Genomic DNA, 57671 nt, shown 5'->3' with positions numbered 1-57671 from the left:
GGCCGGCCCAAGGGGGTGCACAGGCCGGCGCCGGTGGTGACGCCCTATGTCACCTACCAGATGCGCGGCTACGTCCCTGGCGTGTCCGTGCAGATGTGCGCCGGGCCGGCCTATCATGCCGCCCCGCTGGCCTTCGACGTGCGGGCGGCGATGGCTGGCGGCGCGGCCCTGGTGTTCATCGACCGCTGGGACTCCGAGCAGGTTCTTCGCACCATCGCCGAGCGGCGGGTGACCCACTTCCACCTGGTGCCGATCATGTTCCAGCGGCTGCTGGCGCTGCCGGACGCCGTGAAAGCCCGTTACCCCATCGACCACGTGCGGTTCATCATCCACGGCGCCGCGCCCTGCCCGCCCGAGGTCAAGCGGGCGATGATCGACTGGTTCGGGCCGGTGCTGACCGAATACTACGCCGGCTCCGAGGGCGGGGCCGGCTTCCTGATCGACAGCGACGAATGGCTGAGGAAGCCCGGCAGCGTCGGCAAGCGGCCGGCGCTGCTGGCGGTGCGCATCCTGGACGAGGCGGGCAATGACCTGCCCAACGGCCAGGCCGGAGCCATCTACCAGCAGATGCCGCCCGGCGGCGGCTTCACCTATTTCAAGGACGAGACCAAGACGGCGGCCTCGCGGGTCGGCGACTTCTTCACCATGGGCGACGTCGGCTATTTCGATGAGGATGACTACCTGTTCCTCACCGGCCGCAACGCCGAGACCATCATCTCCGGCGGGGTGAACATCTATCCGCAGGAGATCGACAACGAGTTGGTCAAGCACGCTGCCGTGGCCGACTCGGCGACCATCGGCGCGCCGCACGAGGAATGGGGCGAACAGGTCAAGGCGGTCATCCTGCTCAACCCCGGCCATGAGCCCAGCGACGCCCTGGCCGACGAGATCCTGGCCTTCGCCCGCGCCAACCTGCCTGGGTTCAAGGTGCCCCGCAGCCTGGACTTCGTGACCGATCTGCCCCGTTCTGAAGCCGGCAAGATTCAGCGCAACAAGGTCCGCGCCCCCTACTGGGAAGGCCGGGCGCGGCAGATATGATCGACCCCCTGGACGGAGACGTGGAGCCGGTGACGGCAGCTGATGACCTCGCCGAGCGCGAGGCCGCCTACCATGGCTTCGTTCAGGACAATCTCCGGCGCAACTACATCGGCAACTTCGTGCACGGCATGCTGGGCATGACCGGCTTTCGGCTGATCAACGCCCCGACCTTCATGCCGGCCTATCTGCACCTGATCAGCGGCTCCAACACCATCGTCGGCCTCGGCCTGGCGCTGCAGCAGGTGGGCGGCATCATCTCGCCGCTGGTGGCCGGGGCGAAGATGGAGCACCGGCCCAGGATCATGCCCTCGGCCATCGTGCTGGGCAGCCTGGGGCGCCTGGCCATCCTCGGCATGGCCCTGGCCGGCTGGTTCCTCAAGGACGCGGCCCTGGTCGTCACCCTCCTGATGTTCCTGTTCCTGTTCGGGGTGTTCATGGGGGCCCAGCGGGTGGCCTTCACCCTGCTGATGTCGAAGGTCATTCCCCTGCGTCTGCGCGGACGGCTGCAGGCCTGGCGCAACGCCGTCGGCGGGCTGGTCGCGGCGGTACTGGCCTATGCGTCGGGCAAGTTCCTCATCGAGGCCAATGTTCTCAATAACGGCTATTCGACCACCTTCATCCTGGCCTTCCTGCTGACCAGCGCCGGCCTGTGGTTCCTGCAGCAGCAGATCCGCGAGCCGACGCCGCCGACCATCCGCACACAGGCCCGCCTGCGCGACCGCATGAAGGACATCCCCGGGCTGATCGCCGCCGACCCGGCCTACCGCTGGTTCCTGGTGGTGCAGATGCTGGCCACCTCGGCCCGGATCGCCACACCCTTCTACATCCTGCATGTCGGGGTCACGATGCACCTGGACGGCGCCACCCTGGGCCTGCTGTCGCTGGCCTTCCTCGGGGCCGACACGGTCAGCAACATCGTCTGGGGCTATCTCGGCGACCGGTCGGGGTTCCGCGTCGTGCTGCTGCTGGCGATCGCCGGCTGGATCGCCGCGACGGTGGCGCTGATGACCCTCAGCACGCCGATCGCGGTCTTCTTCGCCTTCTTCGGCCTCGGCGCCGCCCAGGCCGGCTACATGATGGCCTCCCAGACCATGATCCTCGAATTTGGCCATCGGGACGACCTGCCGATGCGGATCGGCATCTCGGCGACGGCCGAAGGGGTCACCGCGACGCTTGGTCCGCTGATCGGCGGCGCCGTCGCCGACGTTCTGGGCTATAGTGTCGTCTTCGGCGCCTCCCTGGGTCTACTCGCCGCGGCCCTGCTTACGCTGGTCATCGCCGTCCACGATCCGCGCCGGAAGACCAAGCCATGAGCGCTCCCCCCGTCACCGTGCTGCAGGCCACGCCGGAGGAAGCCGCCGCCATCCGTCAGGCCGTGCGTACGGCCGACCCCGCCCTGATCGCGCCGACCGCCAAGGTCGCCGGCCCCGAGCACATCGCCGGCCTCGTCGAGCTGCTGTCCGACCCGCTGGTCTCGGGGCCCATCTACGACATCCCCCGGCCCATCGACGCCGGCCGCATCGGGGCCTGGGTGGCCCGGTCGCGACGGCTGCGAGAAGCTGGCGAGGCCCTGCTCACCGTCACCCTCGACGAGGCCGGCAGGGTCGCCGCCTATTCCCGTTTCACCGTCTGGCCCGAGCTGTCCTCGGCCGAACTGGCGGGGGCCCAACGGGCCGACCGGCAGAACAGCGGCCATGGCGCGGCCGGGGCGGCGCGGTCGTTCGGCTTCATGTTCGAGGTGCTGGGGGTGCGGCTGGTCGGGCTGACGGCGGCGCTGGACAACGTCCGCTCGGCCAAGGTCATCGAGGCGGCGGGGTTCAAACCGATGGGCGAGCGGCTGAGCCGGTTGCCGGACGGCGGGACCCGGCACTCGCTCTATTGGGAAATGACCCGTGAGGATTGGCTAACGCAACGGCGCCTGTTCACAGTGGCCGGCGACAAAACCTGAGGGAGAGCCCCATGCGGTTCGACGGCGACTACACCATGACCATCGGCGGCAAGGCCGTCACCGGCGCGGCCAGCTTCGATGTGCTCAACCCGGCCAACGAGCAGGTCATCGGCCAGGCTCCCGACTGCAGCCGCGAACAGTTGGACGAGGCGGTCGCCGCCGCCCGCAAGGCCTTCCCGGCCTGGGCCGCCACCCCGATCGCCAAACGCAAGGAGCTGTTGCTGGCCATGGCCGGCGCCATCGCCGCCAACGGCGAGGAGCTCAAGCGCCTCTTGACCCGCGAACAGGGCAAGCCGCACGGTGATGCCTTCGGCGACGTCATGGGCGGCGCCTACTGGCTGCAGGCCACCACCAGCCTCGACCTGCCGGTCACCGTCACCGAGGACACCGCCGAGCGCCGGGGCGAGACACGGCATGTGCCGATCGGCGTCGTCGGGGCCATCGCGCCCTGGAACTTCCCGGTCGTGCTGGCGATGTTCAAGCTGGCCCCGGCCCTGCTGGCCGGCAACACGGTGGTGCTGAAGCCTTCGCCGTTCACGCCGCTGACCACGCTGAAGATCGGCGAGCTCATGCGCGAGGTGCTGCCGCCCGGCGTGCTCAACATCGTCACCGGCGGCGACGCGCTCGGCCCCTGGATGACCAGCCACCCGGGCATCGACAAGGTCAGCTTCACCGGCTCGACCCAGACCGGCCGCAAGGTGATGGAAAGCGCCGCCGCGACCCTCAAGCGCGTGACCCTGGAGCTGGGCGGCAATGACGCCGCCATCGTCATGCCCGACGTCGATGTGGCGGCGGTGGCCGAGCAGCTGTTCTGGGCCGCCTTCCGCAACACCGGCCAGGTCTGCATCGCCACCAAGCGGATGTACGTCCACAAGGACATCTATGAGCCGCTCACCGAGGCGTTGGTCGCCTACGCCGCGACGGTGAAGGTGGGCGATGGGGCCGAGCAGGGCGCCCAGCTGGGGCCGATCCAGAACAAGCTGCAGTACGCCCGGGTGCTGGATCTGATCGCCGACGCCAAGGCCAAGGGCTACAAGTTCCTGCTCGGCGGCGAGACCAGCACCGCGCCGGGCTACTTCATCCCGGTGACCATCATCGACAATCCGCCGGAGGATTCGCGGATCGTCCAGGAAGAGCAGTTCGGGCCGGTGCTGCCGCTGCTGAAATTCGACGACCTCGACGAGGTCATCGGCCGGGCCAACGCCAGCGACTACGGCCTGGGCGGTTCGGTCTGGTCGGCGGACGAGGACAAGGCGCTGGAGATCGCCTCGCGGCTGGCCACCGGCACGGTGTGGATCAACGAGAGCGCCTACCTCTCGCCCCTGGCGGCCTTCGGCGGCCACAAGCAGTCGGGCGTCGGCGTCGAGGGGGCGCTTGAGGGGCTGCTGGAATACACCAACGCCCAGACGGTGTTCGTGAAAAAGAAACAGGCGGCGGCCTGACCTCCCTCCCCGAATGGGGAGGGTAGGCGCGCGTTGCGCGCCGGGTGGGGAGGTCGGCCACTGAGCTCAAACGCCTGCTGATGGGGAAACTTCCACTCCCCCACCCGGCGCTTCGCGCCTGCCCTCCCCAATTCGGGGAGGGAGGTCGCGCCGCCGCGCCACCCGCGCCCGCCGCTTGCGCAGCCAGATGACCACGCCGGTGACGCTGAGCGCCGCCACCACCAGGCCGGTGATGGAGATCAGGATGCGTCCCGGCAAGCCGAGGATGCGGCCCGAATGCACCGGGAACTGGGCCTGGACAAAGATGTCGGCCGGGGTGCCGACCCAGGGCAACCGCTCGCCGGCCGGGGCGCCGGTCTGGCCGTCGTAATAGAGATAGGGCGGGCCGACGCCGGCCGCGCCGTGGTCGCCGCCGGCCTCGTGGAAGCCGACGCCGTAGACGCCATAGTCGGGGGCGTAGAACAGGGCGCCGACCGGGGTCTTCCAGCCGCGTTTGGCGGCCTCGGCCCGGCCTTCCGCCAGGATCTGCGCATAGCTTTTGGCCGGGACGATCGGGTGGTCGTAGGGGGCGGGCTTGCGCAGTTCGAAGGGGCCGGGGGTCGTCTGCGAAACCTTCGACAGCAGGGGATAGAAGACCTCGCTGTAGAGGTTGAGTGAGAAGGCGGTGAAGGCCACCGTGAACAGGACGCCCCACAGCCACAGGCCGAAGGCGCGGTGGATGTCGAAGTTGATGCGGTAGGCGCTGGCCCCGGTCTTGATCCGCCAGGCCGGCTTCCAGCGGGCCCAGAAGCCGGGACCGGAGGCTTTCAGGCCGGCCGGGCGCGTCTTGCGCGGCGGCAGGGTCAGGTAGAAGCCGACGAAGCAGTCGATCGTCCAGAGGATGGCGATCCCGCCCAGCAGCCACAGGCCCCAGCGGTCGATGCCCCAGAAGGCCGGGATGTGCAGGGTGTAGTGCAGCACATAGAGGAAGGAGACGAAGGTCTCGCTGGTGATCGGCCAGACCGCCCCCCAACTTCGCCGCCCCTGTTCGGCGCCGGTCGCGGGGTCGATGAAGACCTGGTTGTAGCCGGGCTCGAACCGCTTGCCGGTCGCCGGGTCGCGCCGGCCCTCGACGCCGATGGCCAGGGTGCGGCCGGGCTCGGCCGTGAGCGGCAGATAGGTGACCTGGACCCGCCGGTCGCGGGCCTCGATCTGTCTGGCGATGTCCAGGGCGGGCAACGCAGGCCCCTGGGAACGCGTGTACATCAAGTGCGGGTTGAGCAGGTCGTCCAGCTCATGGTCCCAGGAGATCACCGCCCCGGTGATCCCCGAGACGAACAGGAAGCCGGCGATGATGAGCCCCACCCATCGGTGGACGAAGGTCAGGATCGGCCGCAGCGACAGGGCGCTGGCGACCGACCGGACGGGGCTTGGTTTAACGCGGGCGTCCATCGGCTCAGAACCGGACGTCGAGCCGCAGCGAAACGTTGCGCGGCGCGGCGTAGTAGGACTGGTTCCACATGACGCTGGTCAGGTGTTCCTCGTCGGTGGCGTTGCGCAGGTTGACGGTGGCGCGCAGCCGGTCGGTGAGGTCGACGCCGGCCATCAGGTCGAGGGTGGCGTAGGCGTCCTGGGTGACCAGCACGATGTCCTGCACCGACACCTCGTCCTGCCAGCGCAGGGCCGCGCCGAGCGTCAGGTTGCGCCACTCAGGGATGGTGTAACGGGTCGTCGCCTTGAAGGTGCGGCGTGGCAGATAGAGGCGCGCAGCCTGGCCGGCGGCGTCCTCGATGGTGAGCTCGGTCCAGCCGGCGGTGACCGTCCACTGGTCGGTGAGGGCGCCGGACGCCTCCAGCTCGTAGCCGGTCACGGTGGTGTCGGTCCCGGCGTAGTAGCTCTGGCCGTTGGGGAAGGACCCGGCCCATTCGGCCAGGTCGGCCTGCTCGGAGCGGAACACCGCCGCCGTCACATAGAGGCGCCCCGCCAGCCACTCGCTCTTGACCCCGGCCTCGTAGGCCTTGCCGTGGGCGGGGGCCAGGGTCTGGTGGTTGATGTCGACCTCGGACTGCGGATTGAAGATGTCGGTGTAGCTGGCGTAGAGCGACAGGGTCGGGGTCAGGTCGTAGACGACGCCGAGATAGGGGCTGACCGCCTCCTCGTCGCGCCGGGTGTCGGCCCCGTAGGAGAAGCCCTTCGACTTCAGGGCCAGGGCGTTGAAGCCGACCACCGCCTTCAGTCTGTCGGTGACGTCCAGGTGGGCGGCGGCGTAGACGCGCGACAGCCGGTCGCTCTGGTCGGCGGCGAGGTAGGCGCCGGGATAGACCGGCTCGGCCACCTGCGCCTTGCCCCACTGATCGACGGCCGGGAAGACCAGGGTCCCGCCGTAGAAGTTCTCATGCTCGGTGCCCGTCGAGCGGGAGACCTGGCCGCCGACGACCAGCTGGTGGGTGCGGCCGAAGAGCTGGAAGGGGCCCGAGGCGTAGGCGTCGAGGATGTAACTTTCGTATTCCGACGGGTAGATGCCGCTCATCCCGAAGACGCCCAGGCCGGTGACCGGATCGGGATTGCCGTAGGCGTAGAGCAGCTGGGCCTGTTCCTCAAAGCGCTTGTAGGTGGCGATGGCCTTGAGCTGCCAGCCGTTGTCGAAGCGGTAGGCGACCTCGCCGAAGGCGGTCTGGTCCTTGACCTGCCAATAGGTCCAGTCGGCCGAGGTCGAGGCGCTGACCGGATAGTCGATCCGCGTACCGTCGGAATAGACCAGCGGCAGGGCGCCCCAGAGCACCCCGCGTGAGCGGTTGTCCTGCATCGAATAGCCGAAGGTGGCGGTCAGTTTCGGCGTCACCTCCCAGGCCAGCAGGGCGCCGTAGACGTTCCGGTTGACCCCGTAATAGTCGAGGTAGGAGTCGCGGTCCTCGTTGGCGTAGATCAGTCGGCCGGCCAGCGAGCCCGAGGCGTTCAGCGGCCCGGAGACATCGGCCTCCAGCCGCCAGGCGTCCCAGGAGCCGTATTGCAGGGCGGCCGAGGCCTGGAACTCGGCGGTCGGGCGCTTGCGGACATAGTTGATGGTCGCCGAGGGGTTGCCGGTGCCGGTCATCATGCTGTTGGCGCCGCGCACCGTCTCGACCCGCTCGAACAGCACCGTGTCGAGGTCGCCGAACTGGATGCCCCAGATCAGCGGTAGGCCGACGCCGTCGACCTGGAAGTTGGTGATGTCGAAGCCGCGCGAGTTGTAATAGGTCCGATCGGTTTCGACCTTCTCGACGTTGACGCCGGTGACCTGGTTCAAGAGGTCGTTGACGTTGGTCAGGCCGAAGTCGCGAATCTGCTCCTGGCCGACGATGGTCACCGATTGCGGCGTCTCGCGCAGGCTCATGTCCAGGCCGGTCACCGCCGAGGTGCGGACATGGCCGCCGGTGATGACGACGCTGTCGACCTCGGTCGAGGGCGCCTCCTCCTCCCCGGCCCAGGCGCCGCCGGCGGCGCAGATCACGGACAGGGACACACCGGCCAGCAACAGGGCGCGCGCGGAACAGGGCATGGAAAAGCTCTCTTAAGAATGCAACTGAGTCGCAATCTCGATAGAGACGCAGTCCGGAACTGTCAAACGCTCGTACGATTCCGCTCGCGAAAAAGCCGGCCGCCGGCGGCTCCGGCGCAAAACCAAAGGCGCAAAAGCAAACCCGGCCCCCGCGAGCGCGGGAGCCGGGCGAGCCGATCAACAGATCAGGCTGAGGCCTAGAACTTCCTGCCGACCTTCAGACCGATCGTCTGGGGCTGGTTGGTGGTCACATAGACCGCGCCGCCGCAGACCGCCTCGGCGCACTGTGTCGAGCGGGACAACATCGCGCGTTCATCGAACAGGTTGTTGATATAGACCTGCAGGTTCCAGTCGCCGGGCTTGAGGCCGATGGCGAAGTCGAAGGTCTGCCAGCCGTCCTGGTCGCCCAGGATGGCGCGCTCGGCGAGTCGCAGGTCGGAGTAGCTGCTCGACTGGCCGACCCAGCTGCCCTGCACGAAGCCGTCCATGTCGGCCAGGAGGAAGTCGTAGCGCAGGGTCAGGTTGGCCTTGAACTCAGGCGTCACCGGCAGCGCCGTGCCGGCCGGGGCCAGCGGCGCGGGACATTGGGTGATCGGGTTGCCCTGCGCGTCAGTGAAACCGCAGTAGTTGTCGGTGAGTTCGGCGTGGGTGTAGGTCCCGCCGCCCGACAGGGTCCAGTCGTCGTTCAGGCGCCAGACGATGTCGGTTTCGATCCCATAGATGTCGGCGTTGGCGGCGTTCTTGATCTCGGTCAGGCCGTTGGCCCCGAGGATGGAGAACTGGAAGTCCTCCCACTGCTCGTAGAAGATCGCGCCGTTCCAGCGCAGAGACCCGTTGGCCCAGGTCGTCTTCCAGCCGAGCTCGTAGTTGGTCAGGAAGTCGGAGATGTAGGGCGGCAGGCTGCCCCGGCGGTTGATGCCGCCCGGCCGGTAGCCGGTCGACCAGGTGCCGTAGATCATCCGGTCGCCGTCGATCTTCCAGGTCAGGTTCAGGCGGTGGGTGTAGCCGTCGTCCTTGGTCGACTTGGCGAGGTTCTTACAGGGCGCCTGGGGCGTGTCGGCGGGGCCGAAACAGGCCGCCTCGCCGTTGCCGCTATAGCCGGCCGAGAAGCCGAAGAAGCCCTCCAAACTGTTCTCCGCCTCGAAGGCGCGCAGGCCGCCGGTGACGGTCAGCGACGGGGTGATGTCCCAGCTGACCTCGCCAAACAGGGCCTTGTCGGTGTCTTCCCGCGTCTGGCTGGTCAGCCAGATGGTGCCCGGCAGGCCGGTGATCGACAGCGAAGTGGCGAGGCCGTCGATCTGGTAGTTCTGGAAGATGTTGTGGGTCTGGTCCTGGTAGAACAGGCCGGCGACGAAGCGGATCGGCTGCTCGGACGGCGAGGAAATCCGGAACTCGTGGGTCTGGCGCTTATAGTGGTCGGTGGCGTTGATGTACTGGGTCGGGTCGATCGGGTTGTTCAGGTTGTCGACCCAGAAGGCGCCGTAGCCGAACAGGGTGTCGTAGAAGAAGCTGTAGTCGCTGTAGTCGCTGGCCGTCTCGACGTCGCGCTTCAGGTAGCTGCCGGCGTAGACGACATCGAACATGCCGATCTTGCCCTCGACGGTCAGCGCCGCCTGGTACCATTCGTCGTTCGAGTATTCCGGCCGGTAGCGGGCCTGGGCCAGGTCGTCGATCTGGGGATTGAACGAGAAGTTGCCGTTGGCTTCCTGCCGCTGGGCCATCAGCTGCGGGGTGACCGTCCAGTCCTCGTTGAGGTCGATCTTCAGGGCCATGCGTGCCCCGACGGTGTCGACGTCGTTGTAGTCTTCCTCGGCGAACTGGTCGTTGTTGATGGTGCCGCCCCAGGTCGGGTAGGTGCGGGTCGAGGGGACGTTGTCGATGTAGCCGGCGTCGTGGACGTACCAGCCGACCAGGCGGGCGGCCATCTTGTCGCTGATCGGGATATTGACGTAGCCCTCGCCCGCATAGCCGATGTCGCCGTGCGCGACGGTGTTGACCTCGGCGTCGAAGGCGCCTTCGAAGACGCCGATCTCGGGCTTGTTGGTGATGATGCGGATGGTGCCGGCCTGCGAGCTGGCGCCGTACAGCGTGCCCTGCGGCCCGGCCAGGGCCTCGACCCGGGCGATGTCGTAGACGTGGACGTCGAGGGCGCCCTGGATGGTGGTGATCGGCTGTTCGTCCAGATAGATGCCGACGCTGGGCAGGGACCCGGAGTGGTTGCCGTCGCCGCCGCTGGCCACGCCGCGCATGTAGACGCTGCCAAAGCCCGGGCCGCTCGGCTGGGTCGAGACCGACGGCAGGAATTTCACGAAGTCGCCGAAGTCGCTGACCTGCAGCTCTTCCAGCTTCTGGCCGCCGAGCGCCTGGATGGAGACCGGCACGTCCTGCAGGTTCTCGTCGCGCTTCTGGGCGGTGATGATCACCTCTTCGACGGCGTTGCCGGCGGGGGCGTCCTGGGCGTAGGCGACGCTGGTCAGCATCGTCGTGCCCAACAGGGCCGTGGTCCAGATCGCCGTCCGCTTCTTGCCGCTCATGATGTTCCCCAGTCGACATAACGTCGTCACAGGAGGGTCATAATGGGTCGCCGATCCTGTCAAGGCGGCTTTGCCCGAAACGAGGCATTCGCGCGCCGGTTGCCGCCGACTGTGGCGGCGGAAGCGCAGGGGCTCAGGCCTCGTCCCAGGTTTGCAGCACCGGGCCGAGCGCGGCCTTCAGCGGGTCCAGCCACGGCTCGTACGCGCGCCATTGGTCGAGGCCGTCGGTGAAGATCGGCCGGCGGACCTGTTCTGAGCTGGCGGTGCGCACGGCGCGGTCGTTCTCGTGGAATTTCATGACGCCCGGTTCGAACTCGAGGCCGCAGTAGGTCAAGAGACCGCGCACCTCGCCTTCCGGATCGGCGATCAGGCGCTCGTAGAGGGTGCGGTGGACGGCGCCGGGCTGGACAGCGTCGAAATGGGCCATCAGCGCCACATAGTCGGCGTAGTAGCGGCCCAGGTCGGTGAGGTCGTAGCTGAAGCCCTGGCCGCGGGCGAAGTGCTGCTTGAAGGCCGAGAAGCAGCAGCCGAGCGGGTGGCGGCGGGCGTCGATGATCTTCGCGTTCGGCAGGATCATTCGGATCAGGCCGACGTGGGCGAAGTTGTTGGGCATCTTGTCGATGAAGAAAGGACGGCTCGTCTTCCTCTGCACGCGGGTGCGGTCCAGGTACTCCTCGCCCAGCAGGCGGGCCTCCTCGGCGGTGAGGCCGGTGAGCATCTCGGGATAGGAGCCGTCGCTTTCCCGGCGGTGGCGGCCGCCCAGGCGCCGGGCCATGGCGATGATGTCGGGCAGCTCCATGGTGCCCTCGACGGCCGAATGGCTGGCCAGGATCTGTTCGATCAGGGTCGAGCCGGCGCGGGGCAGGCCGACGATGAAGATCGGGTCCGGGGCCGGGCAGCCCCAGCCCTGGCGCATGGCGAAGAAGTCCGGCGTGAACACCGCCCGCGAGCGGCGGACGTGGGCGGTGGCGTAGGCAGCCTCGTAGTCGATGCCGGCCCGGCGCAGGGCGGCGCCGGCGGCGTACTGCTCGAAGGACGCGGCGGCGTCGCCGGCGTCCTCAAGCGCCTTGCCCAGCGCATATTGCAGGTGGAAGCGGTCCTCGTCCGAGATGTCGTCGCGGGCCAGCTGGGCGCGCATGGCGGCGACATCGTCACTTGAGAACTTCACCGTCTTGAGATTGGCCAGACTCCACCAGGCCTCGCCGAACTGGGGGGCCAGCTCCAGGGTCTTGCGATAGGCGGCGACGCTGTCGGCCTGGCGGCCGACAGTCTTGTAACAATGGCCGACGCTCATCCAGCCCTTGGGCTGGTTCGGGTGCTCGGCCAGCACGCCTTCGTAGAGGGCGATGGCCCCGTCGTAGTCGCCCAGGCGCCCGAGCACGGCTGCCTTGAGGTTGCGGTAGCCGGCGTGGCGCGGGTTGGCGGCCAGCAGGGGGCCCAGTTCAGCCAGGGCCTCCTCGGCGCGGGTCAGGCGATAGAGGACGGTGGCGTGGTTGTAGCGGGCCTCGGCGAAGCCCGGCGCCAGCACCAGGCAGCGTTCGAGCAGGCCTTGGGCGTCCTCGTTACGGCCCAGCCGGGCGGCGACCTCGGCCAGCATGCGGATGGCGGCGACATGGGTCGGATGCCGCGACAGGTAGGGCTTCAGCAGCCGTTCGGCGTTCGGCAGATCATTGGCGACCAGAGCGCCGGCGGCCCGCATCAGCTCGGGATCGGAGACCGAGGCGCGAATCTGCTCGGCCCGGGCCCGCGCCGCGCCGGCCTCGTCGCCGACCAGCAGCAGCTGGTCGGTGAGGGCGTCCCAGCCGGCCGACAGCCGGCCGTCGAGGGTCACCGCCCGGCTCAGGGCGGCAATGGCGGCGCGGCCGATGCCGAGGTCGGCGAAGGAAAGGCCGGCCTCCAGGTGCACCGGCGGCCAGTTGGGATTGGCCCGGATCACCGGCTCCAGCAGCTCCAGCCCCTGCTCGGCCCGCCCCTGGCGACGCAGGGCGGTGGCGAGCAGCAGCAGCGCCTCGGGATGGCCAGGCATGGCGGCGAGAATCTCCCTCGCCTGAGCCTCGGCCAGGACCGGGTCCTGGCCAAGCAGCCGGCGGCCGTGGGTCAGGGCGGTGGCCAGGGTGGCGGTGGTGGCGGCCGTGTCGTCAGTCATCGGCGGCTAGCGGTGCACAGGTTCGGGCGGGTTGGCTAGACCCTTCCCCGGTAGAAGAGGAGAACTCAGGCGTTCGCCGCTTCGTCCAACACGATTGGATTGAGCGCCGCCTCCAGGGCCGCGAACAGGCGGCCGACCTCGATGGGCTTGGCGACGAAGCCGTCCATGCCGGCTTCGCGATACTCGGCGACCTGGTGCGACATGGCGTTGGCGGTCAGGGCGATGATCGGGGTGCGGGACCGGCCGGTGGCGGCTTCGCGCTGACGAATGGCGCGGGCGGCGGTGGGGCCGTCGACCTGAGGCATCTGCACATCCATCAGGATGACATCCCAGGTCTCGGCTTCCCAGGCGGCGATGGCCTGGGCCCCGTCGGCGACGATGACCGGATCGATGCCGACCTGGTGCAGCAGGGTCTTGAGGACCAGCTGGTTGACCTCGTTGTCCTCGGCGGCCAGCACCTTCAGCGCCTCGCCGGCCTGCTCGGCGTCCGGCGGGGTCGGCGGCAGGCTGGGCAGGGCCTCGGCGCGGCAGTCGCCGACCCGGGGCAGCGGCAGGGTGAAGGTGAAGGTCGTGCCCTTGCCGACCTCGCTCTCGACGCCGATCTCGCCGCCCATCAGCTCGGTCAGCTGGCGGCAGATGGCCAGGCCCAGACCCGTGCCGCCGTAGCGGCGCGAGGTCGAGGCGTCGGCCTGTTCGAAGCGGCCGAACAGTTTGCCGAGCGGCCCGGGCGCGATGCCGATGCCGGTGTCGGAGACCTGGAACCTCAAGGCCTTGCCACGCCGGGCGACGACCACCCGGATCTCGCCGGCCTCGGTGAACTTCAGGGCGTTGGAGATCAGATTGTAGAGGATCTGCCGCACTCGGGTCGGGTCGCCGCGATAGACGCCCTGGGCCGAGGTCTCGATCTTCAGGTCGAAGCTGAGGCCCTGTTTGTTGGCGATGGCGGTGAAGGCGGCGTGGGCGCCCCGGGCCAGGTCGCGAAGGTCGAAGTCGGCCTCGTCCAGTTCCAGCTTGCCGGCCTCGATCTTGGAGAGGTCGAGCACATCGTTGAGCACCGCCAGCAGGCTCTCGCCCGACTGGCGGATGACCTCCAGCCGCTCGCGCTGCACGGCGGTCAGCTCGTCCGACGCCATCGCCTGGGCCATGCCCAGCACGCCGTTCAGCGGCGTGCGGATCTCGTGGCTCATGGTCGCCAGGAAGGTCGACTTGGCGGTGTTGGCGGCCTCGGCGTCGTTCTTGGCCAGGATCAGCTCGGCCTCGGCCGCCTTGCGGTCGGTCATGTTCTGCAGGGCGCCGACCAGGCGCAGCGGCTTGCCGGCCTCGTCGGCGAGCAGCCTGGCCGATCCCCGCACCCAGACCTCCCGGCCATCCGCCCGCTGCACGCGGTAGATCGGGGCGTAGCGTTCGCCGGCCTCGACATGGCGCCGCCAGGCCTCCTCGACGGCCGGCCGGTCGCGCGGGTCAATGCATCGGAAGATGTCGCGCCGCAGGCCGTCGAAGGTCTGCGGTTCCTCGAAGAAGGTGTCCTCGGCGCCGACCTTGGTCAGCTGCCGGTTGACGTAGTCCATCTCCCAGACGTGCAGGTCGCTGATCTCCAGGGCCATCTGCATGCGCAGTTCGGAGCGTTCGGACTGCTCCAGGGCGCCAACCAGTTCGGAGACATCGCTGGCGGTCAGGACGACGCCGCCAACCTCCCCGTCGTGACGCCGCCAGGGCTTCATCTCGGTCTGCAGCCAGACGGTCATGCCGATCGGCAGGGTGACCCGGCTGCGCGAGATGCTGCTGGGCTCGCCGGCGACGGCGCGAGCGAACGCCTCGCGGCTCGGTTCGTAGACCTCGGGGGCGATGTCGAAGAGCGTCCGGCCAATGACCTCGGCGCGGCGGACGCCCAGGCTGCGGGCCCACAGGCTGCTGGCGGCGATGACCCGCAGATCGCGGTCGGTCATCACCAGCGAGGTCGGCATGGTGGCGACCAGCGCTTCCAGGGTGGTGCGGGTGGCCTCCAGCGCCTTGGCGTTGGTGGCCCGCAGCCATTCGTCGGCGACGAATTCGGTCAGGGCGGCCAGACGCTCGGCCTGGGCCGCATCGAACGGCTGTGGCTTGGTGCTGTAGATGGCCAGGACGCCCGGCGTCGAACCGTCGGCCAGCCGGATCGGGATGGCGATGTAGGAGCGCAGGAAGGGCGGGCCGACGACCAGCGGTCCGGTGGCGAACCGATCGTCGAGCAGGGCGTCCTCGACCCAGAGCATCTCGCCGGTATGGATGACGTATTCGGCGGCGCGGTCGTGCGGCGGATAGATGTCGTCGGCGAAGCGGCTGCGCCAGGCGACGCCGTCCTTGATCAGGACGATGGTGCTCTCGCCGCCCTCGATCAGGCCCTTGGCGAAGCGGGTGGCGCGGTCGAAGACAGCCAGGGACAGGTCGAGGCCGAAGGGCGCGGTGGAGCGCTCGCGGGTGGCCCGGCCGGTCACGGTATCGATTTCCCCCAACGATCGTTGCCGTCAAAGGTGGGGCCACAGAGTTAACCGCCGGTTAGAGGCGAGGCTTCGATGGATTCGCGCGGTCTGAGGCCACCCCGGAGCAGGGCCGACCAGATGCCCTCGGCGTCCTCGGCGAAAGCGAAGAGGTCCAGATCCTCGGAAGCGATCAGGCCGTAGTCGGCCAGGGCCTCGAAGCCGATGACCTTGCGCCAGAAGGCCTCGTCGAACAGCACGACCGGGATCGGCGGGGCCTTGCCGGTCTGGCGCAGGGTAAGGATCTCGAACAGCTCGTCGAAGGTGCCAAAACCGCCCGGGAAGACCACCAGCGCGTTGGCCCGCATGGCCAGGTGCATCTTGCGCATGGCGAAGTAGTGGAAGCGGAAGGTCAGGTCCGGGGTGGTGAAGGGGTTGGGCTGCTGTTCGAACGGCAGGGTGATGTTGAAGCCGATGGAGGGGGCGCCGGCGTCCAGCGCCCCGCGGTTGGCCGCCTCCATGATGCCGGGCCCGCCGCCGGTGGCGATGACGTTGTCGCGCAGCGGCTGGCCCTCCAGCAGGGCCCCGCCGCGTTCCGAGGCCAGCCGGCCGAAGGCGCGGGCCTGGCTGTACCAGCGGCGATGGTGCTCGGAGCCCTCCTCGCCGGTGCGGGCGCTGCCGAACACCACGATGGTCGAACGCACGCCCCAGGCCCGCAACGCCTCCTCGGCATGGGCGTATTCCAGCTGGAAGCGCAGGCCGCGCATGGCGTCGCTGAGTAGGAAGTCCTGGTCGAGCGCGGCCAGGCGGTAGGAGGCGCTCGCCAGCTGCGGATCGTTGGACGGCCGTTCGGTCATTTCACATGCGCGTCCAGGAACTCCAGGAAGCCGCGCCAGTCGGCGGTGGTCACCCCGTGGCCGAGCGGGCGGCTCCACCAGACGACGCCGTCGGCGGGGCGGAAGTCGTGCAGGTCCTGGGCGTTGAAGCCCGAGGCGCCGAGCAGGCGGTAGGCCGGATCAGCCCCCTTGGCGGCCTTGAAGGCGCCGGCCGGGTCGGACCACGTGTCGGCGTTGCCGGTGCCGAGCAGCACCGGACGCGGGGCGTTCAGCGCAATCAGCTGGTGCTGGTCGACGTCGGCCGGAACGCCCCTGGCAAAGGCCGGGGTGAACCAGAAGCCGTAGGAGTCGGTGATCTGGGCCAGGGACTCGCCGGCGATGCTGCGGCTGAGGCTGGCGCCGCCGCGGCCCGACTGGTGGGCAATGACGGCGGCCAGGCGAGGATCGAGGGCGCCGGCCAGCAGGGCGGCCTTACCATGCCGCGAGTGGCCCCAGGCGACGACCTTCCTGGCATCGAAGCGCGGGTCGACGCTGAGCACGTCGTAGGCCTTGGAGAAGAGATCGGCCCAGACGGCCAGGGCCCCGGCCCGCTTGTCGGCCGGGACGTCCGGCTGCAGAGCAGCGAGGGCCGGCGGCGCGAGTACGGGATCGTCCGGCACGACCTCGCCGGGATAGAACAGGGCGACGGCGTAGCCGCGCTTGGCCAGCTGGGCGAAGTCGGGGCCGCTGATCCGCTTGCCGAGGATGATGGTCAGCACCGGATCCAGGTCATGGCTGCGGCAGGGTTCGGGCAGGGCCGCCGCGTCCTCGAAGACGCTGGCCGGCCGGTCCTTCACCGCCGACCGCGTCGAGCAGAACAGCTCCATGATGATCATCGGCGCGTGGGTGGCGCCTTTGGGCGACGCGACCAGCATGTGGAAGCGACGGCGGTTGGAGCCGTCGCCCAGCTTCACCGTCCACTGCTCCATGACCATGCCGTCGGTGTCGGGCAGGGTCAGCGGCTCGCGGCTCTCGACGGTGGCGGCGCCAAGGTCGGGCGGATGGCCGTAGACGGCGTCGAGCAGGGCTTCGCGCAGCAGGGGCGCGCGGCGGGCCCAGCCGGCCGGGGTGGTCACCGGCGGATCGCCGCGGAAGGCGCCCAGCACCGGCGGCGTGGCGTCAGGCTGCTTGCGCAGGTTGGGCGGCGAGGCGCAGGCGGCCAGCACGAGCGCCGTCGTGGCCAGGATCAATCCCCGCAAGATCATTCGACGCCCCCTCATCGCATGCCCGCCAGCCGTTCCCAGCTGGGTTGAATCACTTGCCGCGCCAGGGTTCGCAGGCGCTCGTCGGCGGCCGCCTGACGGGCCAGGGAATCCGGCGTGAAGGGCCGGCCCGGCGCCTTGGCGTCCATCGACGCCACCGTCGCCATCGCCGCCCGGTCGCCCTCGCCAAGCCTCAGATTCAGGAAGCCGGGGGCCAGAACGGCGGCCGGCAGGCCGGTGTAGGCGATCGGTCGGGCCCCGGCGGCGACCGCCCTGGCTCCCGTTTCACAGAGGGCGGCCAGCCAGCGGGCGATCTCCACGGGCGGCGGCAGGCCGCCCGCCCCCTGGCCGATCGCATCCGCCACCGCCATGCCCGTGCCCGTCTGGGCGACCAGGACTTCCAGTGGGTCGCGGTACAGGACCACGAAGGGGGTTTCGGGACAGGCCTTCCGCAGCCGGACGTGGTCGAACAGGCTGTCGACGTCGAGCTTGATCACCAGCCGGCGCCCGGCCGCGGCGCGGCGGTAGGCGCCGAGTACGCCGGTCAGCCAGGCCTGCTGCACGGCCGGGTCGATGGTCAACAGGGTGTGGGCGCTGAGCACCGCCGTCAGCGGCTGCGGCTCCGACAGCACCAGGATATCGCTGACCTGCGACAGCATCCGCGAGGCCAGGGTCGAGCCGCAGCGGCCGATGTGGAAGATCATGCCGTCGATCGGCCGATCCGGCCCGGGCAGGCGGCCCAGTTCGCCGGGGTCGCTGATCGCCGGCAGCAGCTGGTTCAGGGGGTGGGTCGCCAGCCAGTTGAAGTCCTGCACGGCGAAGGGGGCGGTGAAGGCCTCGCCTCCGGCGTAGATCCAGTCCAGCCGGCCGCCCTGCGGGGTGATGCTGAACGTCGAGGGCAGCCATTCGGGCGTCAGGCCTGAGGCCTGCACCGGCATGGCCAGGGTGGCCGGCCCGCGCGGCGTCATGGCGGCGAGGATGGCCTCGGTGGTCATCTCGATGCCGGCGCCGCGGCCCATCTCGGCCACCTTGGCCGCGAAAGCCTCTCGCTCGGAGATCGCCCAGAGCGCGGCGAGCGCCTTCGGGTAGGCCATCAGGGCGGCGCGAAGGGCGTTGAGAGTCTGCGACATCGCCGCACCATACCGCCAACCGCCGCGAACGCCATTGGCCCCATCCCCGGGGCCTTCCCCTATGTCACGCGAAGGCGTAGAGGGCGCCTCATGACGACCCCCCAAGCTTCGCAGAGTCTGATCGACTGGGACGCGCTGGACGCCGGCAAGTACCGCGATGAGACCGACACCGTGCGCGACCTGCTGGCCGCCGCCCCCCTGAACCCCGAGGACCGCGCCGCCGTGCGGGCCGAGGCCGAGGCCCTGGTGCGTGGGGCGCGCCGAAGCGTCCGCCGCCAGGGGGTGGTCGAGAACTTCCTGCAGGAGTTTTCCCTCTCGACCCGGGAAGGCCTGGCGCTGATGTGCCTGGCCGAGGCGCTGCTGCGCACGCCCGACGAGGAGACGAAAGACAGGCTGATCGCCGAGAAGATCGGCAGCGCCGACTGGGCCAGCCACCTGGGCAAGTCCGGCAGCCTGTTCGTCAACGCCTCGACCTGGGGCCTGATGCTGACCGGCAAGCTGGTCGAGGTCGACGACGAGGCCAAGGCCGACCTGCCCGGCTTCATCAAACGCGTCGCCGGCCGGGTCGGCGAGCCGGTGATCCGCGCCGCCGTCGGCCAGGCCATCCGCATCATGGGCGAGCAGTTCGTGCTGGGCCGCACCATCGAGGCGGCCATCGCCCGCGCCAAGGGCGACGGCGACATCTGCAGCTTCGACATGCTGGGCGAAGGGGCCCGCACCGCCGCCGACGCCGAGCGCTACGAGAAGTCCTACGCCGCCGCGATCGAGTCGGTCGGGCGACTGTCCGGCGGCCAGGGACCGGAGGCCGGCCACGGCATCTCGGTCAAGCTGTCGGCCCTGTCGCCCCGCTATGAGGCGACGCAGGAGGACCGGGTCTGGTCGGAGCTGTATCCGCGTGTGAAGCGACTGGCCCTGATCGCCGCCAGGCACGACCTCAACTTCACCCTCGACGCCGAGGAGGCCGACCGGCTGGTCATCTCCCTGAAGCTGCTCGAACGGCTGGCCGGCGAGCCGGAGCTGGGCGACTGGAAGGGCCTCGGCCTCGCCGTCCAGGCCTATCAGAAGCGCTGCCCGCAGGTGATCCGAACCGTCGCCAAACTGGCCGAGAAAACCGGCCGCCGGTTGATGGTGCGGCTCGTGAAGGGCGCCTACTGGGACTCTGAGATCAAGCGGGGCCAGGTCAACGGCCGGCCGGGCTATCCGGTCTACACCACCAAGAGCGCCACCGACCTCTCCTACCTGGTCTGCGCCCGGGCCCTGATCGACGCGGCGCCGCACCTCTACGCCCAGTTCGCCACCCACAACGCCCACAGCCTGGCTGCCGTGCGGCGCATGGCCAAGGCGGCCGGGGTGAAGATCGAGTTCCAGCGGCTGCACGGCATGGGCGAGGCGCTCTACAAGGCCGCCGACGACCTCTACGACGGCATCCTGGTGCGGGCCTATGCCCCAGTCGGCGGCCATGAGGACCTGCTGCCCTACCTGGTCCGCCGCCTGCTGGAGAACGGGGCCAACACCAGCTTCGTCCACGCCCTGCTCGACGAGCGGGTGCCGCCGGAGACGGTGGTGGTCGACCCGATCGCCGACGTCGAGGCGGTCGGTCCGGGACCGCACCGCAAGATCCCGCTGCCGGCCCAGATCTACGGCGACCGGCTGAACTCGGCGGGCATCGACCTTTCGGTGACCGAGGAACGGGCTCGGGTGGTCAAGGCCATTGAGACGCTGGGACCGATCGATGGCGGCATGGGAGAGCGGGTGCTCAATCCCGCCACCCATCAGCAGATCGGCACGATGGCTGAGGCGACGACTGCCCAGATCGACACCGCCTTCGCCGCCGCCCGCCGGGCTCAGCGCGGCTGGGACGAGGCCGGCGGTCTCGAGCGCGCCAAGGTGCTGCGGGCCATGGGCGACGCCCTGGAGGCCAATCGCGACCGGCTGATCGCCATCTGCACCCGGGAGGCCGGCAAGACCCTGAACGACGGCATCGCCGAGGTGCGGGAAGCCGCCGATTTCTGCCGCTACTACGCTCGCCTGGCCGAGACGAAGTTCGCGGGCCCCGAGGTGCTGAAGGGCCCGGTCGGCGAAACCAACACCCTGGAACTGCGCGGTCGCGGCGTGTTCGTCTGCATCAGCCCGTGGAACTTCCCGCTGGCCATCTTCACCGGCCAGATCGCCGCCGCCCTGGCCGCCGGCAACGCCGTCATCGCCAAGCCGGCCGAGCAGACGCCGCTGATCGCCGCCGAGGCCGTGCGCCTCTACCATGCGGCGGGCCTGGACCCGGCCCTGCTGGCCCTGACCCCCGGCCGGGGCGAGACGGTCGGCGCGGCCCTGGTCGCCCATCCGGGCTGCGACGGGGTGGCCTTCACCGGCGGCACCGAGACGGCCTGGCGGATCAACGGGGTCCTGGCCGCCCGGCGCGGACCGATCGTGCCCTTCATCGCCGAGACCGGCGGCCTGAACGGCATGTTCGTCGACACCACGGCCCAGCGCGAACAGGTCATCGACGACGTCATCCTCTCGGCCTTCGGGTCGGCCGGCCAGCGCTGTTCGGCCCTGCGCCTGCTCTTCCTGCCCAAGGACACCGCCGACCACCTGATCGAGGGCCTGATGGGGGCGATGGACGCCCTGGTCGTCGCCGACCCGGCCGATCCCAAGACCGACATCGGCCCGGTGATCGACGCCGACGCCAAACAGACCCTGATCGACCACCTCGAGCGGCTGCGGCGCGAGGCCAAGGTGTTGAAGGTGTTGGACGCGCCGGAGAGCGGCACCTTCTTCGGCCCGGTGCTGGCCGAGATTCCCTCGGCCGATTTCCTCGAACGCGAGGTGTTCGGCCCGGTGCTGCACATCGTCCGCTACGACCCGGAAAACCTGGCGGCCGTCGCCGCCAGCCTGGCCGACCGCGGCTACGGCCTGACCCTGGGGGTACATTCGCGCATCGAGGCCTTCGCCGAGGAGGTCAAGGCCCGGGTCCCGGCCGGCAATGTCTACGTCAACCGCTCGATCATCGGCGCGGTGGTCGGGGTGCAACCGTTCGGCGGCCAGGGGCTGTCGGGCACGGGACCGAAAGCCGGCGGGCCGGAAGCGTTGTCCCGCTACGGCGTCGAGCGGGCGGTGAGCGTGAACATCACGGCCCAGGGCGGGGATCCGGCGCTGTTGAATTTGTAGCGCTCCGCTCGCCGCCTTCACGCTGTCATCCTCCGAGCCCGCGAAGCGGGAATCGGGGGACCCATGGCGGCTCCGGAAAGACTCCCGGCAGTTTTCACCCGGACAGATGGGTCCCCCGGTCCGGCTTCGCCGGCCGGAGAATGACAGCATAGGGAGATGGACAGCAGAACAATGTTCTGTAAATGTTCTAACCCATGTACTACGTCTACATCTTAGCCAGCCGGCGCAACGGCACGCTCTACACCGGAGTCACCGGCCGGATCATCGCCCGCGTCAGCCAGCATAAGCAGAAGCTGACACCCGGCTTCACCAGCCGCTACGGTGTCGATCTCCTCGTCTGGTACGAGCCGCACGAAAGCGTCGAGGTCGCCATACGCCGTGAAAAGCGGCTGAAGAAATGGCTGCGGGCCTGGAAGATCGATCTGATCGAGAAGACCAATCCCCATGGGCTCGACCTCTATCCGGAGTTCTTCGCCACGCCCCCGGGGCCGCTGACGGATATCGAGAGGTTCCCCGCCCCTGAGTCCCGTTGCAGTCCCGTCGCCCGTTTGTGACAATGGCCCCTCAAGTTTCGAGAAGAGCCTACGATTATGTCCCTCACCATCGGTGATCCCGCGCCCTGGTTCATGGCGCCGACCGAGGAGAACCCGCAGTTCAACTTCGCCACCCTGGCCGGGCGCTGGGTGGGGCTGGTGTTTGCGCCGGATGGGCCGACGGCGGAGGGGCTGGCGCGGGTGATCAACCTGCAGAAGGATCTCGACGAGAGCCAGGCCTGCATCTTCGGGGTGGCCAATACCCATCTCGGCTACGCCCAGCTGGGCCCGCGCTGGTTCTTCGACGCCTCCGGCGGCCTGGCCAAGATCTATGGCGTGCAGGGCTCCGGCTGGCTGATCCTCGATCCGCAGCTACGGGTGTTCGATCGTGGCCAGATCGAGGATGTCGGGGCCCTGGTGCGGCGCCTCGCCGAGATGCCGCCGCCGGCCACCCACGCCCAGGTCGAGATGGTCGCCCCGGTGCTGGTGCTGCCGCGGGTGTTCGAGCCGGAGTACTGCAAGGAGCTGATCGCCTTCTACCGCCATGTCGGCGGCACGGAGTCGGGCTTCATGCGTGAGGTCGACGGCAAGACCAAGCTGCTGACCGACCCGCGCCACAAGCAGCGCAAGGACGTGCTGCTGGAGGACGAGGGCATGCAGGCCATCGTCCGCGAGAAGATCAACCGCCGCCTGATACCCGAGATTCGAAAAGCCTTTCAGTTCCAGGCCACCCGCATCGAACGCTATCTGGTGGCCAGCTATATCGCCGGGGCCGGCTGGTTCCGGCCGCACCGGGACAACACCACCAAGGGCACGGCCCACCGCAAGTTCGCCGTCACCATCAATCTCAACGCCGAGGACTACGAGGGCGGGGAGCTGCGCTTTCCCGAGTTCGGCAACCGGCTCTACAAGCCGCCGACCGGCGGGGCGGTGGTCTTCTCCTGCTCGCTGATGCACGAGGCGCGGCCCGTCACCAAGGGCGAGCGCTTCGCCTTCCTGCCCTTCCTCTATGACGAAGCCGGGGCCAAGCTGCGCGAGCAGAACCTCAAGTTCGTCGAACTGCCTGACAGCCCCAAGGTCACCGAAGGGGCGGGATAGGGCGATGACCCTGACGATCCGCAAGGTGGCCGGCGCCCTGGGCGCGGAACTGGGCGGCGTCGATCTGTCGGCCGAGCTGGACGCCGGGACCATTGCCGCCATCCGCGCGGCGCTGAACGCCCACCAGGTCATCTTCTTCCGCGACCAAACGATGACGCCGGAGCAGCAGCTGGCCTTTGGCCGCCGCTTCGGGCCGCTGAACATCCACCCCTACGTGGCCGGCATGGCCGGTCATCCCGAGGTGATGGAGATCATCAAGGAGCCGTCCGACAAGCTCAACTTCGGCGGCGGCTGGCACAGCGACATGAGCTTCCTGGAGACGCCTTCCATCGGCTCGATCCTCTATGCGGTGCAGACCCCGGCCTTCGGCGGCGACACCCTGTTCGCCAGCCAGGCGGCGGCCTACGACGCCCTGTCCGACGGCTTGAAGGCCACGCTGGAAGGCCTGCGGGCCGTGCATTCGGCCGGCCAGGAGTATTCCGCCAAGGGGGCTTCCGCCCAGAAACGGGCCTCGATGCAGGTGGCCGAGGCCGAGGGGCTGGCCGGCGAGTTCGTCCATCCGGTGGTCAAGGTCCACCCCGAGACCGGCCGCAAGGCGCTGTACGTCAATCCGGCCTTCACGATGCGCTTCGAGGGCTGGAGCCGGAAGGAATCGAAACCCCTGCTCGACTACCTGTTCGAGCACAGCCGCCAGGAAGCCTTCACCTGCCGGTTCGCCTGGCGCGACGGCTCGGTGGCCTTCTGGGACAACCGCCAGGTCTGGCACTATGCGCTGAACGACTATCCGGGCCAGCGGCGGCACATGCGGCGGGTGACGGTCGACCCGGCCTGAGCCGCCGACGGCGAATGTTTCGCCGGAAATATCCGGTCAACCCGGGCGTATTAATCTTGCCGCCAATATGACGCGCGACGGCAACATCGCTTTAGCGTAAAAGACCTCTAAATGGGGACCGGGGGTCAGCGGTCTTCGGGGCCCCGGCCGGATTGAGACACGCGTGAAGTTCTTAGGATCAAACGTCGCCGCTCCCATGGAAGCGGCGTTCAAGGAATGTCGGCGCCATATCTGGTCGGCCGCGCTGTTCAGCGCGCTCGTCAATCTGCTGTACCTGTCGCCGTCCCTCTACATGCTGCAGGTCTATGACCGGGTGGTGCCGACCCAGGGCGTGCTGACCCTGGTCTACCTGACCTTCATCATCGCCTTCGCCCTGGCCGTGCTGGCGGCGCTGGAGACGGTGCGCTCGCGCCTGCTGGTGCTGGCCGGCATGCGGCTGGACCGGCTGCTGTCGGGCGACATCCTTGGCCGGCTGATGGCCCAGTCGCGGCCGATGAACACCGCCCAGGCGATGCGCGAGTTCGACGGACTGCGCGCCGCCCTCGCCGGTCCCGCCGCCCTGGCCTTCATGGACGCGCCCTGGACGCCGATCTACGTCATCGTCGCCTTCATGATCCACCCGGCGCTGGGGGCGATGACCATCGTCGCCGGCGTCCTGCTGTTCGGCCTGGCGCTGATGAACGAGCGGGCCACCAAGCCGGCGCTCCTCAAGGCGCAGCAGGCCAACGCCGCCGCCTACGCCAGCCAGGAATCGGCCGCCGTCAACGGCGAGGTCGTCCGCTCACTGGGCATGCGCCGCGCCGTCATCGCCCGCCATCTGGAAGAGCGCAGCATCGGCCAGAGCCTGCAGGCCGACGCCCAGTTCAAGGGTGGCCGGTTCAGCGCCTTCACCAAGTTCTTCCGCCTGTTCCTGCAGTCGGCGGCCCTGGGCCTGGGCGCCTATCTGGCCATCAAGGGCGAGATCTCGTCCGGTTCGATCATCGCCGCCTCGATCCTGCTCTCCAGGGCCCTGCAGCCGGTCGAACAGCTGGTCGGCGGCTGGACGCAGGTGATCCAGGCGCGCGGCGCGCTCAACACGCTGAGCGAGCTGTTCGATAAGACCAAGCCGCTGGACATCGACCGCACCCAGCTGCCGACCCCGATGGGGGCCATCGAACTGGACCGCGTCGTGGTGCGGGCGCCGGGCCGCGAGGAGCTGGTGCTCAAGGCGGTGTCCTTGAAGATCGCGCCCGGCGAAAGCCTGGGCATCGTCGGCGCCAGCGGCGCGGGCAAGACCACCCTCGCCCGGGTCATCGCCGGGGCCCTGGCCCCCGACCAGGGCATCGTCCGCATGGACGGCGCCAACTACAGCGACTGGGACGCCGACTCCCTGGCCGAACACATCGGCTACCTGCCGCAGGACCCGTCGCTGATGAGCGGCACGGTCAAGGACAATATCAGCCGCTTCGCCGCCTGGCGCGGCATGCCGATCGAGAAGATCGACCAGCTGGCCGTCGACGCCGCCACCAAGGCCGGCGTCCACGACCTGATCCTCAAGCTGCCCAAGGGCTATGACACCCCCCTGGCCCCCGGCGGCCGCGGCCTGTCGGCCGGCCAGGCACAGCGGGTGGCGCTGGCCCGGGCGCTGTTCGGCGACCCCACCCTGCTAATCCTCGACGAGCCCAACTCGGCCCTCGACGCCGAGGGCGAGGCTTCGCTGCTGCGCTCCATCCAGGGGGCCAAGGCGCGCGGCGCGACGGTGCTGATCGTCGCCCACCGCACCGGCATCCTGGCCGGGGTCGATCGCCTGCTGGTCATGCGCGACGGAGCCATCGAACGGCTCGGGCCGCGCGAAGAGGTGCTGGCCAAGCTGGCCGGCAAGCCCTCGCCGCAGCAGCCGGCCAACGTCATCGACATGAAGGGCTAAGGGACCATGGCCCTCGACGTCGCCCCGGGTTCGACCCCGCCGCAAACCGAAACCGTCGCGGCCGTGAAGGTCAACGACAATCCCCGCCGCGAGATCATGATCGGGGTCGGCATCGCCGCCGCCTTCTTCGTCGGCTTCCTCGGTTGGGCGGCGATGACGCCGCTGGACGCCGGGGCCTATGCGTCGGGCGTGGTGGCGGTGTCGGGCAACCGCCAGGCGGTGCAGCACCGCGACGGCGGCACGGTGACGGCGGTGCATGTGGTCGAGGGCGCCACGGTGACCAAGGGCCAGGTGCTGGTCGAGATCGGGGCCGGCGAGATCCGCGCCAACGAACGCGGCCTGACCGGCCAGGTGCTGACCCTGCTGGCCCAGCGGGCCCGGCTGGTGGCCGAGCGCGACGGCCATGCCTCGATCGTCTATCCGCCCGAGTTCGTGAACCTCAGCCCCGAAGACCGGTACATCGCCACCGACGTGATGAACCTGCAGCAGCTGCAGTTCCAGGCGCGGTCGCAGTCGATCGCCACCCAGAAGGGGGTGCTGCAGGCGCGCATCCTGCAACTCAACGAACAGATCGCCGGCTCCGAGCGCCAGCTGGTCGCCAACCGCGAGCAGCAGCGGCTGATCGGCGAGGAGACCGCCGGCATGAAGTCGCTGGCCGACCAGGGCTACGCCCCGGTCAACCGCGTCCGCGCCCTGGAACGCAACCAGGCCCAGCTGGTCGGCGAAGAGGGCGCCCTGGTCGCCCAGATCGCCCGCTCGCGGGAAGCCATCGGCGAGGCCAGGCTGCAGTCGATCTCGCTTGACCGCCAGGTGGTCGAGGAGGTTTCGGGCCAGCTGCGCGACGTGCAGGTCCAGCTCGACGAGCTGCAGCCCAAGCTTCAGGCCACCCGCGACCAGCTGGCCCGCGCCATCGTCCGCGCCCCGGCGTCGGGCAAGGTCGTCGGCCTGACCACCTTCACCGTCGGCGGCGTCGTCTCGCCCGGCCAGGTGCTGATGGAGGTGGTCCCCGGCGACAAGGCCCTGGTCATCCAGGCCATGGTCAATCCCAACGACGCCGACGACCTGAAGATCGGCCAGACGACCCAGATCCGCTTCACCGCCCTGCACGACCGCAGCCTGCCGATCCTGCACGGGGTGCTGACCAAGATCTCGGCCGACAGCTTCACCGACGACAAGTCAGGCCAGCAGTTCTTCCGCGCCGAGATTTCGGTGCCGGAAGCCGAGATGACCAAGATCCGCAAGGTCCGCGGCGCCCGCACCGGCATCGGCCCCGGCCTTCCGGTCGAGGTCGTGGTGCCGCTGCGCAAACGCAACGCCCTGCAATACCTGACCGAACCGCTGTTCCAGACCTTCTGGAAGACCGGCCGGGAGCACTAGCCCCCCTTTCCCTTCAGTCCGCGTTTGTAGTGCATGCGTCCCGAACTCCACGACCAGCGCCGTGACAAGGTCCTTCGGGCCGCGCAAGCGGCCTTCGCCGGCAAGGGCTTCACGCGGACGACGATGGAGCAGGTGGCGCGGAGCGCCCGCGTCGCCAACGCCACCGTCTATGCCTACTTCGACACCAAGGAGCGATTGTTCGAGGCGGTCGTCGCCGAGACGCTGGCCAGCTATGACGGGCTGTTCGACGCTGTCGAGCGGACGGCGGGCGAGGATGTGGCCAGGGCCCTGACCGCCTTTGGCCGGGTCTACTTCCGCTTCATGGCCGACCCGACGGTGCGCGGCATCTACCGCGCCGTCAGCGCCGAGACGGCCCACAGGCCGGAGCTGGGGATGGTGCTCTACAAAAGCGCCCACCGGCTGCTGGGCGGGGTTCTGCAGCGCATGCTGACACGCTTTGCCGACCAGGGCCTGCTGACCATCGCCGAGGTCTCGGTGGCGGCGCGGATGTTCGAGGGGATGATCGAGCACGTCACCTTGACCATCTCCATGCTGCAGGGCGACCAGGCCCCGCCGCTGCACCCGTCCGAGACCTATGTGCCGGAGGTCGTCCGCGCCTTCCTGGCCGCGCACCAGCCGAGCGTCGCCGCGCGTCGCTAAGAAAATTGGAGCCGCCAATTCTCGGGTCAAAACCTTGCCCCGCGAACCTGGCGATGAAATCTGGCCCCCTACTCAATTCGGGGGATTTGCGCTCAGCCTGTGCATATCGACCCCGGCGCAGCCTGGGGGGTCCACATGCCGGTTCTGGCCAATCTCGAATCCGAACTCGTCGTCACCGAGGGTGACGGCCCGACGCTGATCGACAGCGATGTCAGCGTCGCCGACGCCGAACAGAACTGGGACTTCGGCCTGCTGGTCGTCACCGGCATGGCGCCGGGCGATCTCATCAGCCTGCTGGACGGCGGCCAGATCAGCCTGGATGTCTTCAACATCATCCATGGCGGCCAGGTGATCGGCGACTGGATGGTCGGCCCGGACGGTGAGTTCCTCGTCCGCTTCAACGCCAACGCCACCAACGCGGGTGTCGAGGCGGTGATCGAGTCGCTGCAGTTCCAGTCGGCCGGCGACGATCCGGCCTACTACCGCCAGATCCGCCTGTCGCTGTTCGACGGCGCCGGCGAGCTGGCCAGCGACGGTGTCGCCCTGTTCCCGCAGATCGGGGCCAACGACCCCTTCCACGGCGTCAACTTCGGCGCCACAGCTCATGTCGCCCTGGGCGATATCGACAACGACGGCGACCTGGACGCCATCGTCTCGGTCTACGGCGACGGATTCCATCTGCTACGCAACGTCGGGACCGAAAACGCACCCGACTTCCAGAACGACGACGCCAGCCTGTCGATCACCGGCGCTATCAACAACGCCGCCGGCGTCAGCCTGTTCGACTACGACGGCGACGGCTTCCTCGACCTGATCGTCGGCAAGTACGACGGCACGATGCAGCTGTTCCTCGGCGACGCCGCCGAGACCTTCACCGAGCAGACTGGCGTCGATAATCCCTTCGCCGGCATCGACGTCTACGGCGGCGCCTCGCCGGGCTTCGCCGACCTGAACGGCGACGGCTTCGTCGACATCCTCATCGCCCGCGGCGGCGGCCGGTTCGACTACTTCACCGGCGACGCCGGCGGCGGCTTCACCCAGCAGACCGGCGCGGCCAACCCGCTGGACGGCTTCCAATCCTACGGCGGCTCGGGCTCGGTCAGCTTCGCCGACGTCGACGGCGACGGCGATCTCGACTTCATCTCCGGAAACGGCGAGGGCTCGGCCCATTTCTTCGAAAACACCGGCACGGCGAGCGCCGCGGTTTTCGAGCGGCGGGCGGGCAGTGAATACGTCGGCAACTTCGGCCTCGGCTTCCAGCCGGTGTTCGCCGACATCGACAACGACGGCGACATTGACGTGGTGGTCGGCCACAGTGACGGTTCGGTCGATCTGCACCTGCTGGAGCCCAACACGCCGTCGATCGACGTCAACGTCGATGGCGTCGATGACGCCGCCACCGTCACCAACGAGACGCCCTCGGGAGCCGCCGACGGGCCCCTCGTCGTCAACCTGCTCAGCAACGACAGCGACGTCGACAACCCGCTGGGCATCGCCTCTGCCCAGATCGACGGCCAGTCGCTCACCATCGACGACATCACCACCCTGGCCGACGGCACGCAGGTGACCATTCTGGGCGACGGCTCGGTGACCATCGATCCGGGCCGCAACGCCCAGAACCTGGGCGCCGCCGGCTCCGGCGCCAGCAACACCAGCCTGCAGTATGTGCTGACCTACACCCTGCTGGGCGGCGAGACCGGCACGGCGACCTTCACGGTCAGCGGCGTCGACGACAAGGATCTGCTGCAGGGGACGGCCGGGGATAATGTGATCCACGCGGGCGTTGGTAACGACACGGTCTACGGCCAGGCCGGACGGGACATCCTGTACGGCGACGCCGGCAACGACAGTCTGTTCGGCGGGGCCGACATGGATTTCCTGTACGGCGGAGCGGACGCCGACAAGGCCTACGGCGAGGCGGGGGTCGACGGTCTGTATGGCGGCGACGGCGCCGATTACCTGTATGGCGGCGACGCCAACGACACCCTGCGGGGCGAGGCCGACAATGACTATCTTGATGGTGGAGTCGGCGCGGACACCATGCACGGGGGCGCGGGGAACGACGTCTACATCGTCGATACCGGCCTTGACCGCCCCGTTGAGTCGGCCGACCGAGGCTACGACATCATCCGCAGCACGGTCAGCATCGACTTGCTGGTCGACAACGTTGAGGCGGTGCAGCTGCAGGGAGCGGCCGATCTGAACGCCGACGGCAACAGCGGCGCCAACAACCTGCAGGGCAATGCAGGCGCCAATACGCTGAGCGGCAACGGCGGCGTGGACACGCTCAACGGCGGCGATGGCGACGACCGCATCTCGGGCGGCGCCGGCAACGACCTGTTGCGCGGCGGCATCGGGGCCGACACCTTCTTCGTCTTCCAGGAGAGCGTCGGCGGCGCGGTGCTGGAGACCGACCAGATCTACGACTTCAGCGCCGCCGAGGGCGACATCCTCAACCTGCTCTACATCGACGCCAACACCCGCCTGGATGGTGACCAGGCCTTCCGCCTGGTCGGCGCCTTCAGCAAGTATGACGCCGCCCATCCGGAGAACACCGGCCAGATGACCCTGACCTTCGCCGGCGGGATCACCACCGTGCGGCTGGATGTCAACGGCGACGCCCGGGTCGACTACCAGGTGAAGATCAACGGCGACGTCACCGGCGAAAGCGGCGACTGGCTTCTGTAGCCAACGCGCGGGGGCGACGAGAAAGGGCGGGACCTTCGCGGGTCCCGCCCTTTGACGTTCTTAGCCGGTTGGCGGGGCTAGAGCAGCCAGCCGCTGGTCACCACGCCGTTGGCGACCAGCGCCAGGTCGTGCGTGCCATCGCCGTTCACGTCGAAGCGGAAGATGGTCTTGTTGACGCCGCCGTCGTAGGTGCGGGTCATCTGGCCGGCGACGGCGGTGAAGGCCCCGACCAGGGTGAAGGCCTGGTTGCCGGCTGTGCCGGTGTCGGCGTCGATGTTGGAGAAGTCCAGCACGTCGGCCTGGGAGGACTTGAAGTCGGTGACCACGTCGGTGTTGTTGACGTCGGCCACCAGGTCGCTGCTGTAGAAGACGAAGTTGTCGGCGCCGGAGCCGCCGGTCAGGGTGTCCTTGCCCGCGCCGCCGACCAGGTAGTCGTTGCCGGCCTCGCCGTTGATGATGTCGTTGCCGGCCCGGCCGTAGATGTAGTCGCTGCCGTTGCCGCCCTTGACGGTGTCCGCGCCGCCGGCCCCGTCGACGGTGTCGTTGTCGTCGCCGCCATAGACGGTGTCGTTCTCGTCGCCGCCGATGACGTAGTCGTCACCCGCGCCGCCGTCGAGCACGTCGGCGCCGCCGCCGGCCACCAGGGTGTCGTTGCCGTCCTCGCCGTAGAGCTTGTCGTTGCCGAGGCCGCCCTGGACGCTGTCGGCGCCGAGACCGCCGTAGATGGTGTCGCTGCCCGTGCCGCCATCGATGGTGTCGTTGTCGGCCCCGCCGTTGATGGTGTCGTTGCCCCCGTCGCCGTACAGGCGGTCGGCCCCGTCGTCGCCGTTCAGGGTGTCGGCGTCGTCGCCGCCGTAGAGGTAGTCACCCTCGGTCCCGCCGTTGATCGTATCGAGCCCGGCTCCGCCGTAGAGGCGGTCGACGCCCAGACCGCCGACGATGGTGTCGTTGCGGTGCGTGCCGGTGATGCGGTCGTCACCGGCCATGCCGTCCAGCATCAGGCCGGCCGCGTAGATCGAGGTCAGGCCGCTGAAGTCCAGCACATTGGCCCCGGCGTTGCCGCTGATCGAGCCGGAGACGTATTCGAAGACTTCGAAGCTGTTGCCGGCCGCGAAGTAGTCGATCGTGACATTGCTCTCGAGCACCAGGGTGTCGGTTCCGGCCCCACCGGAGAGGCGGGTGATCAGGTCGCCGCCGACCAGCCGTACGTAGTCGTTGCCGGCGCCGGCGTCGATCTCGTCGATGCCGCCCGAGACGATGGTGTCGTTGCCGTCGCCGCCGGTCAGGCGGTTGGTTCCGATGCCGCCGTCGATGACGTCGTCGCCGTTACCGCCCTGGATGATGTCGTTGCCACCCAGACCGTCGAGGATGTCGTTGCCGTCATACCCGAGAATCTTGTCGTCGCCGGCGCCGCCGGTGAGGGTGTTGTCAGTCGCGTCGCCGAAATAGTTCGCCATGATGTTTCCAACCCCAACGGCGCGCCATTCGGCGCTGCCTCAACGCGCCGGCATGAGTTTGGGAGCGGTGTGCCGGCAACGCAGCCCCCCAAGCATTCAGTCGTGCCTCACTCGCCCCTGAGTCGCTAGTGCGACCAGTACACGAGCCTACAGAATCCAACCTGAGGTGACATTTCCATTCGCCACAAGCGAGAAATCGACGACGCCGTCGTTATCGGTGTGGAATCTGAAAACCGTCCGGTTGATTCCGCCATCGAAAGTGCGAATCACCTGCCCGCCCGTGGTGAAGGCGCCGACCACGGTGAAGGCCTGGTCACCGGCGAGCGTGGTGTTGGCGTCGATGTTCGAGAAGTCCAGGCGGTCGCCCTGGGTGGCCTTGAAGTCGCTGACCACGTCGGTGTTGTTGACGTCGGCGACCAGGTCGCCGGCGTAGAAGACGAAGTGGTCGGCCCCGTTGCCGCCGGTCATGCTGTCCTTGCCGGTTCCGCCGATCAGGAAGTCGTCGCCGGCCTCGCCGTTGATGATGTCGTTGCCGGCCCGGCCATAGATGTAGTCGGCCCCCGCTCCGCCCTTGACGGTGTCATTGCCGCCGGCCCCGTCGACGAAGTCGGCGCCGTCGCCGCCGAAGACGGTGTCGTTCTCGTCGCCGCCGACGATGTAGTCGTCGCCCGCCCCGCCATCGAGGACGTCAGCGCCGCCGCCGGCGACCAGCACGTCCGCGCCGTCCTCGCCGTACAGCTTGTCGTTGCCGAGGCCGCCGATCAGGGTGTCGTCGCCGAGCCAGCCGTAGAGGAAGTCGGAGCCGTCGCCGCCATCGACCGAGTCGTTGCCGTCGCCGCCGTCGATGTCGTCGTTGCCGGCGTCGCCGTACAGCTTGTCAGCCCCGTCGTCGCCGTCGATCAGGTCGGAATCGTCGCCGCCGTGGATGACGTCGTCGCCGGCATCGCCGGCCAGCTGGTCCAGGCCCGCGCCGCCGTTGATCCGGTCGAGGCCGTCGCCGCCGAGGAGCAGATCGTCACGGCCGGTGCCGGTGATGCGGTCGTCGCCCTCGAGGCCATCGACGAAGACCCCGAAATTGGCTGTCTGATAGGGAACGACGCTGCTGAAATCGAGGGTGTTGGCGCCCGAGGTGCCTTCGATGATGCCCGCCGAGCTGATCCGCTCGAAACCGTTGGCGGCCCCGAAGCTGGACAGGGTGACCAGGCCGCCGATGATCAGGGTGTCGAGGCCGTTGCCGCCCTTCACCAGGCTGGGCGCGCCGTCCAGGAGCACGACGATGTCGTCTCCCGCCCCGCCGTCCAGCTTGTCGATGCCGCAGCCGCAGGAGACCAGGGTGTCGTTGCCGTCGCCGCCGAGCAGGGTGTCGTCACCGCCCTCGCCGGCCAGGTAGTCGTCGCCGTCGCCGCCGACGATGTAGTCGGCGCCGTCTGCGCCGTAGATCTCGTCGGCGCCGCCATAGCCGAAAATCTTGTCGTCGGTGGCCTGGCCGACAATGAGATTGTCGCCGATATCGCCGTAAATCGCGCCCATAACCCCAACTCCCCTATACTAACCCGCAGGGAACCTAACTCGATTTGAGGCGAGGTGTTAACGGTTTGTGAACCGCGTTCGTCCCCTGGAGCGGGTTTTTTCAGGCGCCGGTGAAACGCGCCGGGCGTTTCTCGTTGAAGGCGGCGACGCCCTCGCGACGGTCGGTGGTGGGGATGGTGCGGTTGTAGGCCTCGACCTCGATCGCCAGGCCGGTTTTGAGGTCGGTTTCGATGCCGAGGGTCATCGCCCGCTTGGCCTGGCGCACGGCGATGGGGCCGCCGGCGGCGATGGCGGCGGCGACCTCCAGGACCCCGCCCATCAGGGCCTCGGCCGGCCAGACTTCATTGACCATGCCCCAATCGTGGGCCTCCGCGGCGCTGAACGGCCGGCCGGTGAGGATCAGCTCCTTGGCCCGGCGGACGCCGACGGCGCGGGGCAGGTTCTGGGTGCCGCCACAGCCCGGGATGATGCCCAGGCGGGTCTCGGTGAGGGCGAAGCGGGCGGTGTCAGCGGCGTGGATGAAGTCGCAGGCAAGCGCGAACTCGGCGCCGCCGCCGAAGGCCGAGCCGTTGACGGCGGCGATGACCGGGATCGGGCAGTCCATCAGGGCGTAGAAGGCCTGCTCGAACAGGACATGCTGCGCCGTCCAGGCCGCATCGGTCATGCCGTTGCGCTCCTTCAGGTCGCCGCCGGCGCAGAAGGCCTGCTCGCCGGCGCCGGTGAGGATGACGCAGCGGTGGTCGGCGGGGTCGAGGATCAGCCCCTGGAACAGAGCGAGGACGTCGCGCGCCATCTGGGTGTTGAGGGCGTTGCGGACGTCGGGGCGGTTGAACGTCACCCGCAGGATGTGGGGCGCGGGGGTGTCGAGGAGCAGGGTTTCGTAGGTGGTGGTCATCTCGGTCGTCCTCCCTCCCCTTTATGGGGAGGGTGGCGCGAAGCGCCGGGTGGGGATGTCGGACACATCCCCGAACGGCGGCGCTTTGTCACCCGACTTCCCCACCCTGCGAGGCTTCGCCTCGCTGTCCCTCCCCATAAAGGGGAGGGAGGCTTCCCGCTATTCAGCCGGAAGCAGGTTCTCGTTGCGCTTGGCCATCAGGTTGTCGAACTGGCCCCAGACGCCGTCATTGCCGTGCCATTGGCCCTTGGTCGCCGCCTTCGAATACTCGGTCGAGCGGGCCTCGAAGAAGTTGGCGTGTTCGACGCCGCTGAGCATCGACTGCAGCCAGGGCAGCGGGTTTTCCTTGATGCCGTAGATCTCCGGCAGCTTCAGCTGGCGCAGGCGCCAGTCGGCGATGAAGCGGATGTAGGCCTTGATGTCCTCAGGCGTCATGCCCTGCACCTCGCCGGCCTCGAAGGCCAGGTCGATGAAACGGTCTTCCAGGCTGACCACGGTCTTGCAGCAGTCGACGATGTCGTCGGCGACGGCCTTGGTCACCGCGCCGGTCTCGGCGTTGAAGGCGTGGTACAGCTTGATGATGCCTTCGCAGTGCAGGCTCTCGTCGCGCACCGACCAGCTGACGATCTGGCCCATGCCCTTCATCTTGTTGAAGCGCGGGAAGTTCATCAGCATGGCGAAGCTGGCGAACAGCTGCAGCCCCTCGGTGAAGCCGCCGAACATGGCCAGCGTCCGGGCGATGTCGGCGTTCGAATCGACACCGAACTTCTGCATGAAGTCATGCTTGGCCCGCATGGCCTCGTATTCCATGAAGGCGCCGAACTCGCTCTCCGGCATGCCGATGGTCTCGAGCAGCAGGGCGTAGGCGGCGATGTGGATGGTCTCCATGTTGGCGAAGCTGGAGAGCATCATCTTCACTTCGGTCGGCTTGAACACCCGGCCGTATTTTTCCATGTAGTTGTCGGCGACCTCGATGTCCGACTGGGTGAAGAAGCGGAAGATCTGCGTCAGCAGATTGCGCTCCTTGTCGTTGAGGTTGGCCGCCCAGTCCTTGCAGTCCTCGCCCAGCGGCACCTCTTCGGGCATCCAGTGGACCTGCTGCTGCTTCTTCCAGAAGTCGTAGGCCCAGGGATAACGGAACGGCTTGTAGGCCCCCGACGGGGTGAGCAGGCCGGGCAGGGTGGACGCTTTGCGAACAGTCACGGCGAGTTGGCTTTCCTGGCAGGCGGAATCGAAGGACGAAGCGAAGTGCGGAACGCACGATAACAGTCCACACGACAACATCTAGCGGCGAGTTAACGCACCCCCTCAAGATGTTGTGCATGCCCTGGGGATAACCATGTCTGCCGCCTACACCGTTTACGGCGCTGCGGGATCGGGCAGCGTGCCCGTCGAGGCGGCCCTAACCCTGCTGAGCTTGCCCTTTTCCGTGGTCGAGGCGCCCGCCTGGGAGCGGGACGACACGGTCCAGGCGAGGATCGCCCGGGTCAATCCGATGCGGCAAATTCCCGCTCTCGTCCTGCCGTCCGGCGAGACCATGACCGAGAGCAGCGCCATCCTCATCTGGCTGGCCGACAGCCATCCGCAGAGCGGCCTGGCGCCGGGGCTCGATGACCCGAAGCGCCCCGCCTTCCTGCGCTGGATGAGCTTTGTGTCGGCGTCGATCTATGCCCACTACTGGCTGCGCGACGATCCCAGCCGGCTGGCGAAGACGCCGGAGGCGCAGGACTACCTGCTGCGGCGGTCGACGCAGCGGATCGCCGACTGCTGGGCGATGATGGACGCCCAGGTCACGCCCGGCCGCTACCTCCTCGGCGACAGGCTGACCGTGCTGGACCTCTATGTGACGGTGGTCAGCCGGTTCCGGCCGCGGCGGCAGGTCTTCTACGACAGGGCCCCGAAGATGGCGGCGGTGGTCAGGCGGGTGGACGCCGATCCGCGGCTGACGGCCTTCTGGGCCGAGCGCTATCCGTTCGAGGCTGGCTGGGACGAGGCGTCGGAGGTTTGACGCCTTAAGCGCCGCTTCACCCGGCCCCGCTAGGCTGGCGCCATGTCCCGGCTGTCCCCGAGCCCGCGATGAGTGTCGTCCCCGTCTCGCCGGTGGTCGCGGCGGCGCGCGTGCAGGCGGTCAGCGCCGTCGAGGCGGCCCATGTCGCGGCGCTCTTCGACGCCCCGGAAGCCGCGCCGCAGCCCGACGGCCCGCCGCGGCCGCCGCCCAACGCTCTGCAACAGGCGGTCGCCGCCGCCCGGGCCGACGCGGCCGGCCGCCAGGCCGGGCTGGCGCCGCTGTTCGCCGATCTCTCGCGCGCCCTGAGCTCCCCCAAGGCGCCCCCCGAGCTTCGGGCCGCCATCGCCCAGGTCCTGTCGCTGCAGCTGCCCGCCACCGCCCCGATGACGGCGCAGACCGTTCGCCAGGCGGTCGCCCAATCGGGTCTGTTCCTGGAGGCCCACCTGGCGGCGCCCCCGGGTCCGGCCCCGCCGGCGGGGCTGCCGGAAGAGCCGCCGCCGCCGGACCTGAAGGCCGCCCTCCTGACCCTGAGGCGCATCCTGGCCGAGGCCCAGCCCGGCGCGCCCCTCCACGCACGGCCGGCGACCACGCCGCCGCCGACCCGTGACGCCGCCCTGAGCGGCCAGCCCCCGGCCGCCACCGCCCTGCCCTGGGACGCCGACATGGCGGTCATCGCCCAGCGGCTGGGCGGCGACACGGAGCAGGCCATCGCCCGCCAGGTTCTGCACCAGCTGGCCTCCCTGCCGGAGAGCAACGCCGCCGCCTGGATGTTCGAGCTGCCGGTCGCCACCCCCCAGGGGACCGCCATCGCCCAGTTCGAGATCGACCAGGACGCCCACACCTCGACCGATGGCGACGTCAGCCGGACCTGGCGGGTGCGGTTCTCGATCGACCTCGAACCGCTGGGGCCTGTGCATGTGCTGCTCGGGGCCGGGGGCGAGCGGGCGGCGGTGACCATCTGGGCCGAGCGCGAGGACAGCCTGGAGCGCCTGCGCGGCAGGGGCAGCGAACTGGCCGGAGCCCTGCCGGCCGATGTCGTCTTCCACCCCGGCGCGCCCCGCCGGCCGCCGCCGCCGCCCGGCGGCCTGATGGACCAGACCCTGTGAGGGTCCCTTCCAAAAGCCCCCTGGCCGTGGCCCTCACCTATGAGGCGCCCCGGGCCCCGCGCGTGGTCGCGGTCGGGCGCGGCGAGGTGGGCCAGCGGATCATCGACACCGCCCGCGAGCACGGCGTGCCCCTGGAGGTCAACGCGCCCCTGGCCGAGGCCCTGTCGACCATCGAGCTGGAAAGCGAAATCCCCGAGGAGCTCTACGAAGCCATCGCCATCATCATCGGCTTCATCATGAACACCGCGAACGAGGCGCCGCCGAAGCGGGCGGTGACGTTGAGGTAGCGGGGACTGGATCGCCGCGCAGGAGCGGCGAAGATGGCGCGAAGCGGTCGGAGCGGCGTTCCTGTCCCCGATCGGCGCTGATCGGGGACAGGTACGCCGCTCCAGGCGCCGGAATCACGAGGGTTCGGCTGCGTGCGCGGCGAACCAGTCCCCACGCTCGCTACCCTCTCCTACTTCGCCGCCACCGCCGTCGTCGCCGGGCCCGCCTTCTCGGCGATGACCTTTCGCGCCTCGGCCTTTGCCGCCGCCGTGTCGATCTTGCCAAGGGCGATCTCGTCGGCCAGGCCCATCAGACGCGGGCCGGTGACCGAGCCGTTCTCGGGCTCCTCGGCGACGGTGACGCCGCCGCCCCGGACGATGGCGCTGTCCCAGTCGGCGCGGACCTGGGCCCAGTAGTCCCTGGTCGCCGCCCAATAGTCGTCGGCGGCCTTGATGTTGTAGGCGCTTTCCTTGCGGTAGGTGTTGAGCACCACCTCATGGACGAAGGTCACGGGCGCGCCGTCCTTGAAGCCCACCTTGGCGTTGTCCTGCTCATGCACCCAGCCGGTCGGCGTCAACGCATGGCGGTTGGTGCCGACGTACCAGCCGTAGACCGGCTTGCGCACCGCGTCGCGGCGGGCCAGCGGGCGGCGGGTCTCCTCGCTCATCCAGCGGCTGACGCCGTCGGCGTAGGCCCATTTGCCGACGCCGCCGTAGCGGGGGGAGTCGTCGGTCTGCCAGACGGTTTGCGACCAGGCGCCCTTGCGCTTGTCGGCGGCGATCTCGCTCAGCACCCAGCGGCCGGCCTTGTCGTAGGTCAGCACCTTGGCCGGCTCATAGACCCAGTCCTGGCGCCAGTGCTTGATGACGACGGTCTTGTCTTTGTCGCTGTCCTCGCTCTCCGGCATGGTGATGACCAGAAGGTGCTGCAGGCTGATCTTCGCACCGGTGTCCTCGATCACCCGCACCGACTCGAAGCCGCCGCTGCGCTTGGGCTCAAGCAGCTCGTAGCCGGGGGTGAAGGCGACGGTCTCGCGGAAGTCGAAGACGACGCGGTAGTCGCCGGCCATGGCCAGGATGGAGGCCCTGTCCTTCTCGAAGGCGGCCTTCTGCTCGGCGCTGGCCGGAGCCGGCGCGGCTTTCGGGGCCGCCATTGAAGGGGCCGCCATCGACAGGGCCAGGACGACGGTCAGGGCGCCAAGCGTGGTCTTGAACATGAGGGTCCTCCTCCTCGGGGACGTTAGTAGCGCAGCGTCAGGGAGACGCCATAGTTGCGGCCGGGCGGGGTGTAGGCGTCGCGGACCACCGAGGTGGTCGACAGGCCGCGCACGTCGCTCCAGTTCCAGTATTTTTCGTCGGTCAGGTTGAAGACCCCGGCCCGGATCACCGCCACATCGCCGATGGCGACCCAGCCGGTCAGGTCGGCGGTGGTGTACTGGCCGGGGACGAAGCATCTGGGCGCGCAGGTCGTCCCCGTGCGGTCCTCGCCCTTGCCGGCCCCATGGGTCAGGTTCAGCTGGCCGCCGAACCGGCCGCCGTCCTCGCGCCAGGTCAGACCGGCGACGATCTTGAACGGCTCGATGCTGGCCAGCGGGGTGGTCGTTCCGCCGCTGGTCCCGTCGCCTTCCGCCCAGGCGGCGGCCAGGTTGGCGCTGAAGCCGGCCCCGAGGTCGGCGCGACCGGTGACTTCCCAGCCGCTGATCTCGACGCTGCCGATGTTGACGTACTGGAAGATGGCCGGATCGCCCGGCGTGAAGCTGCCGCCGACCTGGGCCTGTTCGATGAAATCGTCGTAGTCGCCGGTGAAGGCGGTGAAGCCGAGGAAGACCCGCTCGTTCGACCAGCGGACGCCGGCCTCGAAGGTGCGGCTAGTTTCGGGTTTGAGATCCGGGTTGGGGATGGAGGTGTAGAGCGAGCCCAGGTTGACGAAGCTGTTGTTGACCTGCGACGGGGCCGGGGCCTTGAAGCCCTCGGCATAGTTTCCGAACAGGCTCCAGCCCGGGGCGAGCTTCCACACGGCGCCGAACTTGGGCGACAGGTGGCTGTCGCTCTGGCCCTTGGGGACAAAGCCGGCCGGCAGGCTGGCGTCGGCCTTGGGATCGAGGTCGTAGTAGTCGGCGCGCAGGGCTGGGAACAGGCTGAGCCTGCCGTCCAGCAGCACGATCTCGTCCTGGATGTAGGCCCCCGCCAGTGTGTAGTCGGTGTTGGGGAAGGCGCGGGTCGGGAAGGTTTCGCCGAACGGCGGCACGGCGCCGTCGCGCACGCCTTCCTGGCGGGTGACCGACAGGTCGGCGCCGAACACCAGGCGGTGGCCGACCGCGCCGGTCTCGAACGCCGAATGGGCTTCGCCGGTCAGGCCCCAGACGCGATTATCGAAGGTGTTGAGCCGGGTGCGGTCGACGGCCGGGTTGCGGTCCTCGGCGGTGAACTGCTCGGTCGTGGCGTCCTGCCAGTAGGCGGTGACGAAGGCCGAGGCGATGGCGCCCTCGCCGCTGTAGCGCCAGTCGAAGGAGACGCGGTCGCGGGTGGTGGTGTCGTCGCCGTCGAGGTCGAGCACCGTGCCGCTGCGGCCGCTGAGCACCTCGGTGATCACCTCCCGCTCAAAGGTCTCGGCGGTCAGGCGGAAGCTGTGGTGGTCGTTGGGCGCAAAGACGATCTTGGCCAGCACGGCGTCGGAGGTGATGTCCTGCGGGTTGGCGGCGGTGCGGGCCGAGGTGAAGCTGTTGTTGCCGCCTTGCGTCTCGGTTTCCGACGCGTCGCGGTGGTTCCAGGCCAGCATCAGGCTCCAGTCGCCGACCTGGCCGGCCCCGACCAGGCCGGTGGAGACGCCCTCGTCGGCCGAGCTGTACTGGGCGCGGGCCTGGAGGCCGAAGCTGCGGCCGTTCCGCAGGAAGTCGACCGGGTCCTTGGTGGTGAAGCTGACCACGCCGGCGACGCCGTCGCTGCCGTAGAGGGCGCTGCCCGGGCCGCGCAGGATCTCGACCCGCTTCATCAGGCCCAGGTCGCTGAAGTCGCCGCGGCCGACGTTCTGGGCCCCGAAGCTGAAGGCGTCGGGGGTGCGCACGCCGTCGACCAGGATCAGCACCCGGTTGCCTTCCAGGCCGCGGATGTTGAAGCCGCTGTTCCCGTCGCGGCCGGCCGTGCCCAGCGCCGCGCCGAAGCGGGCCGGGCTGGTGCGGACGATGACGCCGGGTTCGTAGCGGACCAGGTCCTTGATGTCGGTAGCCAGCTGCTCGTCGATCTGGTCGGCGGTGATGACGCTGACCGTGGCGGGCGTGTCCTCGGCCGCCTTTTCGGTGCGGGTCGAGATGACGCTGACCGGCGACACCTCGGTGGCGTCGACATCGGCGGCGTCGTCGGCGGCGAAGGCCGGCGCGGCGACAGCCAGGGCCAGCAGGGAAACGGCCAGGGCCGACCGGCGGAAACTCTTGTGCATGACGCCCCCTCGGCGTGGATCAACAATGCGAATGACTCGCAGAAGCGAGAGGGGTGGTAGCGCCGGTGAAATCGGGGGTCAAGATTATTAGGAATGATTCTCAGAGTCATGTGCATTAGTCCTCCCCCTTCTCGGGGCAGGGGGACCGCGCGCGTAGCGCGTGGTGGAGGGGGTCCCCACCGGCGGTCGGGTCAGCGTGGTCGCGAACGTTCGCGGTGACCCCCTCCGTCAGCGGCTTCGCCGCTGCCACCTCCCCCGACGCCAACGGGAGGAACATTGACCCCGGCGGCGGATTTCGCTTCTTTCGGGCCATGACCGCCGAGCCCTTCCACGACGCCGAGCACTACCCCAGCGCCGGGGCCCGGGCGGCCGACAAGTGGGTGCATATCGTCGGGCTGATCCTGGCCATCGCCGGGGGCGGCACGCTGTTCGGGCTGTCGATCGGCTTCGGCACGGTCGGCCAGGTGTTCGCCGTGGCGGTCTACGCCATCTGCCTGGCGCTGATGCTGAGCTTCTCGGTCGCCTACAACATGTCGACGCCGCAGCACCGGCCGTTCCTGCGGCGGCTGGACCACGCCGGCATCTTCCTGATGATCGCCGGCAGCTACACCCCCTTCACCACCCAGAGCCTGACCGGCGCCTGGTCGATCGGCATGACCCTGGCGGTCTGGCTGCTGGCGGCCGGCGGGGTGGTCGGCAAGCTGTTCCTTCCCGGTCTGGGCAAGGGGTTCTGGGTGGCGCTGTACCTGGCGCTTGGCTGGATCGTGATCATCGCCATCGGGCCGATGGTGGCGGCGGTGTCGCTGGCCGGGATGATCCTGCTGGGGATCGGCGGCCTGGTCTATTCGGCCGGGGTGATCTTCTATGTGCGCAAGAGCCTGCACTACCGGCGGGCCATCTGGCACGGCTTCGTGCTGGCCGGCGCGGGCGTGCAGTACGCCGCCATCCTGACCGGTGTGGTCTTGTTCAACCGCGCCTGAGCCGCTACACAGCCGCCGCGCTCCCTCGGGGGGCGCCCATCGCGATCCCCTTCAGCCCGCCGAGCCCCGTCGAAGGGCGCGCTGAAGTCTCCTGGCGGGTGGAGGATCGTACCCCATGGCCAATGTCACCGTGGTCGGCGCCCAGTGGGGCGACGAGGGCAAGGGCAAGATTGTCGACTGGCTGTGCGACCGCGCCGAGGTGGTGGTGCGCTTCCAGGGCGGCCACAACGCCGGCCATACCCTGGTCATCGACGGCAAGGTCTACAAGCTGGCGCTGCTGCCGTCGGGCGTGGTCCAGGGCAAGCTGTCGGTGATCGGCAACGGCGTGGTGGTCGATCCCTGGCATCTGCTGGGCGAGATCGAGGGCATCGCCGGCCAGGGGGTGACGATCACCCCCGAAGTGCTGGTGCTGGCCGACAACGCCTGCCTGATCCTGCCACTGCACCGCGACCTCGACCAGGCCCGCGAGGCCGCCTCCAGCCAGAAGATCGGCACCACGGGGCGCGGCATCGGCCCGGCCTATGAGGACAAGGTCGGCCGCCGGGCGATCCGCGTCGCCGACCTGGCCGATCCGGAATCGCTCAAACCCAAGATCGAGCGGCTGCTCAGCCATCACGGCCCGCTGCGGCGGGGCCTGGGCCTGCCCGAGGCCGATCCGGCGGCGATGTTCGACGAACTGATCGCCCTGGCGCCGAAGCTGCTGCCCTACGCGCGGCCGGCCTGGAAGCTGCTCGACGAGATGCGGCGGGCCGGCAAGCGCATCCTGTTCGAGGGGGCGCAGGGGGCGCTGCTCGACGTCGACCACGGCACCTATCCGTTCGTCACCTCCTCCAACACCGTGGCCGGCCAGGCGGCGGCGGGCTCGGGCATGGGGCCGCAGGGGCCGGGCTATGTGCTGGGCATCGTCAAGGCCTACACCACCCGGGTCGGCGAGGGGCCGTTCGCCTGCGAACTGAACGACGCCGTCGGCCAGCATCTGGCCGTGGTCGGGCGCGAGGTCGGCACCAACACCGGCCGTGGCCGCCGCTGCGGCTGGTTCGACTCTGTGCTGGTGCGCCAGAGCGTGGCCATCAACGGCATCAACGGCATCGCCCTGACCAAGCTGGACGTGCTCGACGGGCTGGAGACCTTGAAGGTCTGTGTCGGCTACCGTTTGCACGGCAAGGAAATCGACTACCTGCCGGCCGGCCTGCGCGACCAGGCGGCGGTGGAGCCGATCTATGAGGACCTGCTCGGCTGGAGCGAAAGCACCGCCGGCGCGCGCAGCTTCAAGGACCTGCCGGCCAACGCGGTCAAGTACGTCGGCCGCATCCAGGAACTGATCGGCGCCCCGGTGGCCCTGCTGTCGACCAGCCCCGAGCGGGATGACACCATCCTGCTGCGAGACCCGTTCCAGGACTAAGGGGACAGGTTGCTCGCCCCCAGGCGGGCTACCTGTCCCCGGTTTGCGCCGACGGCTGGGCCGGCGTCGTTTCAACCGGTTGCGCTGACCGGGGACAGGTAGCCGCGCTGAGGCGCGGCAACCTGTCCCCAACTACCGCGCGAAGACCAGCTTGCCGATGGCCCCGCCAACCAGGCCGGCGATGGCCGAGCCAGCCGTGCCCATCCAGAGGATGTCGACGGTGACGTCCTTCAGGAGGTAGCTGACCAGGATGCCGATGAAGGCGCAGACGCCGCCGGCGATCAGGCCGCCGACGAGGCTGTCGCCCCAGCCGCCCTTGGCGGCCCGGGCGTAGAGCACCCCGGCGACCAGCGAGATCAGCATGCCGCCGACCGCGAACAGGGCGGCGATGGCGGGCACGAAGTGGCCGGCGATCACCATCGCCAGCTGCAGCACCGTGCCGATCAATGTGGCGCGGATCAAAGCCTGTCGGTTCATCTCACTCCCCCTTCTTCATGGTGTCGACGGCGTCGGCCGTCTTCTCCTTCTGAGCCGTGGCGCCCCAGTTGGCGGGGCCGGTCTCGAAGCGTTTGCGGAGTTCGGCCAGGGTGTAGGCGTCGCCCCATTCGAAATGCTTGTAGACGCTGTCGAAGTCGGCCCCCTGGCCGTACCCGACATTGGAAAGGATGACCCGGGTGTTCCCCTCGGCCATCGGGACCAGCTCCAGGATGGTCGCCGTCTGGCCGAAGGCGTCGGTCGAGAAGAAGCCCCTGGGGGCCTGGATGTTGCGGATCGCCAGCAGCCGGCCGGGCACATAGGCCTCGATGCGGTTGATGATGTTCGAGGGATCACCCTTGGCCTTGCCGGCCGTGTAGTTGGTCTCGATGGCCCCGCCGACCTTGAGGTCGATGAAGGCGGTCGGCGAGGCCCAGGTCTTCCAGCCGGCCTCGGTGCTCAGCGCCTCCCAGACCTTGTCGGAGCTGGCGGGCACGAGGATGGACAGCTGCAGCACCCGCTGGCCGTTGGCTTCGACGAAGCTCGAGTTCTCGACGCCCTTGAAGTCGCTCCATTTGGGCGCGGGCTTCTCGGCCGCGACCGCGGCGGTGGTCAGCGTCAGCGCGGCCGTCAGGCCGGCGAGCAGGGTCTTCATGTTCCGGTCTCCCGTTCAGCGTCGGCGACGGCGGCGACGGCCAGCCGGTCGAAATAGTCGCGCAGGGAGGCGATGGAGGCGTCGAAGGCCTCCAGGGTGCGGTGGGTGCGCGACTGCATCACCCCGCCCTCCATGGTGGTCAGGACGAAGATGGCCAGCCGCTTGGTGTCGGTTCCGGGCGGCAGGCGGTCCTTGGCCTGGTCGAGGCAGCCCTTCACATGGCGGGCCCAGCCGTCGAAGTTGACCGACAGCATCTCGCGCACCGGCGGGTCGGGCTCGTGCAGCTCCAGGGCGATGGAGCCGATCGGGCAGCCGTACAGGCAGTCGGTGTCGACCAGCATGCGGCGGTAGGCGGCCAGGAGGGCGAAGACCCGGTCGATGGGGTCGTCGACGCCCTCCCAGGCCGGGGCCAGCAGCATCGGGTAGATGCCGTCGCGGTACATCTCCAGGACGGCGAGCAGCACGTCCTGCTTGGTCGGGAAGAAGTGGTAGAGGCTGCCGCTGTTGGCCCCCGCCTCCTTGAGGATGTCGGCCACCGAGGTGGTGTTGAACCCCTTCTCGGAGAACAGGGTCATCGCCGCGAACAGGATCCGCTCACGGGTGGGTTCGGCGCCGCCGACCATGCTCCAAGCCCTTAGTTGAACACTCAATCAAGAGATCAACACGGAGAACGGCGGTTGGCAAGAGCCCATCAGGCGGAAGTGGGCCCGGCTCCGCCGCCCGGACGGGCTCCAGGCACAAAGCAAAAGCCTCCGCCCGGTGGGACGGAGGCCTCGCGGTTCCTGGACGCCAGAAGGCGCTAGTTCTTCTTGGTCTTCTTCTTGGTGTCGGCCTGGGCCAGGAGTTCGGCCTTGGTCTGGCTGGAGACCACGGCGCCGCCGGTTTCGGTCAGCACGCTCTGGGCCACCGTCACCTTCTTGCCGTCGATGGCCAGGGTGACCTCGCCGGCGTTGGAGCCGGTCCCGACCTTCTCGATGGTGCCGACGACATTGCCTTGCGAGTCCTTCACGGAGGTCCCGTTGACCAGGGTCACGCCGCCGGTGGCGGGGCTGGCCGGCGTGGCCGGGGCGACGCCAGGAGTGGCGGGGGTGGCCGGCACGACGCCGGACGGCGGCGCGGGCGGCGCGGCGGCCGGCGGGGCGACGGTGTCGCCTTGCGTGGCAGGCACCTCAGCCGGGTCGATGACCGGCGGCTGCTGACCCTTGGGAACGGCGCCCGGCTTGGCGCCTTCGCCCGGCGGCGGGGCCGAGGGCGGGGTGGCGGGCTGGGTCTGGGCGAAGACGGCGGTGGACAGGCTCAGCGCGGCGGCGGAGGCCAGCAACAGGGTGGCAAGGGTCTTGGGCATCGCAAACTCCTCAGGGCGCGCCCCCCTTGGTCCTGCGACCGTTCGGGACGAGCGTGCGTCAACTGGAACCACGCGCCCATGCAGGCTCGTGTTGCGCCCCCAGCCCAAGCAGAACCCCAAACTGGGCGAAGCGTTCCCGACTTTTCGAGCGCCGCACCGCCTTCCCGCGTCGATTCAATCCCTATAGAGACGTTCCCGCGCATGAGACTCTACGCCCCCGACATGGACGAATTCCTCGGCTGGATGGACAGCCAGGGCATCCGCTATGTGGTGCTGCGCAACGCCCCGGCCTTTCTGAAGGGCTGGCCCGTGCGAGGCGGCAAGGACGACGTCGACCTGCTGGTCGATGACGACGCCCTCGATCGCATCAGCGCGAAATACGGCCGCTATTCGAAGATGCAGGGGGTCAAATGCGACCTCTATGACCTGTCGGGATCGGCCAAGGGCGCCTACCAGGGGCTGGCCTACTATCCGCCCAAACTGGCCAATCTGCTGCTGGACAGCCGCGAGCGGCTGGAGGGGCGGTTCTGGGTCCCGCAGCCCAAGGCCTACCTGCTCGGCCTGATCTTCCACATCGCCTACCACAAGGCCGAGCGCTCGAAGATCGACCGGCTCGACCCGGCCGCTTCCGAAGGCAGCAAGTACGTGCCGGAGCTGCGGGACCTGATGGCCCGCAGCGGCGAAGACTTCCCGCTGACCCTGACCGCCTTCCATGAGCGGCTTAAACGCGAAGGCATGGCCGTGCCCTATCGCCAGCTTGCGGCCATCCTGGTCAACGACTTCCAGCGCCATGTGAAGAGCCGCTTCCTGGCCGAGGTCGGCAACGAGCCGGCCGGGGAGATGAACCTGTTCGTCATCCGCCGCATCGCCTCGGCCCGGGGCCAGGCGAAGATGCTGCTGGGCGCCCTGGCCGAGCAATACGAGATCCTGGTCGACAAGGAGATTCCCTGGCTGACCCGGCTCAAGACCAACTCCAAGATCCGCGGCGGCAAGTGGAAGCGCGGCGGGCCGCCGGTGCATGCGGTCATCGTCTTCGACCGCCATCCGCTGCCGGCCCAGGGCAACGAGGCGCAGCCGCATCCCTTCGTCTTCAACGGCCGGCAGTTCATGAAGAAGGGCCTGCGGGACAAGTTCTCGCAGGCCACCGGCTTGCACACCCGCCACAACCCGCTGCACTCGACCGACAACGAGGCCGAGGCGCTGGGCCACCTGAACCTCTACTTCACGCCGGAGGAGCGCGAGGCGCTGTACCAGCGGCTGGAAGCGATACGGGCGGAGATGGGCACGTGAGGAAGCTCAAGCGCTGGTGGCGGGCCCGCAAGGCGGAGGCCGCCCTGAAGGACCGTCGCGAGGCGGTGCAGGCGCTGATCGAGGGGGTCATCGGATCGCCGGTGCGGCTGAAGGAACGCGGCAACCTCGGCCACGACAGCAATTACGACGTCTTCGCCGGCGGCAAACAGGTGGCTGTGCTGCGGCTGGTCAATCCCTTCAAGCAGCGGCCGACCCCGCCGCCCGGCATGCCGTTCCAGATCGAGGAGCCTGCGCGGCGCCTCGACCACGAGTATGTCGCCCTGGCCCGCGCCGCCAGCATCGGCCTGGCTCCCGAGCCGATCTGGCGGGCTGAGGACGCCATCCTCTGCGCCTACCTGCCTTACGCCACCCTGACCTCGGCGGCGCTGCAGTCACCGGACCAGGTCTGGGCCTACCTGTCGCAGGCCAGCACGGCGCTGGACCGGCTGCACCGCGAGGTCGGCATGGCCCATATGGACGCCTCGCTGAGCAATGTGCTGGCCGATCCGGGACATAAGGCCTTCGCCCTGGTCGACTTCGAATACACCCCGGCGCCTGGCGTCGGGTTCGCCGAACAGAAGATCTACGACCATTTGCGGCTGCTGCAGGCGACGGGGAAGTTCATCCCCGACCGGCTGAAGGGCGCGCATGCGGCGTGGTTCGAGCAGTTCGGATCGTACGTGGACGATGAGATGCGGGCCGCGCCGCTGGAGCGGATTTTGCCGGCGCTGAACCATGTGCTGGCGGTCGAGGCGTATCGCGCGGCGACGCGGCGGGTTTTGCCACGGCTGGACTAGGAGCCTTAGTCCGCCCTCCCCGCTACCGTCATCCTAGGGCTTGTCCCTAGGATCTCGCTATCCGCTATCTCTCACGGTGGGGTGGAGGCGCGGCCGCGCCTCCAGGGCATGGGCTTGTCGCGGCTGAACCCGGGAGCCTAGGGACAAGCCCTAGGATGACGATAGCGGGTGGGGACGGGGCGGCCGCTCACCAGCACCCACATTGACAACGATTCGACGATTAGCTAAACGTCGAGTCATGAGCAGCGTGTTCAAGGCCCTCTCCGATCCGACTCGCCGGCGCGTGCTGCAGCTGCTCCGCGCCGGGCCGATGACGGCCGGCGATCTGGCTGACCATTTCGCGGTGTCGAAGCCGACCATGTCGGCCCATTTCGCGGTGCTTCGCGAGGCCGACCTCGTCCACACCGAGAAGGCCGGCAAGCTGATCATCTACCATCTGAAACTGTCGGTGCTGGAAGAGGCGCTGATGGGTTTCGCCAACACCTTTGGCCTCGGCGCGCCCGCCGAAGCCACCGAGCCAGACGCTCCGGAGACGACGTCATGACCCTCTCTATCAAACACAGCCTGGGGCTGGCCGCCCTGCAGATCGGCGCCGCCCTGGCGGCGACCGCCGCCGTCCGCCTGGACTGGATCAGCCATGACCAGGCGACACGGGTGACCATGGCGGTCATCGGCCTGGCCCTGGCCATCATGGCCAATGCCATCCCCAAGGGCGTGGACGGACGCACGGCCGATGGCCAGGCGATCAAGCGGGTCACCGGCTGGTCCCTGGTGCTGGCCGGGCTGGCCCATGCCGCCATCTGGCTGTTCGCGCCGATGGACATCGCCAACCTCGCCTCGATGGCGGCGGTGATCGCGGCGATGGTCTGGGTCGCCATCTTCGGCTTTCGCCGCTGGCGGCGGTCGAAAGCCGGCTAGGCTCCGGTGACTGTCCCGCGAAGCGCGACTGTCACCGTCCAGCGGCGACGGTGACAGTCATCCGGCTACGCCGGAGGACAGTCACCGGGATCAGATCATCCCCACGGTGCGCAGTTTCGCCTTCGGGTGGACCTCGCTCTGGCTCATCACCACCGTCTGGCCCCGGAAGCGTTCGATGATCGAGCGCACATAGGGGCGGACCATGGGGCTGGTCAGCAGCACGGCGGCGTCGCCGGCCAGGGCGGCGCGCTCGAAGGCCTCGCGGATGCCCTTGATGAACTCCTGTAGCTTGGACGGCGCCATGGCCAGCTGCTTCTCCTCGCCGGCCCCGATCAGGCTGTCGGCGAAGGCCTGCTCCCAGTCGGGCGACAGGGTGACGATCGGCAGGGCCCCGTCCTCGCCGCGATTGGCCCAGCACAGCTGACGGCCCAGCCGCACGCGAACGGCCTCGGTCAGCTGGGTCAGGGAGGCGGTGTGCGGCGCGGCCTCGGCGATGCCCTCCAGGATGGTGCCCAGATCGCGGATCGACACCCGCTCGCGCAGCAGCGCCTGCAGGACGCGTTGCAGCGTCGAGGCGGTGATCACCGAGGGGATCAGCTCGTCGGCCAGCTTCTTCTGCTCGGGACCCAGCTCCTTGAGGAGTTTCTGGACCTCGGCGTAGGACAGCAGGTCGGCCATGTTGTCCTTGAGGATCTCGGTCAGGTGGGTGGTCAGCACCGTGGCCGGGTCGACCAGGGTGTAGCCGCGGAAGGTGGCCTCCTCCTTCAGCCCGTCGTCGATCCAGGTGGCCGGCAGGCCGAAGGCCGGTTCGCGCACATGCTCGCCGGGGATGTCGACCTGACCGCCGCGCGGGTCCATGGCCATCAGGTTGCCGATGCGCACCTCACCGGCCCCACTCTCCATCTCCTTGATGCGGATGGCGTAGCCCTGGGTCGGCAGGCGCATGTTGTCGAGGATGCGCACGGACGGCATGACGAAGCCGAACTCACTGGCCAAGGTCTTGCGCAGGGCGCGGATCTGGTCGGTCAGCTTGCGGCCGTCCAGGTCGTTGATCAGGGTCAGCAGGCCGTAGCCCAGCTCGATCTTGATGTCGTCGATGGCCAGCGACTGGCTGATCGGCTCCTCTTCCGCCTCGGCGGCGACCGGCAGCGTCGAGACGTCGACCGGCTGTGGCAGCTTGGCGTTCTGGGCCCTTCGCCAGGCCAGATAGCCCGTGGCGATGGCGACCGCGACGAAGGGAATCTTCGGCATCCCCGGCATCAGGGCCATGATGCCGGCGGCGGCCGAGACCATGCCCAGGCCCACCGGGTTCATCGCCAGCTGGGTGACCAACGCCTTGTCGGCGGCCCCGTCGACCCCGGCCTTGGAGACCAGCAGGCCGGCGGCGATCGAGACGATCAGGGCCGGCACCTGGCTGACCAGGCCGTCGCCGATGGTCATGATGGTGTAGCTGTTGGCGGCGTCGCCGATCGGGATCTTGTGCTGGATCACCCCGATCAGGATGCCGCCGACGATGTTGATGGCGGTGATCACCAGGGCGGCCACGGCGTCGCCGCGCACGAACTTGCTGGCGCCGTCCATGGCCCCGAAGAAGGTGCTCTCCTGCTCCAGCTCCTTGCGTCGCTTCTTGGCCTCGTCCTGGTCGATCAGGCCCGAGGACAGGTCGGCGTCGATGGCCATCTGCTTGCCGGGCATGGCGTCGAGGGTGAAGCGGGCGGCGACCTCGGCGATGCGGCCCGAACCCTTGGTGACGACGACGAAGTTCACCAGGATCAGGATGGCGAAGACGATCACCCCGATGATGAAGTTGCCGCTCATCATCATGTGGCCGAAGGCCTCGATGACCTTGCCGGCCCCGCCGGTGCCCTCGTGCCCGTGGCTGAGAATCAGCCGGGTCGAGGCCAGATTCAGCCCCAACCGGAACAGGGTGGTGACCAGGAGTACGGTCGGGAAGGCGGTGAATTCCAGCGGCCGCTTGATGAGCAGCGCGGTCATCAGGATCAGGATGCTGCTGGTCACCGACAGGGTCAGCAGGAAGTCGAGCAGGAACGGCGGGATCGGCAGGATCAGCAGCACGATGATGCCGACGATGCCGATGGCCAGGCCGACGTCGCCACGCGCCACCCAGCCCCACACCTGACGAAGGGTGACCGGGTTGGTGCGCGAAATGGGGGACGCGTCGCTCATGGTTTACTCGCTAGGCGGCGTTGGACCCGAGACCGGCCTGGGGCGGCGGCACGGCGACGCCGGCGTCGCCGTATTCCTTCAGCTTGTTGCGCAGGGTGCGGATCGAGATTCCGAGGATGGTCGCCGCATGGGTGCGGTTGCCCGAGCAGTGGCTCAGGGTATCGAGGATCAGCTGTTGCTCGACCTCGGCCACCGTCTGGCCGACCAGGGTGCGGCTGACCGCCTCGGCGGCCATGGAGGCGCCGCGGGCGACGGCAACGTCGGGGGCGGGGCTGAGCGGCTGGCCGTCCGGCAGGCGGATGGCGAACTCCTCGATCTCCGGACCGGTCGACAGCAGCACGGCGCGGTGCATGGCGTTTTCCAGCTCCCGCACATTGCCCGGCCAGCGATGGGCGGCCAGGCGGCGGCGCGCCTCTGCCGACAGCGGGCGTTCGGGCATGCCGTTGGCCTTGGCGTACTTCTTGAGGAAGTGATCGCAGAGGGCGGCGATGTCGCCGGGGCGTTCGCGAAGCGGGGGAAGTCGCAGGTTCACGACGTTGAGGCGGTAGAGCAGGTCCTCGCGGAAGGTCCCGTCCTTCACGGCCTGGGCCAGGTCGCGGTTGCTTGTGGCCAGGATGCGGATGTTGACCTTGACCGGCTTGGAGCCGCCGACCCGGTCGATCTCCCGCTCCTGGATGGCGCGCAGCAGCTTGGCCTGCAGCCGGCCGTCCATCTCGCTGATTTCGTCGAGCAGGAGGGTGCCGCCGTCGGCCTCCTCGAACTTGCCGACCCGGCGGGCCACGGCGCCGGTGAAGGCGCCCTTCTCGTGGCCGAACAGCTCGCTTTCCAGCAGGTTCTCGGGGATGGCGGCGCAGTTGACACTGATGAAGGGCTTGGACGAGCGCCTGGACTTGGTGTGGACGTAACGGGCCATCACCTCCTTACCGACGCCGCTTTCGCCGGTGATCAGGATCGAGGCATCGGACGGCGCGATCTGGTCGGCCAGCTTGATCACCGTCTCCATGATCGGGTCGCGCGCCACCATCGGGCGGTTGTCGTCGGAGACGGCGGCCAGCACGGCGGCGATCAGGTCGGCTTCCGGCGGCAGGGGGATGAACTCGATGGCCCCGGCCCGGATGGCGTCACCGGCCCGCTGGGCGTCGGCCCCGACCCCGCAGGCGACCACCGGCACGCGGATGCGCTCGGCCTCGTTGGCGGCGATCAGGCCGGCGATGTCGAGCTCGTAGTCGACCATCAGGAGGTCCGCGCCCTGGCCGGCGCGCAGGGCCTGGGTGGCCGCCGCGACGGTCTCGACGTGCGCCACCTTGGCCCCGGTGTTCATCGCCATCTTCACGGCGAGGGACAGCTGTCCGTTCAATTTTCCGACGACCAGAAGCCGCATAACTACTCTCCTACAGACGAAAGGACCGATCAGTTGGTCGTGTCGCCGTCCTTGATGATTTCCGTCATGGTCACGCCCAGGCGGTCGTCGACGACGACGACCTCGCCGCGCGCCACCAGGCGGTTGTTGACGTAGATGTCGATGGCCTCGCCGACCTTGCGGTCCAGCTCCAGCACGCTGCCCTGGCCCAGCTGCAACAGCTGGGCGACCGACATGTGGGCGCGGCCGAGCACAGCCGAGATGTTGACCGGCACGTCGAAGACCGGGGCCAGATCGCCGGCCGTCTTGTCATCGAAGTCGACCGCCGCGTCGGTGGCCAGCGGATGGTCGGACGAGAACTCCTCGAGGGTCAGGTTGTCTTCAGCCATGGGTATGTTCCGGTGGAATCAGGGGTTCGGCGTGCAGGCCTTCGGCGGCCAGAGCCTGGTCGAGAGCGACCTGGATGCGGTTTGCGGCGTCGACGGGATCGAAGCTGGCGCGGCCATCGCCCCAGTCGAGGATGAAGGCGGCCGGGGTCATGCCGGGCTCGGCGCGGGCCTCGATGCGGCCGGCGTGGCCGAGGCTGGCGGCCATGCCGTCGAGGGCCGCCTGGACCCGTTCCTGGGCTTCCGGCGCCACCTTGACCAGCAGGCGCGGGCTGGCCTCGACCTCGCGGGCCAGGGCTTCGAGGGCGGCGGTAACCGGGGCTTCCGGAAACTTGGCCAGGGCGCTGTCGGCGATCTTGCGGGCGGCGGCCATGCTGAGCGCGGTGCTGTCGGAGCGGTGGGCGTGGGCCACCTGGGCCAGGGCGCCCAGGCCCAGGCGGGCGGCGTCCGCGATGCGGTCCATGGCCTGGGCCAGCGCCATCTCGGCCTGGGCCAGGGCCGAGCGCTCGCCGTCGGCGTAGGCGGCGGCGCGGGCCTCCTCGACCTCTTCGGGCGTGAAGGTGCGCTTCTGACGCGGCGGCTGGTAGGCGACCGCTCCGGCGTCGTCGAATTCGGTGTCGAACTGGAAGGGGCGGTGTGTGCTGGTCATCAGTAGATCAGCTCATCGTCGCCGCCGGCCCCGGCCAGCATGATCTCGCCCTTGGCGGCCAGGTCCTTGGCCACCTGGACCATGGCCATCTGGGCCTGGTCGACGTCCTTCAGGCGCACCGGGCCCATGCTCTCCATGTCCTCGCGCATGATCTTGGCGGCGCGCTCGGACATGTTGGAGAAAAACATCTCGCGCAGGGCGTCCGAGGAGCCCTTCAGGGCCAGGCCCAGCTGGTCCTTCTCGACCGCCCGCAGCAGGGTCTGCACCCCGCCCGGATCGAGCTTGGAGAGGTCCTCGAAGACGAACATCAGGGCCCGGATGCGCTCGGCCGATTCCCGATTGCGCTCTTCCAGGGCGGCGATGAAGCGGCCCTCGGTCTGGCGGTCGAAATTGTTGAAGATGTCGGCCATCAGCTCATGGCTGTCGCGCTTGGAGGTGCGCGCCAGGTTGGACATGAACTCGACGCGCAGGGTCTGCTCGATCTTGTCGAGGATGTCGCGCTGCACCGGCTCCATGCGCAGCATGCGCTGGACGCATTCGAGGGCGAAGTCCTCGGGCAGGCAGGTCAGCACCCTCGCTGCGTGGTCGGCCTTGATCTTGGAAAGCACCACCGCGACGGTCTGGGGGTACTCGTTCTTCAGATAGTTGGCGAGCACCGCCTCGTTCACGTTGCCCAGCTTGTCCCACATGGTGCGACCCGCCGGACCGCGGATTTCCTCCATCAGGTTGTCGACCTTCTCGGGCGGCATGAAGGTGGACAGCAGGCGCTGGGTCTGCTCGAAACTGCCCATGATGGCGCCCGAGCCGCTCATGCCCGAGACGAACTCGAGCAGCAGTTCCTCAACGACGCTGGCGGCCACGGTGCCGAGACTGGCCATGGCCTGGGAGACCTCCTTGATCTCCTCGTCGTCGAGAGAGCCCCAGATGCGGGTGTGGTCCTCGCCGAGGGCGAGCATGACGACGGCCGCCTTCTCCGGGCCGTTCAGCCGGGCGGGGTCGGTGATGGCCTTGGATTTGGGTCCCCGGCTCATGTGGTCTCATGCAGCCAGCTGCGGAGGATGGAGACCGATTCCTCCGGGTGTTTGTCGACGAACTCGCTGACCCGCTTGACGCTGCTGGCCTTCACCTGGCCCTCGATGCGGGCGATGTCGATGCGCTGGTCCATCTCGCTGGGCAGGGCCAGCATCTCGCCGGTGGCGGGGTCATACTGCATCTGCAGCTGGGCGGCGTCGCCGGCCACGGGGCCGCGGCCGGCCGGGGCGCCGGCCACCGCCAGCATCGGCATCGCTCCGCCGGGCTGGCCGAGGGTCTTGAGCAGGGGGCGCAGGCCAAAGAACATCAGCAGAAGGACGACGATGGCCCCAAGACCCAGCTCGGCGAAGCGCATCATGTCGTTCTTGTCGAAGCTGAACATGCCGCCGGCCTTGCCGTCGCCTTCCAGGGCGGCGTCGCGGGCGAAGCGGACGTTGACCACCTTGACCACGTCGCCGCGGCCCGGGTTGAAGCCGACGGCGGCCTTCACCAGCTCGTCCAGCTTGGCCATCTCCTCGGGCGTGCGGGCGGTGTAGGGACCGGTCTTGCCGCCGGCCCCCGGACCGGTGGCGCCATCGACGGCGACGGCGACGCTCAGCTTCTGAATCGTGCCGGGCGCCAGGATCTCGGTGCGGGTGGTCTCGGAAATCTCGTAGTTGGTGACCGTCGACGCGCCCTTGGAGGTGTTCTTGTTGGTCGGCAGGAAGGCGGGGTTGGTGGTATCGCCGGCCGGGATGTTGGAGCCGGCCGTGACGATATCGCTGCTGGGCGAGGAGCCCTCCTCGGTGGCCTCTTCGGTGGTCTGTTCGGAACGGATGACCTGACCGTCGGGATCGAAGGTCTTCTTCTGCTCGGTGACCTGGGCCATGTCGATGTCGGCGCTGACCTCGACCCGGGCCTTGCCGGCCCCGACGACGCCCTCGACCTGCTGGCGGATGCGTTCGGCCAGGTCACGCTCGATCTGGGCCTTGCGGTCGTCGGCGATGGCCCCCAGCGCTCCGCCCTGGCCCAGCGCGGCCAGGGTCTTGCCGTCCTTCATGTCGACGACGCCGACGTTCTCGGGCTTGAGGCCGTCGACGGCGCCGGCCACCAGGTTCTGGATCGCCTGCACCTGCTCCTGGCCCGGCTTGCGGCCGGAGACCATGATCGAGACCGAGGCGGTCGGATTGCCGGCCTCGTCCTCGAACAGCTGGCGCTTGGGGATGTTGAGCAGCACGCGCACGTCGGTGACGCCGTGCAGGCCCTTGATGGTCCGCTGCAGTTCGCCCTCGAGGGCGCGCTTGTTGTTGATCTGCTGGACGAAGTCGGTCTGGCCGAGGGCCGAGCCCTGGTCGAAGATCTCGTAGCCGACCGAACCGGAGGTCACCAGGCCCTTGCCGGCCACCAGCAGGCGGGTGGAGGCGACCTCGTCGCGGTTCACATAGATGGTCGAGCCGTCGCCCTTCACTTCATATTTGATGCCGGCCTGGTCGAGCGCCGCGGTGACTTCCGAGGCTTCCTTGAGGTCGAGGTTGGAATAGAGCAGCTGCTTGGGCTGGGTCATGAAGCCGGTGGTCAGGGCGATGATGGCCGCCAGCAGGCCGACGCCGACGCCGGCCATGACCAGCAGTCGGACCAGCCCCGCACCTCTTAACGCGCCTAGAAACCTGTCCACCTGGGTTCCCGTTCCCGAAACGACACCAACGCCCGCTTCTGCCGGGTTCGCTAGGCAGGATTTACCGGGTGGTTGGTAAACGGGGCTTTAAGACACAAGGTTACGAAGCGCGCCCTTGCGCCGCAGCCCTTCCTTCCTCTCGGGCCTCCCCATCGGGGAAGCCAAAAAAGCAACGGCCGCGCCTCCCCTTCAGGGAGCGCGGCCGCGCCTCAAGTCGCCGAGCCATAAGGGGGGCGGAGCGGCTCAGCGATACTGTTGCAGGCGGGTCGTGCGAAGGCCCGCCAGGCCGTGCCGGTCGATCGACTGCTGCCAGTTGAGGAATTCCTCGTTGGTCAGCCGATACCGGTCACAGGCATCGTCGAGGGTGAGAAGGCCCCCACGAACCGCCGCCACGACCTCCGCCTTGCGGCGGATCACCCACCGCTCGGTGTTGGCCGGCGGCAGGTCGGACAGCGTCAGGGGCGCGCCGGTCGGGCCGATCACGTACTTCTCACCCTTGCTGTTGACCCGCTGCTGCTGCTGCTGAAGCATGGTTCTACGCCTCTCTTGGACATCACTGTTGAGGGAGACCATAGCGACCACGCGATAACATGCCGTGAATCGGTCTAGTAAAGATGCAAGTAACCACGGATTGCCCCCGTCTTAATGCGTTGTTTCATCTTGAGACACCGGCGTTAACCGACGTTAGGAACTTGGTTAATTATCTCTTGATGCTCAGAAGCTCTTCCAGCATCTGATCCGCCGTCGTGATGATCTTCGAAGAGGCCGAGTAGGCCCGCTGCGTCACGATCAAGCCGGTGAATTCGCTGGAGAGATCGACGGTCGAGGCTTCCAGGGTCGAGGGGGCGATGGAGCCCGCCCCGCCGGTGCCGGCGCCCTTGAGGCTGTAGGTGCCGCTGTCCTGGGTCACCCGGTAGGAATTGCCGTTGCTGGAGCGCAGGCCGTCCGGGTTGGCGAAGGTGGCGATGGCGACCTGGGCGATCTGGCGGCTGATGCCGTTGTCGAAGATGGCGGTGACAAAGCCGTCCTCATCGATCTCGATGTTGGTCAGGTTGCCGAAGGCGGTGCCGTTGGTGTTGACGCCCTGGACGATCGACTGGCTGTCGTACTGCGTCAGGCCGCCGGCTCCGCCGGCCAGTTCCATGCGGATATCCTGGCTGTCGACACCCAGGCCCGCGGCCCAGTTGACCTCGCCGGGGCCAGGCGCGGCGTCGGCCGAGGCCCCGAAGCTCAGCACCGGATCATCGGGATCCAGCAGGGTGGTGGCGTCGGTGTCCATCCGGCCGTCGGGGGTGAAGGC

General features: G+C 68.8%; 47 protein-coding genes (2 of these 47 cut by a window edge). 21 read left to right on the top strand and 26 right to left on the bottom strand.

All coding sequences use genetic code 11. The features are described 5' to 3' along the window. The 4 genes in view from AC1RSK_RS00760 to AC1RSK_RS00745 are tightly spaced (at most 11 nt apart) and all read left to right on the top strand, a layout consistent with a single transcriptional unit that may run on beyond the window. Positions 1-1038: the 3' portion of an AMP-binding protein gene (locus AC1RSK_RS00760; RefSeq protein WP_492904626.1), read on the top strand. Its footprint begins 549 nt before the window's first position; the window shows 1038 of its 1587 coding nt (coding positions 550-1587); the start codon falls outside the window, past its left edge; it ends in the stop codon at positions 1036-1038. Further along, the gene (locus AC1RSK_RS00755) at positions 1035-2351 is read left to right on the top strand and encodes an MFS transporter (protein ID WP_492904624.1); all 1317 of its coding nucleotides are present in this window, start codon (positions 1035-1037) and stop codon (positions 2349-2351) included. The genes AC1RSK_RS00760 and AC1RSK_RS00755 overlap by 4 nt, the downstream gene beginning before the upstream one ends. Beyond that, positions 2348-2986 carry a GNAT family N-acetyltransferase gene (locus tag AC1RSK_RS00750; RefSeq protein ID WP_492904623.1) on the top strand — a complete coding sequence of 213 codons (639 nt, stop codon included), beginning with the start codon at positions 2348-2350 and terminating at the stop codon, positions 2984-2986. Before AC1RSK_RS00755 ends, AC1RSK_RS00750 begins: the two co-directional genes overlap by 4 nt. Positions 2987-2997: 11 nt before the next feature. Then, positions 2998-4428, top strand: a complete 1431-nt coding sequence (locus tag AC1RSK_RS00745) for an aldehyde dehydrogenase family protein (protein ID WP_492904621.1) — start codon at positions 2998-3000, stop codon at positions 4426-4428. A gap of 66 nt (positions 4429-4494) precedes the next feature. On the opposite strand, the gene AC1RSK_RS00740 is transcribed toward AC1RSK_RS00745, so the two are convergent. From AC1RSK_RS00740 to AC1RSK_RS00705, 8 genes are all read right to left on the bottom strand, one after another. Then, complete coding sequence (locus AC1RSK_RS00740) at positions 4495-5859, bottom strand: PepSY-associated TM helix domain-containing protein (protein ID WP_492904620.1); 1365 nt, start codon at positions 5857-5859, stop codon at positions 4495-4497. Between the two features lie 4 nt (positions 5860-5863). Beyond that, positions 5864-7945 carry a TonB-dependent siderophore receptor gene (locus AC1RSK_RS00735; RefSeq protein WP_492904618.1) on the bottom strand — a complete coding sequence of 694 codons (2082 nt, stop codon included), beginning with the start codon at positions 7943-7945 and terminating at the stop codon, positions 5864-5866. Between the two features lie 197 nt (positions 7946-8142). Beyond that, positions 8143-10479, bottom strand: a complete 2337-nt coding sequence (locus AC1RSK_RS00730) for a TonB-dependent receptor (protein WP_492904616.1) — start codon at positions 10477-10479, stop codon at positions 8143-8145. Positions 10480-10612: 133 nt separating this feature from the next. Next, a complete protein-coding gene (locus AC1RSK_RS00725) occupies positions 10613-12625 on the bottom strand; it encodes a tetratricopeptide repeat-containing sulfotransferase family protein (RefSeq protein WP_492904614.1) in 2013 nt (670 codons plus the stop codon). Between the two features lie 65 nt (positions 12626-12690). Next, positions 12691-15096: an ATP-binding protein gene (locus AC1RSK_RS00720; RefSeq protein WP_492904613.1), complete on the bottom strand. Its 2406-nt coding sequence runs from the start codon at positions 15094-15096 to the stop codon at positions 12691-12693. A 50-nt stretch (positions 15097-15146) separates the two neighbouring features. Continuing rightward, complete coding sequence (locus AC1RSK_RS00715) at positions 15147-15935, bottom strand: LOG family protein (RefSeq protein ID WP_492904611.1); 789 nt, start codon at positions 15933-15935, stop codon at positions 15147-15149. Continuing rightward, positions 15932-17158 carry a glucuronyl esterase domain-containing protein gene (locus AC1RSK_RS00710; protein WP_492904609.1) on the bottom strand — a complete coding sequence of 409 codons (1227 nt, stop codon included), beginning with the start codon at positions 17156-17158 and terminating at the stop codon, positions 15932-15934. Before AC1RSK_RS00710 ends, AC1RSK_RS00715 begins: the two co-directional genes overlap by 4 nt. Positions 17159-17169: 11 nt before the next feature. Beyond that, a complete protein-coding gene (locus AC1RSK_RS00705) occupies positions 17170-18285 on the bottom strand; it encodes a hypothetical protein (RefSeq protein WP_492904607.1) in 1116 nt (371 codons plus the stop codon). Positions 18286-18402: 117 nt separating this feature from the next. On the opposite strand from AC1RSK_RS00705, the gene putA reads away from it, so the two are divergent. The 8 genes from putA to AC1RSK_RS00665 all read left to right on the top strand — a co-directional run bounded on the left by putA (position 18403) and on the right by AC1RSK_RS00665 (position 30544). Then, positions 18403-21450, top strand: coding sequence for a bifunctional proline dehydrogenase/L-glutamate gamma-semialdehyde dehydrogenase PutA (gene putA / locus AC1RSK_RS00700; RefSeq protein WP_492905383.1), 3048 nt, complete (start codon positions 18403-18405; stop codon positions 21448-21450). A 194-nt stretch (positions 21451-21644) separates the two neighbouring features. Further along, a complete protein-coding gene (locus AC1RSK_RS00695; RefSeq protein WP_492904606.1) occupies positions 21645-22004 on the top strand; it encodes a GIY-YIG nuclease family protein in 360 nt (119 codons plus the stop codon). A 36-nt stretch (positions 22005-22040) separates the two neighbouring features. Further along, positions 22041-23081, top strand: a complete 1041-nt coding sequence (locus tag AC1RSK_RS00690; RefSeq protein WP_492904604.1) for a 2OG-Fe(II) oxygenase — start codon at positions 22041-22043, stop codon at positions 23079-23081. 4 nt (positions 23082-23085) lie between these two features. Next, entirely contained in the window at positions 23086-23913 is an 828-nt protein-coding gene (locus AC1RSK_RS00685) for a TauD/TfdA dioxygenase family protein (protein WP_492904602.1), read from the top strand. A gap of 163 nt (positions 23914-24076) precedes the next feature. After that, complete coding sequence (locus AC1RSK_RS00680) at positions 24077-25819, top strand: type I secretion system permease/ATPase (protein ID WP_492904600.1); 1743 nt, start codon at positions 24077-24079, stop codon at positions 25817-25819. Between the two features lie 6 nt (positions 25820-25825). Next, positions 25826-27196 (top strand): HlyD family type I secretion periplasmic adaptor subunit, encoded by a 1371-nt coding sequence (locus AC1RSK_RS00675; protein WP_492904598.1) that lies wholly within the window; start codon positions 25826-25828, stop codon positions 27194-27196. Between the two features lie 33 nt (positions 27197-27229). Beyond that, entirely contained in the window at positions 27230-27856 is a 627-nt protein-coding gene (locus tag AC1RSK_RS00670; RefSeq protein WP_492904596.1) for a TetR/AcrR family transcriptional regulator, read from the top strand. Positions 27857-27991: 135 nt separating this feature from the next. Then, complete coding sequence (locus AC1RSK_RS00665; protein ID WP_492904594.1) at positions 27992-30544, top strand: FG-GAP-like repeat-containing protein; 2553 nt, start codon at positions 27992-27994, stop codon at positions 30542-30544. Between the two features lie 77 nt (positions 30545-30621). Here the strand turns inward: AC1RSK_RS00665 and AC1RSK_RS00660 are convergent, their stop codons facing one another. The 4 genes from AC1RSK_RS00660 to AC1RSK_RS00645 all read right to left on the bottom strand — a co-directional run bounded on the left by AC1RSK_RS00660 (position 30622) and on the right by AC1RSK_RS00645 (position 35629). Further along, a complete protein-coding gene (locus tag AC1RSK_RS00660; RefSeq protein ID WP_492904593.1) occupies positions 30622-32001 on the bottom strand; it encodes a calcium-binding protein in 1380 nt (459 codons plus the stop codon). Between the two features lie 147 nt (positions 32002-32148). Beyond that, positions 32149-33531 (bottom strand): calcium-binding protein, encoded by a 1383-nt coding sequence (locus tag AC1RSK_RS00655; protein WP_492904591.1) that lies wholly within the window; start codon positions 33529-33531, stop codon positions 32149-32151. A 100-nt stretch (positions 33532-33631) separates the two neighbouring features. Next, on the bottom strand, positions 33632-34426 hold the full coding sequence (locus AC1RSK_RS00650) for an enoyl-CoA hydratase-related protein (RefSeq protein ID WP_492904590.1): 795 nt from the start codon (positions 34424-34426) through the stop codon (positions 33632-33634). 159 nt (positions 34427-34585) lie between these two features. Further along, positions 34586-35629, bottom strand: a complete 1044-nt coding sequence (locus AC1RSK_RS00645; protein WP_492904588.1) for a ribonucleotide-diphosphate reductase subunit beta — start codon at positions 35627-35629, stop codon at positions 34586-34588. A 136-nt stretch (positions 35630-35765) separates the two neighbouring features. Between AC1RSK_RS00645 and AC1RSK_RS00640 the strand changes: the two genes are divergently transcribed. The 3 genes from AC1RSK_RS00640 (at position 35766) to AC1RSK_RS00630 (ending at position 37827) form a co-directional block, all read left to right on the top strand. Continuing rightward, positions 35766-36434 (top strand): glutathione S-transferase family protein, encoded by a 669-nt coding sequence (locus tag AC1RSK_RS00640; protein ID WP_492904587.1) that lies wholly within the window; start codon positions 35766-35768, stop codon positions 36432-36434. Positions 36435-36502: 68 nt separating this feature from the next. Further along, positions 36503-37540, top strand: a complete 1038-nt coding sequence (fliK, locus tag AC1RSK_RS00635) for a flagellar hook-length control protein FliK (RefSeq protein ID WP_492904585.1) — start codon at positions 36503-36505, stop codon at positions 37538-37540. 26 nt (positions 37541-37566) lie between these two features. After that, positions 37567-37827, top strand: coding sequence for an EscU/YscU/HrcU family type III secretion system export apparatus switch protein (locus tag AC1RSK_RS00630; protein ID WP_492904584.1), 261 nt, complete (start codon positions 37567-37569; stop codon positions 37825-37827). Positions 37828-37997: 170 nt separating this feature from the next. On the opposite strand, the gene AC1RSK_RS00625 is transcribed toward AC1RSK_RS00630, so the two are convergent. Continuing rightward, the gene (locus AC1RSK_RS00625) at positions 37998-39023 is read right to left on the bottom strand and encodes a DUF6607 family protein (protein ID WP_492904582.1); all 1026 of its coding nucleotides are present in this window, start codon (positions 39021-39023) and stop codon (positions 37998-38000) included. 23 nt (positions 39024-39046) lie between these two features. Continuing rightward, positions 39047-41242: a TonB-dependent hemoglobin/transferrin/lactoferrin family receptor gene (locus AC1RSK_RS00620; protein ID WP_492904580.1), complete on the bottom strand. Its 2196-nt coding sequence runs from the start codon at positions 41240-41242 to the stop codon at positions 39047-39049. A 215-nt stretch (positions 41243-41457) separates the two neighbouring features. Between AC1RSK_RS00620 and trhA the strand changes: the two genes are divergently transcribed. Together trhA and AC1RSK_RS00610 are read left to right on the top strand one after the other, a co-directional pair. Then, the gene (gene trhA / locus AC1RSK_RS00615; protein ID WP_492904578.1) at positions 41458-42222 is read left to right on the top strand and encodes a PAQR family membrane homeostasis protein TrhA; all 765 of its coding nucleotides are present in this window, start codon (positions 41458-41460) and stop codon (positions 42220-42222) included. A gap of 115 nt (positions 42223-42337) precedes the next feature. After that, on the top strand, positions 42338-43624 hold the full coding sequence (locus AC1RSK_RS00610; protein WP_492904576.1) for an adenylosuccinate synthase: 1287 nt from the start codon (positions 42338-42340) through the stop codon (positions 43622-43624). A gap of 132 nt (positions 43625-43756) precedes the next feature. Here AC1RSK_RS00610 and AC1RSK_RS00605 read toward each other — a convergent pair whose 3' ends face one another. The 4 genes from AC1RSK_RS00605 to AC1RSK_RS00590 form a co-directional block, all read right to left on the bottom strand. Next, positions 43757-44101: a hypothetical protein gene (locus AC1RSK_RS00605; protein ID WP_492904575.1), complete on the bottom strand. Its 345-nt coding sequence runs from the start codon at positions 44099-44101 to the stop codon at positions 43757-43759. A gap of 1 nt (position 44102) precedes the next feature. Then, positions 44103-44753, bottom strand: a complete 651-nt coding sequence (locus AC1RSK_RS00600; protein ID WP_492904573.1) for an SRPBCC family protein — start codon at positions 44751-44753, stop codon at positions 44103-44105. After that, the gene (locus tag AC1RSK_RS00595; RefSeq protein WP_492904571.1) at positions 44750-45376 is read right to left on the bottom strand and encodes a TetR/AcrR family transcriptional regulator; all 627 of its coding nucleotides are present in this window, start codon (positions 45374-45376) and stop codon (positions 44750-44752) included. Before AC1RSK_RS00595 ends, AC1RSK_RS00600 begins: the two co-directional genes overlap by 4 nt. A gap of 176 nt (positions 45377-45552) precedes the next feature. After that, positions 45553-46098: a hypothetical protein gene (locus AC1RSK_RS00590; protein ID WP_492904569.1), complete on the bottom strand. Its 546-nt coding sequence runs from the start codon at positions 46096-46098 to the stop codon at positions 45553-45555. A gap of 201 nt (positions 46099-46299) precedes the next feature. On the opposite strand from AC1RSK_RS00590, the gene AC1RSK_RS00585 reads away from it, so the two are divergent. The 4 genes from AC1RSK_RS00585 (at position 46300) to AC1RSK_RS00570 (ending at position 49103) form a co-directional block, all read left to right on the top strand. Further along, on the top strand, positions 46300-47388 hold the full coding sequence (locus AC1RSK_RS00585; protein ID WP_492904567.1) for a hypothetical protein: 1089 nt from the start codon (positions 46300-46302) through the stop codon (positions 47386-47388). Next, positions 47385-48185, top strand: coding sequence for a protein kinase family protein (locus AC1RSK_RS00580; RefSeq protein ID WP_492904565.1), 801 nt, complete (start codon positions 47385-47387; stop codon positions 48183-48185). Before AC1RSK_RS00585 ends, AC1RSK_RS00580 begins: the two co-directional genes overlap by 4 nt. A 238-nt stretch (positions 48186-48423) precedes the next feature. Then, positions 48424-48729, top strand: coding sequence for an autorepressor SdpR family transcription factor (locus AC1RSK_RS00575; RefSeq protein ID WP_492904563.1), 306 nt, complete (start codon positions 48424-48426; stop codon positions 48727-48729). Next, complete coding sequence (locus tag AC1RSK_RS00570; RefSeq protein ID WP_492904561.1) at positions 48726-49103, top strand: hypothetical protein; 378 nt, start codon at positions 48726-48728, stop codon at positions 49101-49103. The genes AC1RSK_RS00575 and AC1RSK_RS00570 overlap by 4 nt, the downstream gene beginning before the upstream one ends. A gap of 90 nt (positions 49104-49193) precedes the next feature. Here the strand turns inward: AC1RSK_RS00570 and flhA are convergent, their stop codons facing one another. The 8 genes from flhA to AC1RSK_RS00530 form a co-directional block, all read right to left on the bottom strand. After that, positions 49194-51290: a flagellar biosynthesis protein FlhA gene (gene flhA / locus AC1RSK_RS00565; protein WP_492904559.1), complete on the bottom strand. Its 2097-nt coding sequence runs from the start codon at positions 51288-51290 to the stop codon at positions 49194-49196. 10 nt (positions 51291-51300) lie between these two features. Beyond that, positions 51301-52671 carry a sigma-54-dependent transcriptional regulator FlbD gene (gene flbD, locus AC1RSK_RS00560; protein WP_492904557.1) on the bottom strand — a complete coding sequence of 457 codons (1371 nt, stop codon included), beginning with the start codon at positions 52669-52671 and terminating at the stop codon, positions 51301-51303. A 29-nt stretch (positions 52672-52700) separates the two neighbouring features. Beyond that, a complete protein-coding gene (gene fliN, locus AC1RSK_RS00555) occupies positions 52701-53039 on the bottom strand; it encodes a flagellar motor switch protein FliN (protein ID WP_492904555.1) in 339 nt (112 codons plus the stop codon). Next, positions 53032-53685, bottom strand: a complete 654-nt coding sequence (locus AC1RSK_RS00550; protein ID WP_492904553.1) for a FliH/SctL family protein — start codon at positions 53683-53685, stop codon at positions 53032-53034. The genes fliN and AC1RSK_RS00550 overlap by 8 nt, the downstream gene beginning before the upstream one ends. Next, entirely contained in the window at positions 53685-54716 is a 1032-nt protein-coding gene (gene fliG / locus AC1RSK_RS00545; protein WP_492904551.1) for a flagellar motor switch protein FliG, read from the bottom strand. The genes AC1RSK_RS00550 and fliG overlap by 1 nt, the downstream gene beginning before the upstream one ends. Further along, complete coding sequence (fliF, locus tag AC1RSK_RS00540; RefSeq protein ID WP_492904549.1) at positions 54713-56317, bottom strand: flagellar basal-body MS-ring/collar protein FliF; 1605 nt, start codon at positions 56315-56317, stop codon at positions 54713-54715. Before fliF ends, fliG begins: the two co-directional genes overlap by 4 nt. A gap of 297 nt (positions 56318-56614) precedes the next feature. Then, complete coding sequence (sciP, locus tag AC1RSK_RS00535) at positions 56615-56902, bottom strand: CtrA inhibitor SciP (protein ID WP_487296700.1); 288 nt, start codon at positions 56900-56902, stop codon at positions 56615-56617. Positions 56903-57071: 169 nt separating this feature from the next. Next, positions 57072-57671: the 3' end of a flagellar hook-basal body complex protein gene (locus AC1RSK_RS00530; RefSeq protein WP_492904546.1), read on the bottom strand. The gene runs 804 nt beyond the window's last position; the window shows 600 of its 1404 coding nt (coding positions 805-1404); its start codon lies beyond the right edge, outside the window — the gene reads right to left on this strand; its stop codon occupies positions 57072-57074.

The organism is Caulobacter sp. GW821-FHT11A05, from assembly GCF_058809015.1.
Note: the sequence above shows the minus strand (reverse complement) of the source record. Positions and strands in the feature narration are given on the sequence as shown.

Bases quoted from the DNA above. Each gene is read 5' to 3' on its own strand.
- flhA (WP_492904559.1), bottom strand. From the start codon at position 51,290: ATGAGCGACGCGTCCCCCATTTCGCGCACCAACCCGGTCACCCTTCGT.
- AC1RSK_RS00695 (WP_492904606.1), top strand. From the start codon at position 21,645: ATGTACTACGTCTACATCTTAGCCAGCCGGCGCAACGGCACGCTCTAC.
- AC1RSK_RS00675 (WP_492904598.1), top strand. From the start codon at position 25,826: ATGGCCCTCGACGTCGCCCCGGGTTCGACCCCGCCGCAAACCGAAACC.
- AC1RSK_RS00605 (WP_492904575.1), bottom strand. From the start codon at position 44,101: ATGAACCGACAGGCTTTGATCCGCGCCACATTGATCGGCACGGTGCTG.
- AC1RSK_RS00600 (WP_492904573.1), bottom strand. From the start codon at position 44,753: ATGAAGACCCTGCTCGCCGGCCTGACGGCCGCGCTGACGCTGACCACC.
- AC1RSK_RS00690 (WP_492904604.1), top strand. From the start codon at position 22,041: ATGTCCCTCACCATCGGTGATCCCGCGCCCTGGTTCATGGCGCCGACC.
- AC1RSK_RS00550 (WP_492904553.1), bottom strand. From the start codon at position 53,685: ATGACCAGCACACACCGCCCCTTCCAGTTCGACACCGAATTCGACGAC.
- AC1RSK_RS00620 (WP_492904580.1), bottom strand. From the start codon at position 41,242: ATGCACAAGAGTTTCCGCCGGTCGGCCCTGGCCGTTTCCCTGCTGGCC.
- AC1RSK_RS00595 (WP_492904571.1), bottom strand. From the start codon at position 45,376: ATGGTCGGCGGCGCCGAACCCACCCGTGAGCGGATCCTGTTCGCGGCG.
- fliF (WP_492904549.1), bottom strand. From the start codon at position 56,317: ATGGCCGGCGTCGGCGTCGGCCTGCTGGCGGCCATCATCGCCCTGACC.
- fliK (WP_492904585.1), top strand. From the start codon at position 36,503: ATGAGTGTCGTCCCCGTCTCGCCGGTGGTCGCGGCGGCGCGCGTGCAG.
- AC1RSK_RS00755 (WP_492904624.1), top strand. From the start codon at position 1,035: ATGATCGACCCCCTGGACGGAGACGTGGAGCCGGTGACGGCAGCTGAT.
- AC1RSK_RS00740 (WP_492904620.1), bottom strand. From the start codon at position 5,859: ATGGACGCCCGCGTTAAACCAAGCCCCGTCCGGTCGGTCGCCAGCGCC.
- AC1RSK_RS00610 (WP_492904576.1), top strand. From the start codon at position 42,338: ATGGCCAATGTCACCGTGGTCGGCGCCCAGTGGGGCGACGAGGGCAAG.
- flbD (WP_492904557.1), bottom strand. From the start codon at position 52,671: ATGCGGCTTCTGGTCGTCGGAAAATTGAACGGACAGCTGTCCCTCGCC.
- AC1RSK_RS00655 (WP_492904591.1), bottom strand. From the start codon at position 33,531: ATGGGCGCGATTTACGGCGATATCGGCGACAATCTCATTGTCGGCCAG.
- AC1RSK_RS00685 (WP_492904602.1), top strand. From the start codon at position 23,086: ATGACCCTGACGATCCGCAAGGTGGCCGGCGCCCTGGGCGCGGAACTG.
- AC1RSK_RS00725 (WP_492904614.1), bottom strand. From the start codon at position 12,625: ATGACTGACGACACGGCCGCCACCACCGCCACCCTGGCCACCGCCCTG.
- AC1RSK_RS00730 (WP_492904616.1), bottom strand. From the start codon at position 10,479: ATGAGCGGCAAGAAGCGGACGGCGATCTGGACCACGGCCCTGTTGGGC.
- sciP (WP_487296700.1), bottom strand. From the start codon at position 56,902: ATGCTTCAGCAGCAGCAGCAGCGGGTCAACAGCAAGGGTGAGAAGTAC.
- AC1RSK_RS00575 (WP_492904563.1), top strand. From the start codon at position 48,424: ATGAGCAGCGTGTTCAAGGCCCTCTCCGATCCGACTCGCCGGCGCGTG.
- AC1RSK_RS00735 (WP_492904618.1), bottom strand. From the start codon at position 7,945: ATGCCCTGTTCCGCGCGCGCCCTGTTGCTGGCCGGTGTGTCCCTGTCC.
- AC1RSK_RS00570 (WP_492904561.1), top strand. From the start codon at position 48,726: ATGACCCTCTCTATCAAACACAGCCTGGGGCTGGCCGCCCTGCAGATC.
- AC1RSK_RS00625 (WP_492904582.1), bottom strand. From the start codon at position 39,023: ATGTTCAAGACCACGCTTGGCGCCCTGACCGTCGTCCTGGCCCTGTCG.
- AC1RSK_RS00665 (WP_492904594.1), top strand. From the start codon at position 27,992: ATGCCGGTTCTGGCCAATCTCGAATCCGAACTCGTCGTCACCGAGGGT.
- AC1RSK_RS00715 (WP_492904611.1), bottom strand. From the start codon at position 15,935: ATGACCGAACGGCCGTCCAACGATCCGCAGCTGGCGAGCGCCTCCTAC.
- AC1RSK_RS00750 (WP_492904623.1), top strand. From the start codon at position 2,348: ATGAGCGCTCCCCCCGTCACCGTGCTGCAGGCCACGCCGGAGGAAGCC.
- AC1RSK_RS00710 (WP_492904609.1), bottom strand. From the start codon at position 17,158: ATGATCTTGCGGGGATTGATCCTGGCCACGACGGCGCTCGTGCTGGCC.
- AC1RSK_RS00640 (WP_492904587.1), top strand. From the start codon at position 35,766: ATGTCTGCCGCCTACACCGTTTACGGCGCTGCGGGATCGGGCAGCGTG.
- AC1RSK_RS00745 (WP_492904621.1), top strand. From the start codon at position 2,998: ATGCGGTTCGACGGCGACTACACCATGACCATCGGCGGCAAGGCCGTC.
- AC1RSK_RS00650 (WP_492904590.1), bottom strand. From the start codon at position 34,426: ATGACCACCACCTACGAAACCCTGCTCCTCGACACCCCCGCGCCCCAC.
- AC1RSK_RS00590 (WP_492904569.1), bottom strand. From the start codon at position 46,098: ATGCCCAAGACCCTTGCCACCCTGTTGCTGGCCTCCGCCGCCGCGCTG.
- AC1RSK_RS00705 (WP_492904607.1), bottom strand. From the start codon at position 18,285: ATGTCGCAGACTCTCAACGCCCTTCGCGCCGCCCTGATGGCCTACCCG.
- fliN (WP_492904555.1), bottom strand. From the start codon at position 53,039: ATGGCTGAAGACAACCTGACCCTCGAGGAGTTCTCGTCCGACCATCCG.
- AC1RSK_RS00585 (WP_492904567.1), top strand. From the start codon at position 46,300: ATGAGACTCTACGCCCCCGACATGGACGAATTCCTCGGCTGGATGGAC.
- AC1RSK_RS00660 (WP_492904593.1), bottom strand. From the start codon at position 32,001: ATGGCGAACTATTTCGGCGACGCGACTGACAACACCCTCACCGGCGGC.
- fliG (WP_492904551.1), bottom strand. From the start codon at position 54,716: ATGAGCCGGGGACCCAAATCCAAGGCCATCACCGACCCCGCCCGGCTG.
- AC1RSK_RS00670 (WP_492904596.1), top strand. From the start codon at position 27,230: ATGCGTCCCGAACTCCACGACCAGCGCCGTGACAAGGTCCTTCGGGCC.